This window comes from Chitinophaga jiangningensis, from assembly GCF_900142605.1.
GTDB lineage: Bacteria > Bacteroidota > Bacteroidia > Chitinophagales > Chitinophagaceae > Chitinophaga > Chitinophaga jiangningensis.
In genome coordinates this window covers 519,044-576,714 of record NZ_FRBL01000007.1, presented here as the reverse complement: position 1 = coordinate 576,714, position 57,671 = coordinate 519,044, and the positions used below count along the sequence as shown (strand labels likewise).

Annotated in this window: 51 protein-coding genes (2 of these 51 running past the window's edge); 23 read left to right on the top strand and 28 right to left on the bottom strand. The window is 46.9% G+C overall.

Annotated elements, in window-relative coordinates; all coding sequences use genetic code 11:
* A protein-coding gene (locus BUB18_RS20660; RefSeq protein WP_073084675.1) for a GMC family oxidoreductase crosses the window boundary here: on the bottom strand, positions 1 to 451 show its 5' end (the start). It extends 1,289 nt beyond the left edge of the window; only the first 451 of its 1,740 coding nucleotides appear in the window; the start codon lies at positions 449 to 451; its stop codon lies beyond the left edge, outside the window.
* A gap of 56 nt (positions 452 to 507) precedes the next feature.
* Here BUB18_RS20660 and BUB18_RS20655 point away from each other — a divergent pair, with 56 nt between their 5' ends.
* Entirely contained in the window at positions 508 to 1,983 is a 1,476-nt protein-coding gene (locus tag BUB18_RS20655) for a gluconokinase (RefSeq protein WP_083550374.1), read from the top strand.
* 318 nt (positions 1,984 to 2,301) lie between these two features.
* Here BUB18_RS20655 and mutL read toward each other — a convergent pair whose 3' ends face one another.
* Entirely contained in the window at positions 2,302 to 4,197 is a 1,896-nt protein-coding gene (mutL, locus tag BUB18_RS20650) for a DNA mismatch repair endonuclease MutL (protein ID WP_073084673.1), read from the bottom strand.
* Positions 4,198 to 4,470: 273 nt separating this feature from the next.
* Between mutL and msrB the strand changes: the two genes are divergently transcribed.
* On the top strand, positions 4,471 to 4,953 hold the full coding sequence (msrB, locus tag BUB18_RS20645) for a peptide-methionine (R)-S-oxide reductase MsrB (protein WP_073084671.1): 483 nt from the start codon (positions 4,471 to 4,473) through the stop codon (positions 4,951 to 4,953).
* A 71-nt stretch (positions 4,954 to 5,024) separates the two neighbouring features.
* Complete coding sequence (locus BUB18_RS20640) at positions 5,025 to 6,044, top strand: SRPBCC family protein (protein ID WP_073084668.1); 1,020 nt, start codon at positions 5,025 to 5,027, stop codon at positions 6,042 to 6,044.
* Between the two features lie 54 nt (positions 6,045 to 6,098).
* Here the strand turns inward: BUB18_RS20640 and BUB18_RS20635 are convergent, their stop codons facing one another.
* Positions 6,099 to 6,377, bottom strand: a complete 279-nt coding sequence (locus tag BUB18_RS20635) for a YciI family protein (protein WP_073084667.1) — start codon at positions 6,375 to 6,377, stop codon at positions 6,099 to 6,101.
* A 265-nt stretch (positions 6,378 to 6,642) separates the two neighbouring features.
* Here BUB18_RS20635 and BUB18_RS20630 point away from each other — a divergent pair, with 265 nt between their 5' ends.
* From BUB18_RS20630 to BUB18_RS20615, 4 genes are all read left to right on the top strand, one after another.
* Positions 6,643 to 8,454, top strand: coding sequence for a hypothetical protein (locus BUB18_RS20630; protein ID WP_143160019.1), 1,812 nt, complete (start codon positions 6,643 to 6,645; stop codon positions 8,452 to 8,454).
* 168 nt (positions 8,455 to 8,622) lie between these two features.
* Positions 8,623 to 9,273, top strand: coding sequence for an ATP-binding cassette domain-containing protein (locus BUB18_RS20625; protein WP_073084663.1), 651 nt, complete (start codon positions 8,623 to 8,625; stop codon positions 9,271 to 9,273).
* Between the two features lie 12 nt (positions 9,274 to 9,285).
* Entirely contained in the window at positions 9,286 to 10,485 is a 1,200-nt protein-coding gene (locus BUB18_RS20620) for an FtsX-like permease family protein (RefSeq protein WP_073084661.1), read from the top strand.
* Positions 10,486 to 10,511: 26 nt separating this feature from the next.
* A complete protein-coding gene (locus BUB18_RS20615; protein WP_073084659.1) occupies positions 10,512 to 10,832 on the top strand; it encodes a Dabb family protein in 321 nt (106 codons plus the stop codon).
* A gap of 60 nt (positions 10,833 to 10,892) precedes the next feature.
* Here BUB18_RS20615 and BUB18_RS20610 read toward each other — a convergent pair whose 3' ends face one another.
* Positions 10,893 to 12,128, bottom strand: a complete 1,236-nt coding sequence (locus BUB18_RS20610; RefSeq protein WP_073084658.1) for an NAD(P)/FAD-dependent oxidoreductase — start codon at positions 12,126 to 12,128, stop codon at positions 10,893 to 10,895.
* Between the two features lie 80 nt (positions 12,129 to 12,208).
* Here BUB18_RS20610 and BUB18_RS20605 point away from each other — a divergent pair, with 80 nt between their 5' ends.
* The gene (locus BUB18_RS20605) at positions 12,209 to 12,508 is read left to right on the top strand and encodes a YbaB/EbfC family nucleoid-associated protein (RefSeq protein WP_073084656.1); all 300 of its coding nucleotides are present in this window, start codon (positions 12,209 to 12,211) and stop codon (positions 12,506 to 12,508) included.
* A 445-nt stretch (positions 12,509 to 12,953) separates the two neighbouring features.
* Positions 12,954 to 13,586, top strand: coding sequence for an N-acetyltransferase (locus BUB18_RS20600; protein ID WP_245805709.1), 633 nt, complete (start codon positions 12,954 to 12,956; stop codon positions 13,584 to 13,586).
* A gap of 51 nt (positions 13,587 to 13,637) precedes the next feature.
* On the opposite strand, the gene BUB18_RS20595 is transcribed toward BUB18_RS20600, so the two are convergent.
* Entirely contained in the window at positions 13,638 to 14,117 is a 480-nt protein-coding gene (locus tag BUB18_RS20595) for a hypothetical protein (protein ID WP_073084654.1), read from the bottom strand.
* A gap of 138 nt (positions 14,118 to 14,255) precedes the next feature.
* On the opposite strand from BUB18_RS20595, the gene BUB18_RS20590 reads away from it, so the two are divergent.
* Complete coding sequence (locus tag BUB18_RS20590) at positions 14,256 to 15,380, top strand: tetratricopeptide repeat protein (RefSeq protein WP_073084653.1); 1,125 nt, start codon at positions 14,256 to 14,258, stop codon at positions 15,378 to 15,380.
* On the opposite strand, the gene BUB18_RS20585 is transcribed toward BUB18_RS20590, so the two are convergent.
* The 5 genes from BUB18_RS20585 to BUB18_RS20565 all read right to left on the bottom strand — a co-directional run bounded on the left by BUB18_RS20585 (position 15,366) and on the right by BUB18_RS20565 (position 19,416).
* Positions 15,366 to 16,013, bottom strand: coding sequence for a DUF2306 domain-containing protein (locus tag BUB18_RS20585; protein ID WP_073084651.1), 648 nt, complete (start codon positions 16,011 to 16,013; stop codon positions 15,366 to 15,368). The genes BUB18_RS20590 and BUB18_RS20585 overlap by 15 nt on opposite strands.
* Complete coding sequence (locus tag BUB18_RS20580; RefSeq protein WP_073084649.1) at positions 16,013 to 16,786, bottom strand: hypothetical protein; 774 nt, start codon at positions 16,784 to 16,786, stop codon at positions 16,013 to 16,015. The genes BUB18_RS20585 and BUB18_RS20580 overlap by 1 nt, the downstream gene beginning before the upstream one ends.
* A 37-nt stretch (positions 16,787 to 16,823) precedes the next feature.
* Entirely contained in the window at positions 16,824 to 17,540 is a 717-nt protein-coding gene (locus tag BUB18_RS20575) for a hypothetical protein (protein WP_073084648.1), read from the bottom strand.
* A 64-nt stretch (positions 17,541 to 17,604) separates the two neighbouring features.
* Entirely contained in the window at positions 17,605 to 18,660 is a 1,056-nt protein-coding gene (gene obgE / locus BUB18_RS20570) for a GTPase ObgE (RefSeq protein ID WP_073084646.1), read from the bottom strand.
* Between the two features lie 162 nt (positions 18,661 to 18,822).
* Positions 18,823 to 19,416, bottom strand: a complete 594-nt coding sequence (locus tag BUB18_RS20565; protein WP_073084644.1) for an adenylate kinase — start codon at positions 19,414 to 19,416, stop codon at positions 18,823 to 18,825.
* 278 nt (positions 19,417 to 19,694) lie between these two features.
* Here BUB18_RS20565 and BUB18_RS20560 point away from each other — a divergent pair, with 278 nt between their 5' ends.
* Positions 19,695 to 22,682 carry a serine hydrolase domain-containing protein gene (locus tag BUB18_RS20560; protein WP_073084642.1) on the top strand — a complete coding sequence of 996 codons (2,988 nt, stop codon included), beginning with the start codon at positions 19,695 to 19,697 and terminating at the stop codon, positions 22,680 to 22,682.
* A 76-nt stretch (positions 22,683 to 22,758) separates the two neighbouring features.
* Here BUB18_RS20560 and BUB18_RS20555 read toward each other — a convergent pair whose 3' ends face one another.
* Positions 22,759 to 23,202, bottom strand: coding sequence for a hypothetical protein (locus BUB18_RS20555; RefSeq protein ID WP_073084641.1), 444 nt, complete (start codon positions 23,200 to 23,202; stop codon positions 22,759 to 22,761).
* 177 nt (positions 23,203 to 23,379) lie between these two features.
* On the opposite strand from BUB18_RS20555, the gene BUB18_RS20550 reads away from it, so the two are divergent.
* Together BUB18_RS20550 and BUB18_RS20545 are read left to right on the top strand one after the other, a co-directional pair.
* Positions 23,380 to 24,423, top strand: coding sequence for a COX15/CtaA family protein (locus BUB18_RS20550; RefSeq protein ID WP_073084639.1), 1,044 nt, complete (start codon positions 23,380 to 23,382; stop codon positions 24,421 to 24,423).
* Between the two features lie 62 nt (positions 24,424 to 24,485).
* The gene (locus tag BUB18_RS20545) at positions 24,486 to 26,714 is read left to right on the top strand and encodes a patatin-like phospholipase family protein (RefSeq protein ID WP_073084637.1); all 2,229 of its coding nucleotides are present in this window, start codon (positions 24,486 to 24,488) and stop codon (positions 26,712 to 26,714) included.
* On the opposite strand, the gene BUB18_RS20540 is transcribed toward BUB18_RS20545, so the two are convergent.
* Positions 26,715 to 27,707 carry an alpha/beta fold hydrolase gene (locus tag BUB18_RS20540; protein ID WP_073084635.1) on the bottom strand — a complete coding sequence of 331 codons (993 nt, stop codon included), beginning with the start codon at positions 27,705 to 27,707 and terminating at the stop codon, positions 26,715 to 26,717.
* A 234-nt stretch (positions 27,708 to 27,941) separates the two neighbouring features.
* Here BUB18_RS20540 and typA point away from each other — a divergent pair, with 234 nt between their 5' ends.
* Positions 27,942 to 29,750 carry a translational GTPase TypA gene (gene typA / locus BUB18_RS20535; protein WP_073084634.1) on the top strand — a complete coding sequence of 603 codons (1,809 nt, stop codon included), beginning with the start codon at positions 27,942 to 27,944 and terminating at the stop codon, positions 29,748 to 29,750.
* Positions 29,751 to 30,393: 643 nt separating this feature from the next.
* On the opposite strand, the gene recA is transcribed toward typA, so the two are convergent.
* The 5 genes from recA to BUB18_RS20510 all read right to left on the bottom strand — a co-directional run bounded on the left by recA (position 30,394) and on the right by BUB18_RS20510 (position 35,276).
* Entirely contained in the window at positions 30,394 to 31,407 is a 1,014-nt protein-coding gene (gene recA, locus BUB18_RS20530) for a recombinase RecA (protein WP_073084632.1), read from the bottom strand.
* A 538-nt stretch (positions 31,408 to 31,945) separates the two neighbouring features.
* Positions 31,946 to 32,641 (bottom strand): hypothetical protein, encoded by a 696-nt coding sequence (locus BUB18_RS20525; RefSeq protein ID WP_073084630.1) that lies wholly within the window; start codon positions 32,639 to 32,641, stop codon positions 31,946 to 31,948.
* 7 nt (positions 32,642 to 32,648) lie between these two features.
* Positions 32,649 to 34,130: an RNA polymerase factor sigma-54 gene (gene rpoN / locus BUB18_RS20520; protein WP_073084629.1), complete on the bottom strand. Its 1,482-nt coding sequence runs from the start codon at positions 34,128 to 34,130 to the stop codon at positions 32,649 to 32,651.
* Positions 34,131 to 34,187: 57 nt separating this feature from the next.
* Complete coding sequence (locus BUB18_RS20515; protein ID WP_073084627.1) at positions 34,188 to 34,787, bottom strand: ribonuclease HII; 600 nt, start codon at positions 34,785 to 34,787, stop codon at positions 34,188 to 34,190.
* A 57-nt stretch (positions 34,788 to 34,844) separates the two neighbouring features.
* Positions 34,845 to 35,276, bottom strand: coding sequence for a hypothetical protein (locus tag BUB18_RS20510; RefSeq protein WP_073084625.1), 432 nt, complete (start codon positions 35,274 to 35,276; stop codon positions 34,845 to 34,847).
* A gap of 227 nt (positions 35,277 to 35,503) precedes the next feature.
* Here BUB18_RS20510 and BUB18_RS20505 point away from each other — a divergent pair, with 227 nt between their 5' ends.
* From BUB18_RS20505 to BUB18_RS20485, 5 genes are all read left to right on the top strand, one after another.
* Positions 35,504 to 37,666 carry a S46 family peptidase gene (locus tag BUB18_RS20505; protein ID WP_073084623.1) on the top strand — a complete coding sequence of 721 codons (2,163 nt, stop codon included), beginning with the start codon at positions 35,504 to 35,506 and terminating at the stop codon, positions 37,664 to 37,666.
* Positions 37,667 to 37,791: 125 nt separating this feature from the next.
* Positions 37,792 to 38,451 (top strand): succinate dehydrogenase cytochrome b subunit, encoded by a 660-nt coding sequence (locus tag BUB18_RS20500; protein ID WP_073084621.1) that lies wholly within the window; start codon positions 37,792 to 37,794, stop codon positions 38,449 to 38,451.
* A 6-nt stretch (positions 38,452 to 38,457) separates the two neighbouring features.
* Positions 38,458 to 40,368 carry a fumarate reductase/succinate dehydrogenase flavoprotein subunit gene (locus tag BUB18_RS20495; RefSeq protein WP_073084620.1) on the top strand — a complete coding sequence of 637 codons (1,911 nt, stop codon included), beginning with the start codon at positions 38,458 to 38,460 and terminating at the stop codon, positions 40,366 to 40,368.
* Between the two features lie 24 nt (positions 40,369 to 40,392).
* The gene (locus BUB18_RS20490; protein ID WP_073084618.1) at positions 40,393 to 41,139 is read left to right on the top strand and encodes a succinate dehydrogenase/fumarate reductase iron-sulfur subunit; all 747 of its coding nucleotides are present in this window, start codon (positions 40,393 to 40,395) and stop codon (positions 41,137 to 41,139) included.
* A gap of 159 nt (positions 41,140 to 41,298) precedes the next feature.
* Positions 41,299 to 41,667, top strand: a complete 369-nt coding sequence (locus BUB18_RS20485; protein WP_083550371.1) for an IPT/TIG domain-containing protein — start codon at positions 41,299 to 41,301, stop codon at positions 41,665 to 41,667.
* 76 nt (positions 41,668 to 41,743) lie between these two features.
* Here the strand turns inward: BUB18_RS20485 and BUB18_RS20480 are convergent, their stop codons facing one another.
* The 10 genes from BUB18_RS20480 to rlmD form a co-directional block, all read right to left on the bottom strand.
* Entirely contained in the window at positions 41,744 to 42,808 is a 1,065-nt protein-coding gene (locus tag BUB18_RS20480; protein WP_073084614.1) for an META domain-containing protein, read from the bottom strand.
* 110 nt (positions 42,809 to 42,918) lie between these two features.
* Positions 42,919 to 43,821: an SIR2 family protein gene (locus tag BUB18_RS20475; RefSeq protein WP_073084613.1), complete on the bottom strand. Its 903-nt coding sequence runs from the start codon at positions 43,819 to 43,821 to the stop codon at positions 42,919 to 42,921.
* 14 nt (positions 43,822 to 43,835) lie between these two features.
* Entirely contained in the window at positions 43,836 to 44,459 is a 624-nt protein-coding gene (locus tag BUB18_RS20470; protein ID WP_073084611.1) for an alpha-ketoglutarate-dependent dioxygenase AlkB family protein, read from the bottom strand.
* Between the two features lie 73 nt (positions 44,460 to 44,532).
* A complete protein-coding gene (locus BUB18_RS20465) occupies positions 44,533 to 45,525 on the bottom strand; it encodes a M28 family peptidase (protein WP_178372163.1) in 993 nt (330 codons plus the stop codon).
* A 27-nt stretch (positions 45,526 to 45,552) separates the two neighbouring features.
* Positions 45,553 to 47,055 carry a cysteine--tRNA ligase gene (cysS, locus tag BUB18_RS20460; RefSeq protein WP_073084762.1) on the bottom strand — a complete coding sequence of 501 codons (1,503 nt, stop codon included), beginning with the start codon at positions 47,053 to 47,055 and terminating at the stop codon, positions 45,553 to 45,555.
* A 174-nt stretch (positions 47,056 to 47,229) separates the two neighbouring features.
* Positions 47,230 to 48,153, bottom strand: a complete 924-nt coding sequence (locus tag BUB18_RS20455) for an endonuclease/exonuclease/phosphatase family protein (RefSeq protein ID WP_073084607.1) — start codon at positions 48,151 to 48,153, stop codon at positions 47,230 to 47,232.
* Between the two features lie 248 nt (positions 48,154 to 48,401).
* Complete coding sequence (locus BUB18_RS20450; protein WP_083550368.1) at positions 48,402 to 49,490, bottom strand: endonuclease/exonuclease/phosphatase family protein; 1,089 nt, start codon at positions 49,488 to 49,490, stop codon at positions 48,402 to 48,404.
* A gap of 67 nt (positions 49,491 to 49,557) precedes the next feature.
* Positions 49,558 to 50,496, bottom strand: a complete 939-nt coding sequence (locus BUB18_RS20445; RefSeq protein ID WP_073084603.1) for a rhomboid family intramembrane serine protease — start codon at positions 50,494 to 50,496, stop codon at positions 49,558 to 49,560.
* Between the two features lie 54 nt (positions 50,497 to 50,550).
* A complete protein-coding gene (locus BUB18_RS20440; protein ID WP_073084602.1) occupies positions 50,551 to 51,363 on the bottom strand; it encodes a rhomboid family intramembrane serine protease in 813 nt (270 codons plus the stop codon).
* Positions 51,364 to 51,382: 19 nt separating this feature from the next.
* Complete coding sequence (gene rlmD / locus BUB18_RS20435) at positions 51,383 to 52,798, bottom strand: 23S rRNA (uracil(1939)-C(5))-methyltransferase RlmD (RefSeq protein ID WP_073084601.1); 1,416 nt, start codon at positions 52,796 to 52,798, stop codon at positions 51,383 to 51,385.
* A gap of 63 nt (positions 52,799 to 52,861) precedes the next feature.
* Between rlmD and BUB18_RS20430 the strand changes: the two genes are divergently transcribed.
* From BUB18_RS20430 to BUB18_RS20415, 4 genes are all read left to right on the top strand, one after another.
* Positions 52,862 to 54,262 carry a TlpA family protein disulfide reductase gene (locus tag BUB18_RS20430; protein WP_083550365.1) on the top strand — a complete coding sequence of 467 codons (1,401 nt, stop codon included), beginning with the start codon at positions 52,862 to 52,864 and terminating at the stop codon, positions 54,260 to 54,262.
* 119 nt (positions 54,263 to 54,381) lie between these two features.
* Entirely contained in the window at positions 54,382 to 55,098 is a 717-nt protein-coding gene (locus BUB18_RS20425; protein WP_073084598.1) for a porin family protein, read from the top strand.
* Positions 55,099 to 55,250: 152 nt separating this feature from the next.
* Positions 55,251 to 55,877 (top strand): porin family protein, encoded by a 627-nt coding sequence (locus BUB18_RS20420; RefSeq protein WP_143160018.1) that lies wholly within the window; start codon positions 55,251 to 55,253, stop codon positions 55,875 to 55,877.
* Positions 55,878 to 56,057: 180 nt separating this feature from the next.
* Positions 56,058 to 56,753 carry a porin family protein gene (locus BUB18_RS20415; protein WP_073084594.1) on the top strand — a complete coding sequence of 232 codons (696 nt, stop codon included), beginning with the start codon at positions 56,058 to 56,060 and terminating at the stop codon, positions 56,751 to 56,753.
* Between the two features lie 258 nt (positions 56,754 to 57,011).
* Here BUB18_RS20415 and BUB18_RS20410 read toward each other — a convergent pair whose 3' ends face one another.
* Positions 57,012 to 57,671 carry the 3' portion of a methylenetetrahydrofolate reductase gene (locus BUB18_RS20410; protein WP_073084761.1) on the bottom strand. The gene runs 294 nt beyond the window's last position, so the window shows 660 of its 954 coding nt (coding positions 295-954); its start codon lies beyond the right edge, outside the window; the stop codon is at positions 57,012 to 57,014.

The window sequence follows — 57,671 nt, the reverse complement described above, 5'->3', positions numbered from 1 at the left end:
GGTCGTAATACGGGGCCACCTCTTCATAAGAAATAGGCCAGTCGTCGCCGAGGCCGTCATAGCTTCTATGTTTGAAGTCGCGCGGACCAAATCGGAGTGATATACGTCCCCAGTGGTTGGTACGCCCCCCCAGCATACGGGATCGGAACCAGTCAAATTCGGTCCCGTTCTTTTTCGTATAAGGTTCGCCGTTGATTTCCCATCCGCCATAGGCTGCATCGAAGTCCCCGAAAGGACGTGTGGTGCTGGCTCCTCTGCGTGGTGATTCATACGGCCATTTCAGTTGGGTCATCTGATCCGGGTCCGCAGGATCATATTTTGGACCAGCTTCCAGGAGCGCGATTTTCAGGCCTGCGTCAGAAAGTATCTTGGCTGCCATGCCGCCTCCGGCACCGGAACCAACGATACAAACATCGTAGACCTTTCCTGTTTTTTTAATTTCAAAAGCCATTTGCGTGGAAAATTTAGACTTATTTATGGATCACAGGTTTTAAATCTATAAATTAAATGCGTAAAAGAGAAGGTTTTTTTATGAGCGATCACATGGACTATATTATCGGTTCAGATATCGGGACCAGCAGTACTAAATCGATTTCGCTGGGAATTGATGGTTTGGTGAAATGTAGTTTTCAGCAGGCATATTCCACCACTCATCCGCAGCCTGGATTTAGTGAGCAAAACCCTGCGATTATATTGCGGGCGGTGAAGGATGGTATCCGTCAAATTGTGCAGCAGCAAGGATATGCGCCGGCGGGCATTTGCTTCAGCAGTGCAATGCACAGCCTGATGCCGCTGGACGGCGCCGGAAACCCGCTTACCCCTCTGATCATCTGGGCGGATAACCGCAGCCAGCATTACGCTGAAACGCTGCGTGCATCTGCTTTAGGAGAGGAGATATACCATCGTACCGGTACGCCGGTGCATGCGATGTCGCCCTTGAGTAAGCTCATCTGGCTACGGGAGGAAGCGCCGGAGATTTTCGGGAAGGCCGCTATCTTCCTGGGGATAAAGGAATATGTGATACGCGAGCTGTTTGGGCAAAACCTGATAGATCATAGCATAGCTTCTGCTACGGGGCTTTTCGACATACGTACTTACCAATGGAACGCCACGGCCCTGGCTACAGCCGGCATCGGGGAGGAGCAGCTGCCGGTGCCGGTGCCTGCCAACTATATCATCCGCGGATTGAAGCCTGCGGTGGCGGAGGAGCTGGGGATTCCGGCGGATACACCTTTTGTAATAGGAGGCAGCGATGGTTGCCTGGCGCAGCTGGGCAGTGATGCGCTGGATGCTGGCCATGCTACACTCACCATCGGTACCAGTGGCGCCGTGCGGATGGCTATTCCGGAAGTGGCCACGGACCAGCAGCAGCGCCTATTCACCTATTTGCTTACCGATCAGGTGTACGTGAGCGGAGGGGCGAGCAATAATGGTGGGGTATTGCTGCAATGGCTGGTGAAGGACTTCCTGCGGGGGACTATTCCATTGGAGGAGTTGCTGCCGGCGGCACTGGCATTGCCTCCGGACGCGCTGATTTGTTTACCTTATTTATTGGGAGAAAGGGCGCCCATCTGGGACAGCGGGGCCTCGGCCTCCTTTATCGGTATCAGGCCGCACCATGGAGCGGAACACTTTACCCGCGCGGTGATGGAGGGCATTAGCTATGCCTTGTTAAGTATTACCAAGGCATTGGAGGAAACGGCGGGGCCTATACGAAAAATATCCGTGAGCGGAGGGTTTACCCAGTCCCATGGCTGGATTCAGCTGATGGCGGATATTTTTGGTAAGGAGATGACATTGGATAACCGCCCGGATGCCTCGGCCCTGGGAGCGATTAAACTGGCGGCAGCCACACTGGGCATACCGTTGGCGAATGGGGGAGAAGGTGAGCAACAGGTGTTTGTGCCGGATGGCACTCATGCGAATCACTATCAACAGCAATATGAACGGTTTACATCTTTATATCAACTACTTCGGGTATAGATGCAAAACCTTCGGTTTTGCTGGTAGTTCTGCGCTGCGTGCGGCTGGCAGCAGTCAGTTGCCTGGCTGGCAGCGCTCAATGCACATAACCATAATGTCAGTGTCCAGCCTTGGCAATTAGGCTAGGCTGCCGGGGCTGCCAGTACTCCAATGCACATGGCTATACTGTCACTATCCGCATTAGCCATTAGGCTGGCCGCCGGCGCGCAGCGCCTGCCCCTCCCCAATGACACCGAAGGTGTCATTGGCAACCACACAAAAGAAAATCGGCTGACTAAATCGAATTTAGTCAGCCGATTTTTATGTTATAAGTAGATATTACTGATTTCTTTCAAACATCCGCGCCAGGTCGGTCAGTTTAAATGAGATAAACGTAAACTTGCCGCCAGGGGCCACATTCGGCATGGTGCAGGCAAATAACTCATCGATGATATTCTGCATTTCGCGGGCGGAGAGCACTTTTCCGGCAGGGATGGCGTTGTTACGTGCCATGGAGCGGATGAGGTGTTCACGCCTGTTTACTTTGAGCTCGTGGGAGAAGTGTTTAAACTGTTCCAGGAGGCCTTCGATGGTAGCCTGGTCGTTGCCTGTCTGGATATCCGCGGGGGTACCGCGCACAACGAAGGTGTGGTTGCCGAAGGGTTCCAGGTCGTAGCCCAGTGCCTGCAGTTCCGGTAACATTTCCGTTACGATGGCTGCATCTGCCGGTGGCAGTTGCAGGGTTTGGGGGAACAGGCTTTGCTGGGTGGCCACAGGAGCTTCCTGCAGGGCGCGCTGATAGCGCTCATAGAGGATACGTTCGTGGGCGGCGTGCTGATCGATCAGGATAAAGCCTGATTTGATCTGCGACAGCACATATTGCTGATGTACCTGTACGGGTACTTTCAGGTCTTTGGATGTCTCCTGCCAGCGCTCATCGATGGCGGAAGCGGTAGCCGCGGGCTGCGCGCTCTCGTAGGTAACGGCGGTGCGGGTTTCCGGCTCCGGATCTTCGGAGTAGGCGGTGGTGTAGGATTCATTTTCGGCAGCAGGCTGGTACAGGTCTTTCCAGTTTTTCAGGTTACTGTTGCTGCGGTCGATCACGTGGGCCTGGTGGGCCTGGCTAAACGACTTGTACAACGGGCTGTGGGTCGACTCTGTGCGTTGCTGTTCCGTAAATGGTTTGCTAACTGCGTCGAGGGCCTGGATGCTTGGGTCCAGGTCAAAATCGAGCGTAGGAGTAACGCTAAATTGTGCCAGGGCGTGCTTTACGGCAGCCTGTACAAAGGCGTACATTACTTTCTCATCATCGAACTTAATTTCCTGTTTGGTAGGGTGGACGTTGATATCCACGTGTTCAGGATTCACGTCGATGAAGAGGACATACAGCGGGTAGCTGTCTGCCGGGATAATATCTGCAAAAGCGTTCATTACTGCATGGTGCAGGTAATGGCTTTTAATAAACCGGTTATTAACGAAGAAGAACTGGTCGCCGCGGGTTTTCTTGGCGGTTTCAGGTTTTCCAACAAATCCGTACACGTTCATATAATCGGTACTTTCCTTCACGTTTACCACGCGGGCGTTGTAGTGCTGGCCCAGGATAGCGATGATGCGCTGTTTGAGCGAGCCCTTGTCGAGATGGAAAAGTTGCTGATTATTGCTGGTGAGGGTGAATTGCAGCTGAGGAAATGCCATGGCTACGCGGATGAATTCATCCACGATATGGCGCATTTCCGCGGCATTGGATTTCAGGAAGTTACGGCGTGCAGGCACGTTGAAGAAGAGATTCTTCATGGCGATGGAGGTACCTTCTGCTGTCTGGCATGGCTCCTGAACTCTAACTACGCTGTTATCTATCTCTATGTAAGAGCCGATATCGGTTCCTCTTTTCCTGGTTTTTAGTTCTACCTGGGCTACTGCGGCGATGGAGGCGAGTGCTTCCCCGCGGAAACCCATGGTACGGATGGAAAAAAGGTCTTCTATGGTCTGTATCTTAGAAGTTGCGTGACGTTCAAAGCACATCCTGGCATCGGTTTCACTCATACCGCCACCGTTATCGATTACCTGTACTAACTCCTTCCCAGCATCTTTTATGATAAGATGGATTTCTGTTGCGCCTGCGTCCACTGCATTTTCCAGCAACTCTTTCACCGCTGATGCCGGTCTTTGAATCACTTCTCCTGCAGCTATCTGATTCGCTATATTGTCTGGTAATAAATTGATGATGTCCGCCACTTACTAGCCTTTTGCCGCTAAGTTAACAATTTATAGCCTATTGCTCACACGTGATTATCAGTGTATTTGAAAGATTTAGGCCGGAATTTTGTTAAATATCCCCCTGATTTGGGTATTTAAACAATCCATAAACCTCATTCATACGTACTTTTATACATGAAAATTTAATATTGAGAATATAGTTTTTACAATTTCATAGCAACTTTAGTGTTAATCAGTCGTTAATCAAATATCTAAACAGCTAAACTCAGTAACGACGAAAATCAGAATTTCATGCAAGACGGAAAAAAGAAGTCAGATGTCTATTCCCGGACTGACACGGGGAAAGTTAACCTGACAGATGACGAATGGAAACAAGTATTACCCGACGAAGTTTATCACATTGCCCGCGAAAAAGGAACCGAATGGGCATTTACCGGAAAGTACTGGAACAGCAAAGAAGAAGGAACCTATTATTGCGCAGCATGCGGAAATCCATTATTTATATCGGATGCAAAATTTGAAAGCAGTTGTGGCTGGCCGAGCTTTTTTCAACCGGTAAACAAAAACAGTGTCATTTATGCGCCGGACAATACGCACGGCATGCATCGTACAGAGGTTTTATGTGGCAGATGCAGGTCGCACCTCGGACATGTTTTTGATGACGGGCCACCGCCAACAGGCCTGAGATATTGTATCAACTCCGTAATACTTGACTTCGAAAAGGCCCTGGAAGCCGACAAAAAATTCCGCCAACAAAATCCTGACGAGCAATAAAATGGCTGAAAACAGGGAGTTATTACTAGCCAAAAAAGCTGTATTTTTATAGTAATCAACCCCTTACAGTTATGAAAGCTTTAAAGGTGATCGCCTGGATTATTGGAACTTTAATCTTTTTATTCCTTGTACTGGTCTTCATTGCACCCACCAAACTGCACGTGGAAGCCACTTCAGAAATAAATGCCCCTGCCGGCATTGTATGGAATAACATCATCAAGTTCGAACGCTTCAACGAATGGAGCACCTGGCGACAAATGGATTCTACCACTACCTACACCATCATTGGCGAAGATGGTACCGTTGGAGCTGTTTATTCCTGGAAAGGTCAAAAGATCGGTGAAGGAAAACTCCAGCATCTCTCCCTCGAACCTTATAAAACGGTTCAACAAAAAATAACCTTTATAAAACCATTTCAATCCGAAGCGGATGTTTTTTATAACCTCTCCGAAGCCAATGGGAAAACCAGGGTGGTATGGGGCTTTGATGCGCGCTATAATCGCCCGCAAAACCTCATGACCTGGCTGATGAAAGGTGCCATCCAGTCGGATTTTGAAAAGGGATTGCTGAACCTGAAGAGTATATCCGAGTCCGATAAACGCGGCCCGGGCGCTCCCAACGGGGTAAACGAAACGGTAAAGGAGATGAATTATCCCGCCACAACGTTTGCCATTATACGTAAAACGATACCTCAAAAAGATATCGCGAAGTTCTACAGCAATAACCTCCACCAGATTTACCAGGCCGCTACGGCTGCAAAACTGCAGCCTGGCGTGCCTAGTGGCTTATATTTTACGTGGGATACTGTAAAACACCAGACAGATATGGCCGCAGCAGTCCCTGTCCCCGAAGGCAGTACGCTTAAGGGAAATGGTATCAACATCATAAAACTCCCTGCTGCCAAGGCTTTTTATGTGGATTATTATGGTCCGTACGATAAGATAGTTAATGCTCACGCAGCCCTGATGGACTTTGCGGATGATAAGGGTAAAAAAATAATTCCGCCAATGATAGAAATGTATGTAACAGATCCCGGCACTGAAAAGGACAGTAGCAAATGGCTCACAAAAGTCATTTACTTTATGCAGTAGATAAAAGAAGACGAAATGTTGGCCTGGATGGAAAAAATTGGAAAAACGGCAGACCTATTTCTCACACAGTGAGGCGTAGGTTTGTGGCTCAAACTCAATGATCTCATAAAGCGCCAGCTGGAATTTCTCTAAAGGATCTTCCTTCATGATCTCTTCCACTTCCTTTCGGCTGGATGCCTTACATAATATCAGGGAGCCGGACTTAGGCTTGCGGCGACCAGACAGGATAAATTGACCTGTTTCAAAATACTTTTGCAGGAACGCAGTATGCGCTTCCATAAAGTGCTCGACAGCCGCCACCGGACGGATGTACTGTAGTAGGATCAGGAACATGGTTTTTCTATGGTTTTAGTGATCAGTTTCATAGTAGTAACAAAGGTATTAACTATATCGGTTAAGAAATTATTGTAAGCGAATGGGAAAAATAAGACATATATGCTACAAAAATATACGTACTTTTGGCACCATGAAATACCACGATAGTGGGAATGTGGTCCAATTGTCCCAAAGATTTGTGCAGCCCGAACTATGTGTCCAGATTCCCCTTACCACCTATTTCAATCCTGTGCATATTTTATCTAATATATTTTAATCATTTATGAAAAGGACAATCTCCAAATTGTTGTTAACCGCTGGCGTAGCCGCGGTCATGTTGTCTGCCTGTTCTAAAGTACCTGAAGAGAGCAAATACATCCCCAAAGAAGCCGGACTGGTATTTGAACTGAATGCCAAACAATTGAGCGAAAAGCTGGTGACCAATGGCTTCACAATGGACAAACTGATGGCCGCCGCTCAATCCGGTGATTCCGCAAAAGATGCTAAATCATGGGAAGATGCTAAGAACTCAGGTATCGATCTGACCTCTAACTTCTTCGTTTCTTTTGTTTTCAGAGGACAAGTAAACGAAAACAAATCCTATATCGAAGCGACCGCATCCTTAAAAGATGTGACCAAATTCGAGAACTTCCTGAAAACCAACCTTTCAGGATATGAAGTAAAAACTGGTAAGGACTTCAAATATACCTGGGATAAGAAAAGTTCTGCTTTAATTACCTGGAACGATAAAACGGTGCTGTACCTGATGCACCTGCCTACCAGCAAACTCAACGGACTGCCAGGCGCAGTAGGTGAGCCGGCGGAAGATGCAACTGAAGCAGACGTAGAAGCTTACCCTGCTGATACTGCGGCACCTGCAGAAGCGGTTGCTACCCCAGTTGCCAACGTAACTGCTGAACTGCCTGATGAAGCCGCCATCCTGATCACCGAAGCAGATCACCTCTATCACCTGAAAGAGGCTGAAACCGCAGGTTCCCTGGAGCCTTTCAAAAAATTACTGAAAGAAAACGCTGACATCAGCCTCTTCTTCAACTCTGAAGCAACCTACAACAGTGGCATGCTCACCATGCTGCCTGCTAACTTCAAGAAACTGATGGAAGGTTCCTACACCACCGCCACCGCCAACTTCGAAAAAGGTAAAGTGGTAATGAACACCAACAGCTACGCCGGCAAGCAAATGATGGAAATCTTCAAGAAATATGGCAAACGTGAAATCGATATGGACATGCTGGAAAAATATCCAGGTGAAAATATCACCGGTTTCATCGCCTATGCCTTCGATTTCCACATGATCGGCGAAATCGTTAAATCCGTTGGTATGGACGGTATGGTTAACATGATGCTGTCCCAGAAATCCGGCCTCACCATGGACGACCTGCTGAACGCTTTTGACGGCCAGCTGGTATACGTTTCCTCCGACTTCAAAATGGAGCGCGTACCTAACCCTTACTTCGAAGGCGATACCCTGGATAAAGCAAAGTCTAACTGGATCTTCAATATGAAAGTGGCTAACAAGGAAGCATTCAATAAAGTAATGACTTCCCCAATGCTGGCTAACCTCTTCACTAAAGAAGGTGATAAATATGTATTGGCTTCTCCTGAAATGGCAGCATCCATGCCAGCCATGTCACTGACCGAAAAATCCATCACCCTCGGTTCCGACTCCGTTCTGCTGAGTCAGTACCTGGGCGGTAAAGGCAAAATCAAACTGCCTGAAGCCGTGAACGGTAAAGTAAAAGGCAGCATGCTGTATGGCTATCTCGACTTCGAAAAGCTCGCCAGCGCCGTGCCTATGGAAAGCGTAGGTGAAGATGAAAAAGCAGTGGTCACTAAAGCGAAAGACCTGCTGAAAGACCTCACCATCTCCGCAAAACCAATCAGCGGTGATGTACAGAGCGGCGAAGTAGTGCTGAACTTCAGAGACCAAAACAGAAACAGCCTGGTACAACTGGTGGAAGTAGCTACAGAAGCTGCTAAAGTGGCTAAAGCAAAAGAAGAGAAAAGAAAAAGAGAGCAAGCCGCTGAAGACAGCCTGTACAACCTGGTACCAGTAGATTCTGCTGCTATCCAATAATAAATGTGCCGCGCACAACGCGGAATCCACATAAGCAAGCCCTCCGGGTTTTGCGCTAAAATGCTGACAGGGGCCGGATGAAAAGCAATAATTCGCTTTTTGCCCGGCCCCTGCTATTACTCCCAACCCACGCTGGGGAAAGCAGCCCCAAAATACTATCTTAGCCTCATGCAAATTCAGCTCGATCAACTCCTGCCTGTTCCCCTGAAGGATAAGATCCTCCAACGGAAATCAGGTATCTGGAATGAAAACATCGTTTTTAATCCGGGCAGCTTTGTGAAAATCAAAGCCCCGTCTGGTACTGGCAAAACTACGCTGGTGCATTATCTGTATAATATCAGGAACGACTATACGGGAAAAGTGCTGGTAAACGGAAAGCCGTGGAGCGACTACGGTCGCAACGAAATTGCACTCCTGCGCCAGCAGCAGCTCAGCGTTATATTCCAGGATCTGCGGCTGTTTGAACAGCTGACAGCCCTTGAAAATATTGAACTGAAGCGGGTCATGATCCCACAGCCCTACTGCACGCCCGAACGGGTACAGGAAATGGCTGCCAGGCTGAATGTAACACATGTGCTCCACCAAAGCAGTAAAACACTGTCCTACGGCGAGCGGCAGCGCATTGCCATCATAAGAGCCCTCGTACAGCCCTTTGAATGGCTGCTGATGGACGAACCCTTCAGCCACCTCGATGAAGAAAACACCCGCCGGGCCGCCGCGCTCATCGCTGAAGAATGCAGCGCGCGTAAAGCAGGATTTATATTAACCGACCTGGACGATGATCAGCACTTTGCCTATAATGTGCTGTACCAGCTTTAATCTGATGTATACATGCATGCTTTTTTTGCCCTTCTGAAGAAAATAATAAGAACCGGGATCGGTAAAGGCAGGTTCATCATGGCCTCATTGGGACTGGGCATCGCTATGGTGCTGATCCTCATTGCATTACAGGCTAATTCTGATTTCAACCAGCTGCTCTACAGTGATAAGAATCAGAACGAAACCGCCGACTTCCTCGTTATTAATAAAAAAGTTACCAACAGCATGATGGGGCAGCCGCAAAAAATGGTGCTATCCCAGGAAGAAATAGATAATATCCGCCGTCAGCCTTTCGTACAGGCGTCCGGGTTAATCACTTCCAGTAAATTTAAGGTGGTAGCGCAGGCCCCGGGGGAACTGCATTTTGCTACGGATATGTTCTTCGAATCAGTTCCGGACAGCTTTATAGACGTAAAAGAGGACGACTGGAAATGGGAGCCTGGCAACCGTGTCATTCCCATCATCCTGCCCAACGACTTCCTCAACCTCTATAACTTTGGTTTTTCCCTGAGCCAGGATCTGCCACAGATTTCACAGGAAACCGTGAAAGCCCTGCCGCTGCAGATCGTCATCTCTAACGGCCTGATCTCCGAAACCTATACCGGGCATATCGTTGGGTTCTCCGATCGCATTTCTTCCTTCCTGGTACCGGCGTCGTTTATGGACTGGGCCAACGAAAAATACGGCGTAGCCGGCACCGCCACCACCGCCAGCAGAATTGTGATCAAAACCGCAGACCCATCCAACCCGGCATTGGTGAAGTTCCTTAACGATAATGGCTACACGACCAACCAGGATAAACTGAAATTCAGCAAAACCAGGGTGATTGTACAAACAATTGTATCCGTTATCGGTTTCTTTGGATTAGTGCTGTTGTTCTTTGCCCTGCTGGTATTCAGCATGTTTATCCAGCTGATCATCGCTTCCTGCAAAAAGGAAATACAGCTGCTGGTTACACTGGGTACGGCTCCCAAACAGTTACAGCGTTACCTGCTGAAGCAGTTTATCCCGCTGTATATTGTTATCGGAGTGGTATCGCTGCTCATAGTGGTGGTACTGCAATACCAGGCCCATGTGGTGCTGGCTAAGCACGATATGGCCGTGAGTCCGCTGCCCGCTGCCTGGACCTTTGCCGGAGCGGCAGTAGTCATCTCCCTGGTATATATAGTAAACCTGGTAACAGTGCGCAAATACATATTACAGGATCAGTAATTAATCCGATTTTAAATATTCCAACGATGAAAGCAAACGACAAGAAATTTGTACACGTAGTAAATTTCTACCTGAAGCCAGGACTGAGCGCAGAAGAGGTAAGAAAGTTTGAAGTGGGCGTTAGTTCTCTGGGGACAATTGATGAGATCCAGGTGTTTAATGTGGGAAGTCCCGCATCCACCGACCGTCCGGTAATTGACAAGAGCTACAGCTACTGCCTGCTCTGTGTTTTTAACAATCAGGAAGACCATGATATCTACCAATCACATCCTATTCACCTGAATTTTATTGATAATTGCAAGCACCTGTGGGAAAAGGTGGTGATATATGATTCCGAAACAATTTAGTTTTTCCGGGAGTGGGCACCTTCAGCGTCCACTCCCGTAGTTCCCGTCCTCCGCAGGAGGTTATCTGTTAAAAAGAAGCTTCACGTAAAACATAGGTTTCCCCAGCTTTTTCCGCAGGTCCACCTCATGAAACATGCAGGACATCAACTCTTGCAGCTGTTTATTTCTTGACCCCATTTTCATGAGCCAGTTAAACAGCCACGGATATTTGATCAGTTTTTGCAGCTTCGTACTAACCTGCAATTCAGGACCCAGGATGCGGTATACATCTTCATCATAGGCATCCAGGAATTTATCAGAGAAATCGTTGGCAGCTATGGCAGCAGCAGCTTTCTGGGCGGCAATACGGCCTGAATAGAGTGCGTTACCGATACCCTCGCCAGTAAAAGGATCAATGAGATAACCCGCATCGCCTACCAGCATATAACGTTCCCCATGGAGCTTCCGCTTTTTACTGCCCAGCGGCAGGCCATAACCATCGATAGAGCCTACCAGCTCGGCGTTGGCAAACCTTTCTTTCATTACCGGGTCGGCGGCCAGGGTATCCACCATTAATTTTTTGAGATTGATCTTGTTATTGCGGGCATTGTTGCTGAGCATACCCACGCCCACATTGGCTTCGCCGTTTGGCAGCGGGAATATCCAGAGGTAGCCCGGCAGCATTTCCTTGAGGAAGTGCAGTTCAATAAAGTTATCCTTGTGCAGGCCTGTAATGCCTTTATAATAGGCGCGGATACCGGCCACATAATGTTCCGGTTCCATTTTAATACCGGCTACATCTTTGGTAAAGGAGGAGTGGGCGCCGTTGGCCACTATTACCAGCTGTGTTTTAACCTGGAAAGTGCCGCTGTTATTGGAAAGCAGGTAGCCATCACTTAACAGTTCGTATTTGTCGATGCTGGTACCTTCGTACAGCGTGATTTCCGGGCGTCTTTTCATTTCATCTACCAGGAAATTATCGAAGTCAATGCGCTTGCACACAAATCCTCTGGGGTTCGACATATCCTCCTGGTAATTAGGTGCGTAGGGGATGTCCATACCAATGCGGTTGGGTGCCACAAATTTCACGCCCCAGCTGTCCATTTTAAAAACGGCCTGCTGAAGACGTTTACCCATATCTTTATCAATACGTTCGAGTATGGTGAGCACCTTACCACTGAGTCCATCGCCACAAACCTTATCCCTTGGGAACACGGCTTTATCCACCACGATAGAAGGAATGCCCATCTGAGCCAGCTGTAGGGCTGCACAAGCGCCACCGGGGCCGGCTCCAATAATACAAACTTTTGTTTCCATTTTTACTGATAGTATAACCAGCTGGTAAGATACGGAATACTGTAATAGCTTATCTTTACAACCCTAAAAATTAGTAAGATATGTTCGATTTATTTGGTAAGCTGTCACAGATCCAGCAAAAAATGAAAGAAGGTAAAGAGCGCCTGGCTAATGTAACCCTGGAAGGGGAAGCTGGCAATGGTGCGGTGAAAGTTGCTGTGGATGGTAACCGTCAGGTGAAAAGCATCGACGTAGCTGCTGAACTGCTGGTACCGGAAAGAAAGGAAGAACTGGAAGACCTGATGATATCTGCCCTCAACAAAGCCCTGAAAGCTGCTGAAAACAGCTGGGAAGCAGAAATGAAAAATGCTGCCGGCGGTATGCTGGGTGGCTTACTGTAAGAGATAGCATGACATTTTTAAAGGGATGTGCTCGTTTAGGGTACATCCCTTTCTTTTTCCTTATTGCGTAAGTAGTTTTTCCTTTTCGCTATACGGAGGCTGTTGGAATGCATTTTCTTTGTATTACACGAATACACAACCCTACAGAATTTGTAAATACTTTTCTGAAATGATATACTACCGGGGAATTAGTTTCCCTGGTTTTATTTTTTAGGGAGATGTAAAGCCCGCATGGCATTGCGTTTCCAGGTTTCTTCTCCATTTTTTCCCTGGCATGGAACGGGATTTGGCACTACCCCCAAAAACAATCCGTATGCATGTACATCCTAAACCACCTGCACCAGGTTCCAAAACAGTATATGTAGTAATAGCAGTAGTGCTGATCGCACTTGCTGCCATTGGCCAGTTATTAATTACTTACTGGCACAGATAAACTTTAACAACCATGATAAACCAATACGAAGTGCCGGCTTATGCGAGTCATAATGGACCGGCACTTACTTCAGCCGTTCCGGAAGCAGAAGAGGAGGTCGTCGTCCGTCGTGCCACCGCCATGGACCTTGCATTTGCTTTACCCATATGTGCCGAAATGGAATCCTCGGCAAAGGCCCGTGGTACGGGAATTTCCCGCCGCGACCCTGCCGATATCAAGCGTAAGATGCTGGAAGGCCACGCCGTCATCGCTTTCACCAAATCAGGAGTATGGGCCGGTTTTTCGTATATCCAAACCTGGGAGAACGCACGCTTCGTATCCAACAGTGGATTAATTGTAGCACCGGCATTCAGGCGACTGAAAGTAGCCAGCGCCATTAAACAGCAAATATTTGAATTAAGCCGGAAGTTATATCCGCAAGCAAAAATATTCAGCATCACCACCGGGCTGGCAGTGATGAAGCTCAATAGCCGCTTGGGTTTTGAGCCTGTAACCTATACCGAAATAACACAAGACCCTCAATTCTGGACAGCTTGTAAAAGTTGTGCAAACTATCCTGTGCTGGCGTCACAAGGGCATAAAAGGTGCTTATGCACCGCCATGCTTTTCACGCCGGGAGAAACATCAATACCCTGCTATACATAAGGTTCGCAGCCTGGAAGTACTATGACAGCGGTGGTGCATTTGCACTACCGCTTATTCTTTTACCTCACATTCCAGAAAGGTACCTGAATAACGGGATACGCTGAGCCGCAGCACACTGGAGGTTTCTATGCGCATAAAAATATCAGGAGTAACATCTACCTTACTAATGCCAAACTCATTATCATCCACTACAAGATAGTGAGAGGTAACGCCCAGTTGTTGCGAACTTTTCTTGTCCACCACTTTGGCGGTGAACTGCACCTTATGCCGCTTTTGAAGATCTTTGCGCAAACCTTTGATGGTGTATAACCAAAAGTAGGCAAAGCATGCAAGAAAACTCAACGTTATTGCGGAGAAAAAGTAAGTGGGGGAATTCCGGTTTCCCTTCAAAATTACAAAGCCAAATCCAAATGCCGTAAATAGCAGGAAATACTTTGCCAGGGTGACGATAGCATCGTATTTGGAGGCCAGATTACATTTTACAATATAGGCATCATCGTTTGTAAAGGGTTGATAATGTAATTGGTTCATATAGGTTGCGTTTTTCGTGAGTGGATAGTTTTATCAAGCTATTAAAGAAATAGATGCAGCACCTGAAATTTTCCATAAGCGGAAATTTAATTTTTGCATGGCAGACTTCACTATATTTAACATTCAAAATCCTGTTTTATGCGCCATATACCATTGATAGCATTGGTAGCCCTGTTAGCAGCCTGTGATGGCAAATCAGCAAAAGAAAAAAAGCTGGCGGCTGATTTCCACTTCACCGAAAATGCCCTGTATAATGAAGACTCCGTGAAGCTGGCCTCAAAAGTGCTCGACGATAACAAAACTGCTGCAGAAAAGAAATTCCTGGAAGCAGTGGATGTATACCGCAATAAAAAACAATACCTCGAAGGAGTTGGCCTGTTTAAAGCGTCCATCCTCCTGCAACCACAGGCAAAAACTTACTATGAATTAGGCAACGCCCTGCTGGATGCAGAAAAGAACCAGGAAGCCATTGACGCCTACAGCATGGCGGAAGCCCTGAACTACAAACCATTGCATAAACTGCTGTATAATAAAGCCTGCGCCTATTCTAAAAGTGACAGCGCCGACCAAAGCCTCGAACATTTGGTGGCGGCCATCGAGTTTGGCTATACCAACATGGATAACATCATGAAAGACCCTGACCTGGCAAATGTGCGTAAGAGTTATTACAGCTTCAACGGAAGGATACATGATGCATTTAGCGGTATTGGTGATGCCGATAAGCTGCAATGGAATATGTTTCTGCGCGATTTCAAACCAATGGAATTACCTGTTACGTTTGACAAAACTTTCATCACCAACAAAGAGTTAACTGATATTCCATACGACTATGAGCGGTATGTTTCTGAAATGAGAAATGCCAAGTTTGAAAGGGAAACCGGATCGCTGTACTACTACGTAGGATTGATCAGAAAAGACACTTCCTTTAAAACCCTCTGCTATGCAGTGGATGAAAAGGCACTGGAAGATTATAAATGGCCTTACTACCTGTTAGTGAGCTATGATAATAAGGGAAAGCTGATCGATAAGTTGTTCGTAGGTGGCCAAAAGCTGGATGAAGATCCGTACCGGGTAGGAGAGGTGAATGGTAACGGTGAAATCACCGTAACTGATTTTCAGATTACCTATGAAAAACCAGTGTCAGAAACCAGGTTTGATGAGAACAAAGAAGTGGAATCAAAAGAGCTGAAGAAGGAGTTTTATACCATTGCGGCAGATGGTCATTTTGTGAAGAAGTCCAATGAGCCTTTAGCGTTGCGCTAAACGGCGCTTGTTGCTATATTGAATATAAATTTCGGCCAGGAGGATATTGATCGTCCAACTGAGCCAGGATACCATTACATATGCAGTGCGCGGATGCAGCTGCATATGTAATGTCCCCATCAGATATACATAGAAACGTAGGGTGAGTGCGGATAGTGTGAGGGCATAGCTGCGTAACATCCACCGCTGATGATCTTCCCAACGGCGTTGTAATGCCCGTTTCCATCCCATAACGGTAACGCCTATCCATAATATTGAAAGTATTACAAAACTTGTTTTAGCTGCGGGGCCGCCGTTGGCATAAAAAGCCATTACCAGCCCGGATGGGCCGCTGATAAAGAGGACCACTACTGCGTAGCTTTTGCCTAAACTACGGTGCAGCCTTGGATAGCGGTGAAGCAGGTAGCTGCTGAACTGTAACAAACCTGTAATTAATACGATACTGCTTACAAATACATGTATATAGAAGCTAATCCTCCAGGGCTTTACATGCCAGGCCATTTGCTTGGTGCGCAGGAAATCCGTATAACGCTCGAACGTAGTATAGGGCAGGCTCAATTTTATCATGAGCCAGGTGCCGTATGCAATCAGTAGCACACCAATAAGCGTCAGTAATTTCCTGGTCGTAAACATTAGCCCGCCAATAAAACAGTGAATACCAGGCTGTCAGTTTTCAAGGACTTACCTTCAATGGATTCCGGATTTTCCTGCGGAGCTGTGAAATTGAACAGGGTGGTTTTATCGGGCCAGGAAGCATTGGGTATCCAGTTGATCAGCACTTTAGTGGAATCGTTTTTATCGTACGACCAGCTGCCACGAACAGATATAGCCTGATCGGAGTAAGTGCTGTCATTGATTTTGGTGTAAAGCAGCATGGCCACGGAGCCATCGGCTCCTACCTGTAATTCACTGTTGGAATCCATGTTGGTATAATAACCGGCAACGGTGGATGCATCGTATGAGCTGCCCTCTTCATTATTAATCAGTTTCAGCTTGAACGTTTTAGGAGTGGTGGCTTTGGGATCATTAGGTGTCCATTTGCCGCTACCAGTTTTATCCTCCGCATTCAGGGTGATTTCAAACTTCCCATCATACTGGTTATCACCGGGTTCGTTGAGGGTGAGCTGCCACTGGTCGCCGTTTTTCACCATTTCACCTTTGAGGTTGCGGCGTAGGGATTTGTGGATATTGTAGCCGGCCACCTGGTGACCATTGGCGTAATTGATGGTAATGTAAATAGGGGAGCCGCCAAAGTCGCCGGAGTATATTCCTTTTATGCTGGTGGCATCGGCCGGCTGGCTGCTGGAATCAGCTGCTGTGGTGGTGACAGCCGTTTTATCACCGGTAAATTTACATGCCTGTAGCAGCAGAAAGGCACTTATAAAAGCGAGTGTAAAAATTTTCATGGGGGAGAATCAATTTAAGTAAATATACAAGTCCGCCTTATTTAAAAGGCACATCGATGATCAGCAGTTTATTGATATTTTCCGAGCTATGTTGCAGCATCCCGGAGATTTTAAGATAGTACCGGGATATGGCCACTTTACAGGGGGCCTGTGGAAAGCTGCTGATAGCAGCAATTTTGCTGTAGATATCCTTTCCAAGATGCTTAAAAACGTATTGCTGAAGTTCCAGTGGTGAGGTGACCGGGAACTGTCTTTTTTGTTCGTGCGTATATTTTTTACATATGAAGAAGTTATCTGCCTCGGGTATCAGTGTTTCCCAGTCCGATTTAAAGTGTCGCCAGTTCCTGAGTACATGGATCGGGTTTCCATCAATGATGGCACTGGTTTCGTACCGTTGGGATACACTGATTTTAGCATTACCGGGGGAGGTAAAGGTGAGCATCTGCCCTTCAAGGGTATGTGGATGCTTCAGGGTGAGGTAGATCGTATCCGGGTGGAGCTCAAAGTCGTTATGGTCCGGCGTGGGCTGGAGCCAGTCGAGCGACAGATAGGAGCTGCCAAAGCGTATATACGTGGTACTGTCGGTGTTGGCCACCGATACCTCATTTGAAGCGACCCTGGTAGCCTGGCTGGCTGGCGGAGCTACCAGTTCCATGGTGTCGATCTGCACCGCTCTCTCCTGTTTGGGAGGGGCGGATGAATGGCAGGCGCAGCATGCTGGCAATAGGGCTGCCATTAGGTAGTAAGTTTTCATGATACGGGGGAATATTAAACCATTACATGTTTAGTTTTAATATCCTCGTTTGACTGCGACAGTTTTACTCTGCATCGGCCTCGTCTTCTTCTTCCTCTTGCACCCGGGTATCAGGGATTCGGTTGGCATCGGCGGAAAGAGCGTTCCAGAGGATGTCTTTCAGTTCTGTCAGTCCCTGGTTGGTAACTGATGAAATGAATACATGCGGTACGTCTTCAGGCAGCTCGGCAGATATAGCGGCTTTCAGTTCATCATCCAGCATATCGCTTTTACTGATGGCCAGCAGAAACTGTTTGTCGAGCAATTCAGGATTATATTGTTCCAGTTCGTTGACGAGCACCTCAAATTCTTTGCGGTGGTCGGCACTATCGGCAGGAATGAGGAATAATAATACGGAGTTTCTTTCGATATGGCGCAGGAACCGGTGTCCGAGTCCTTTCCCTTCGTGGGCACCTTCGATGATCCCTGGCAGGTCGGCGATACAGAAGGATCTGTTATCGCGGTATTCTACCATGCCCAATTGTGGCGTGAGGGTGGTGAAGGCATAGTCGGCCACTTTAGGTTTAGCGGCGGTAATAGTAGAAAGGAGGGTGGATTTTCCGGCGTTCGGGAATCCTACCAGCCCAACATCGGCCAGCACCTTGAGTTCTACGATTTTCCAGCCTTCCATGCCCGGCATACCTGGTTGGGCATATTCAGGTGTTTGGTTGGTAGCGGACTTAAAGTAGGCGTTTCCGCGGCCACCCTGGCCACCAGGCATCCAGATGATTTCCTGGCCGTCGTGGAGGATTTCGGCTTCTACTTCGCCGGTTTCCTCATCGCGGGTTTGGGTGCCCAAAGGAACCTCAATGATAATATCCTTACCGAAACGTCCGGTGCAGTTATCGCCGCTGCCGTTTTCCCCGTTCTCTGCCAGCAGCATTTTATGCCAGCGGAGGTGGAGCAACGTCCAGAGCTGAGAGTTACCACGGAGGATAATATGCCCTCCACGGCCACCGTCGCCACCGTCAGGACCGGCTTGTGCATTGAATTTAGTACGCATGAAATGCATACTGCCGGCACCGCCTTTACCAGACTTACAAAATACACGGATATAATCTACGAAGTTCGCTTTTTCCACTTTTGACCTTGATTTTAAACGACTGTATCCCCTGATACAACCACAAAATAAAACGCAAAGATCGTGAAGTTTACGTAAATAGCACAGGATCATGTGCTAAATCACGCATACCAACAATCTTTGCGTTGTATATCAGTTCCCGAAAGCTCCTGGTGCAGGGGCTTACGAGCTAACTTTCTCCCCCAGGAGTTCGTCTATTTCTTTTGACAGCAGGTCGAAGATTTCTTCTACGCTACCATCTCCTTTAATCTTTTTAAACTTGCCAAATTTAGCGTAGTGGTCAGCTACAGGGGCAGTTTTGTTGTGGTATTCCACGATACGGGCTTTTACCACTTCTTCATTGGCATCATCGCTGCGGCCGGAGGTTAAACCTCTGTTCAGCAAGCGTTTGATCAGCTCTTCTTCCGGCACTTCCAGAGAAAGTACTACAGAAATAGCTGTTTTTTTCAATGCGAGCAGTTTATCCAAAGCCTCTGCCTGTGCAGTAGTACGTGGGAAACCATCAAAAATGAATCCACGTGCTTCCGGATTGGCATCCAGTTTAGAACTGATCATACCGATTACTACTTCGTCTGGTACCAGTAAACCCTGGTCCATGAATTTCTGAGCTTCCAGGCCCAGCGGAGTTTTATTACCTATTTCACTGCGGAGCAAATCACCGGTTGACAGGTGAAGCAATCCGTATTTATCAATAATCTTAGCACTTTGTGTACCCTTGCCGCTGCCGGGAGGGCCAAATAAAATGAGATTGACCATGTTTATTAAAAATCTTACTTACTAAAAATCGCAAGGTTGCAAATATAACAAACAATTGAATGCTTTGGTAATTAAAAATACGATTGATTAAAAAATCTAAAAATTTTTTGAAAAATACTAAATGCAATTCAATTATCTAGTGGAATCAGTAAAATATCTTCAATGGCATTACATCTAATTTAGTAATAAACTTCTAATCTGACAAAGTCATATAATTAATATTAATAATTAGTTGATTGCCACTGGTTTTAGTGCGCCAGAATTTGTAAGTTTATGATATGATGAAACAATTACTGGTTGCTGGACTTACAGGCTTGATGTTGACCGGAAGTGCGATTCCTGTACCGCCTTCGGTATTGACAAAAAAGAAAGACAAAAAAACGGTTGCACAAAGCACTACCACTATTCGTAAACAAGACCCGGCAAGCGCCTGGGTCGACAGTGTGTTCAACTCACTCACCCCCGACGAAAGGATTGCCCAGCTGATCATGATACGTGCCCACTCCAACCTGGGGCAGGATCATATCAACGCCGTGGTAAAAGATATTCAGGATAATAAAGTAGGCGGCGTCATCTTCTTCCAGGGAGGGCCTGTCAGAGAAGCCAACCTCACGAACTATTACCAGTCCATTTCCAAAGTGCCACTACTCGTGGCAATTGATGGAGAGTGGGGGCTCGGTATGCGGCTCGACAGTGTCATCTCCCTACCCAGAAATATGATGGTAGGCGCTATACAGGATACTACGCTGGCGTATGAATATGGTAAACTGCTCGCGGAACAATGTAAGCGAATCGGTATCCATATTGATTTTGCTCCGGATATGGATGTGAATAATAACCCGAACAACCCGGTTATTAACGACCGTTCCTTTGGAGAAAATAAATACCAGGTAGCCCGCATGGGTGTAGCCATGATCAAGGGTATGCAGGATAACGGCGTAATGGCCAGTGCCAAACACTTCCCCGGCCATGGTGATACAAACGTCGATTCCCACCTGGACCTCCCGTCTATCAATAAAACCCGTAAGCAGCTGGACTCCCTGGAACTTTATCCATTCAGGGCCGCTATAGCAGCGGGTGTTGGGTCTGTAATGATCGGGCATCTCTATATTCCCGCCATCGATCCTAAAGCAAATACACCTACTTCTATTTCTTATAAAGCCGTTACCAAGCTGCTTCGGGAAGAGCTGGGCTTCGAAGGGCTCACCATCACGGACGCGCTGGAAATGAAAGGTATCGGGAAGTTTTATTCCAAAGGCCAGGAGTCCCTGCAGTCTTTACTGGCAGGTAACGACCTGATGATCCTTCCTTCCACTGCAAAAGGTAGCGTGGATGCCATCCGCAAGGCCATCAAAAAAGGCCAGATCAGCCAGGAAGAGGTAAACAGCCGCGTAAAACGGGTTCTCCGCGCTAAATATAATCTCGGTCTTAACAAACCGCAGTTCATTGACACCAGAAACATCACAGAAGATATCAATGCTAAAACTGATTCCCTGCGCCGAAAAATCGCTGAGAAAGCCATTACCCTGCTGGGCAATGACGATAAGTTGATTCCTTTCTCACCGGCAATGACCCAGCAAAAGCTCGCTGTGGTAGCCGTTGGTGCAGATGCCAGCAACGCTTTCATCGAAGCGGTGAAAGCGGCTAAACCCGGAACGGATGCATTTGTATTCACCAGCAAACAAACGGTAGAACAGATTGCGCCGATCGTTTCTAAAATCCAGCGTGATTATAAAGCAGTGATCATCAGTCTGCATAACTTCAGTCGCCGCCCGGCCGGCAACTTCGGCCTCACCATGGCGGAGCGCCTGATTATCCGGCAGTTGCAACAGGAATTACCTTCAGCTACCGTCGTTTTCGGTAATCCATATGCCTTGCAGTATTTCTGCGAAGCGCCGCACCTGATTGCTGCCTATGAAGATGATTCCACCACCCAGAAAGTGGCTGCAGATATCTTATTCGGCAAGCTGGCACCGGAAGGTAAGCTGCCGGTAACTGTATGCCCGTCGTTCCCGGCAGGTTCAGGCGTTACCTATAAACTTAACGAATACACGTGTTTACCTGAATCCACACCTGAAAAGGAAGGACTCAATCCCCAGGCACTACTGCGCATCGATAACCTGGCCAGTGATATGATCAGCAGAGGCGCTGCACCTGGCTGTGAAGTGCTGGCACTTAAAAATGGTAAAGTGGTATTTAACCGCTGCTATGGCCATTTTGAATACAACAGTAAAGAACCGGTCACACCTAAATCGATATACGATGTGGCTTCTGTTACGAAAGTTTGTGCCACCACTCTTTCAGTAATGAAGTTGTATGATGAAGGTAAAATTAACCTGGACGCCACTTTAGGCACCTATCTCCCTTTTACACAGGGATCGGATAAGGCTGGCCTGAAAATCAGGGATGTGCTGCTGCACCAGGCTGGGCTGGTAGCATATATCCCTTTTTATAAGGAAGTGATCAATGCAGCTGGGGAGCCGGATACTACGATATTTCATTCCAGCGCCGGACCCGGCTACACCACCAGGGTAGCGGAAAACCTTTACCTCATGGATGCCTACAAGGATACGCTGTGGAAAAAAATACTGGATAGTAAGCTGAACACCCGCCAGGGTTATGTTTACAGCGATCTGGATTTTATTTTTTTGGGAAAAATAGTGGAGGAAATTTCGGGTAAGCCTCTCAACCAGTATGTACAGGATACGTTTTATGGTCCGTTAGGATTGGAAACAACCGGGTTTCTGCCGAGAAACAGGTTTCCCTTGTCACAGATAGCGCCTACAGAACGGGAATCTATTTACCGGATGCAGTTGCTGCGCGGCGATGTACACGACCCCACCGCAGCTATGTTTGGAGAAGTAGCCGGCCATGCGGGACTATTTTCAGATGCACATGACCTGGCAGTATTGATGCAGATGCTGCTCAACAGAGGCACGTTTAATAACAAACAATACCTGCGGCCTGAAACCGTAGAACTGTTTACCAGTTACGGCAGTACTATCAGCCGCAGGGGACTGGGCTTTGATAAAACCGAAAAAAATAATGCCAGCCGCCACGAAGGATATCCTTCCAGGCTCGCCACCGGCGCTACTTTTGGCCATACCGGCTTTACCGGTACCTGCGTTTGGGCAGATCCATCTACCGGGTTGGTATTTGTATTTCTGAGTAACCGCGTGTATCCTAACGGTGGCGCCAATACGAAAATATCTGCGCTCAACACCAGGGGCAAAATGATGGATGTTTTTTATGAAGCAATGATGTAATTAATCTGACTGATCATAAAAAATAAAGGACGCTACATAATGTGGCGTCCTTTTGTTTTTGCCGCTGTACAGCATGTTATTCTACAGAGGCATTTCGGTTAACAACGGTGGATGTGTGGATTTCCACAAATTTTTCCATTATCTTATTCTTTCCACTTCTGATTTCGAAGGAGTAGTCTCCATCTTCCAGTGATTCAAGGTTGTAGCTGCCTACATACCTTACAGTTGCAGGTAAAACTTCGCGGTGAAGCGTAAAATTATTTTTGTCTTTGATATATAAGATGAGCTTTTCGTTTTCCGGATTTTCTACTGAAAGTCTGAATAACAGCGCATCTTTTGACTGTTGATTGAGCTGCATGTTAACGGCTGTTGTTGCTCGCGGCGAGCCGTTTTCAGTGCGGTACTCGGATTTTAATTTGTTGAAAGCGAGCACGTTATCTTGTGCTGCTGCATTGAGGGTACCAAACAAAATAGCTCCTGTCAGTATCACGCTCACTTTGGGTGCTAAAACAAATTTCATGACATTAATTTTTTAATGTTTGTGCTTTAATTGGGCAGTATTAGCTAATACAATGGTGCCGTTTAATTTTCTGACGCAAAGATCAGACGGCTGAGTTAAGCCAACATTACGCCTTTGTTAAAATAATGTGAGAAAATTGGAGGTAATGTTGATTTCTGTCCTAATTTCGCAACGTTTATGGAAGCAGTACAAATAAAGAAGAATCGCCCGGTGGCCATATGGTTATATATAGGCGTGGGCATGCTGATAGTGCAGGTACTTTTGGGAGGAATTACCCGTCTGACAGGTTCAGGATTGTCTATCACCGAATGGCAGCCTTTGTTGGGTGCTTTCCCGCCGATGAATGAGGAAGCGTGGCAGCGTGCATTTGACGGCTATAAGCAAATTGCTCAATACAAACTGGTGAATAGTCACTTCACTTTAGCTGACTTTAAGCAGATCTACTTCTGGGAATGGTTTCACCGTGACTGGGCCCGCCTCATGGGGGTGGTTTTCCTGATTCCTTTCATCGTTTTCATTGCAAAAAAGAAGATTGATCAATCTATGATCAATCCGATGCTGATACTATTTTTACTTGGTGGCCTGCAAGGTGCTATTGGCTGGATCATGGTGGTGAGCGGGCTGAATAATGAAGATATCCGCGTAAGCCATATCAGGCTGGCTATTCACTTTATTTCCGCGCTGGTGTTGCTGTGTTATGTATTCTGGTTTGCGATGCGCCTTAGCGTAAGGCAGCAGCAGATCCTGCATGTACCGGAATTACGGAAGCTCAATGGCTGGCTGTTGGGAATCCTTGTATTACAACTGATCTATGGTGCATTTATGGCTGGTATGCATGCGGCTTTAAATGCCAGCACCTGGCCGGATATCAACGGGGCGTGGGTGCCAACCGGTATGTTTAGCAGCGGTAACATCTTCCATGATATTATTCACAATCCTATTGCTGTTCAGTTTATCCACAGAGGTCTGGCCTACCTGATTACTGTGCTGGTTGTGATCTGGTGGATGAAATCAGCGCATGTACCTGCACATACACAGTTACACGCCATCAGATATCTGCCTTTATTACTGGTATTACTGCAGGTATTGCTCGGTGTGCTTACCCTGTTGAATAGTCAGACGTACATACCTATCACTTACGCGATACTCCACCAGGGTGTGGGTATGCTACTGCTGCTCTCGCTCGTATGGACCTACTTCCTGAGCAGAGGCAAGGCATAATTACGGGTATAAATACGGTTTCATAGTTGCAAATCCGTATTTTTATTTGTAATTATCGTCCGATGAAGGTGAAGTTATTGCTTATCAAAACATACTATTCTTTCCCTGTACAGCTGCTGCTCCTGCATTTCAGGAAGTACCAGGTGCTACTTATCTTCTGGGTGATATTATTCAGCACCATTAACGGTGGATTTGCCAAGGTATTCGGAGGGGATGCCTTATTTCTGGCCCCGGAATACCTTGGCAAGGTGAATTTCTACAGTACGGCCATTTTGGGGATTGCCACCGGCACATTCATCATGAGCTGGCATATCACTACTTTTATCCTCCACACCGGCCGGTTTAAATTCCTGGCTACTACCAGCCAGCCTTTCTTTCGTTATTGCCTGAATAACTCCATCATACCGCTCGCTTTCCTGGTTTGCCTGCTGTATCGCGGCTGGGAATATCAGCGTTATCAGGAACTGAGCACCGTTCCTGAAATTTTCCTGCTCGCAGAAGGATTTATCAGTGGTGTGCTGTTCATTATCTTTTTTTCCTTCTTCTATTTTTTTAATGCAGATAAAAATATTGGTCGCCGCCTCGAAAGGAAGTTCGGAAATCCGCGTAATTTCCTGCGTACCATCCTGAAACCTACACAGGAGCCTGATGAGAATGCGCTGCCGGTGAGCAACTACTTTTCCACTTTCTGGCGCATCAGAAGGGCAAGAAAGGTAGACCACTACAATAAGCACTATCTGGATTCCATTTTGAAACAGCATCACTTTGCGGCCATTATCACCGTAGGCTGTGCGCTGATTTTCATGGTGATACTGTCCAGTATGATGGATTATAATGCCTTCAGGATACCGGCAGGTGCCAGTGTGCTGGTATTTTTTGCCTTCCTGATTGGTGTAGCAGGTGCGTTTTCGTATATGCTGCAAACCTGGTCTATCCCAATATTACTGGTGATGTTGTTTGGGGTGAACTGGATGGTGGAGCACGACCTCATTGATAACAGGAATAAGGCATACGGCCTGGATTATAAAAGAAAGGAGGCGCGCCCGGAATATAGTCCCCAGGCATTGCAGCAGTTTTTTACCAGGGAGAGATCAGATTCCGATAAGGTACAAACCCTCGAGGTGCTGAAAAAATGGCGGGCTAAATTTCCGTCGGACAAAAAGCCGCCACTGATCGTGATGAACTTCAGTGGTGGAGGCAGCAGAAGCGCCACCTGGTCGATGCATGTGTTGCAACGCCTGGACAGCTTGCTGCAGGGGCGTTTGATGCCCCATACCGTGCTGATGACGGGCGCTTCCGGCGGTATGATGGGTGCAACCTACTTCAGAGAACTGTATTACCGCCAGCAGCAAGGACAGCAGGTGCATTTGCTGAGCCAGGTGTATCCGGAGAAGGTATCCAAAGACCTGCTCAATCCTGTGTTTACAGCCATGGCGGTGAATGATTTCATTGCGCCTTTCTGGACTTTCAAAATAGGGAATAACCATTACGCGAAAGACAGGGGATATGCCTTTGAGAAACAACTGAACCAGAATACGGACAACATCCTCAATAAAATTATCCTGGATTATAAGCAGGCGGAAGAAACTGCTACCATTCCAATGCTGATCTGGAATTCCACGATCAATGCAGATGGCCGCAGGCTGATGATTAGTCCGCTACCTATCAGTTATCTGTGTGCGCCGGAGTATAAGTATCCGACCCGGCAGGTGAGGGATATAGACGGCGTGGACTTTACGCAGTATTTCTCCCGGCAGGATGCGCCTCAGCTGCGGGTTACGAGTGCTATTCGTATGTGCGCAACCTTTCCTTATGTATTGCCCAATGCATTCCTGCCGAGCAATCCTATTGTGGACGTGATGGATGCCGGCATCCGGGATAACTTTGGCCAGCAAACAACTTTACGCTATTTGTATAGCTTTCGGGAATGGATAAACGAAAACACATCAGGGGTGGTGTATATCCAGGTACGTGATACCCGTAAAAATGATATTTCTCCTATCAAGAAAACAAAGGACCTTCCGGATCTGCTGTTTGAGCCACTGTTCACCATGCAGCAGCATTGGAGCGCCATGCAGGATTTTGACCAGGACGACCTGATTAACTACATGGAAGGGTATTTCCCTAATAAATTTCACCGGGTAATTTTCCAGTATGTGCCGCAGTACCACGACAAAGCGGCTGCACTGTCGTGGCACCTTACCAGTCGGGAGAAGCTGGACATCGCCAATGCGATTGAAAACCCAGCCAATCAGAGTGCATTGGATTATGTGGTAAAGCTCCTGCAATAGCTATTGTTGCAGGAATGCAAGCAGTGGCGTTATAAACTTCGTATAGGCCTCAATGTGAGGGAGGTGACCTACTCCTTCAATAGGAACCAGTTTTGCATTTTTAATCTTTTGGGCGGTTAGTTTGCCCAGCGCCGGATAATTCCCCATGGTTTTACGGACTGCTTCCGGTACGTTGGCTTTGCCAAGTGCGGTTCTGTCGCGCTGCCCGATAATCAGCAGGGTAGAGGCTTTGACGTTTTCAAATTCATATACTACCGGCTGGGTGAAGATCATGTCGTACGTAAGCGCTGAATTCCAGGCTACTACGGGGTAATCCGGCGATTGCGTCCAGCTGGCCTGGAGGGACGCCCATTTATCGAAATCGGCATTCCATTTTCCGTCGTAGTAGCTATCGAGTTGGTATTGTTTGATTTTCGCGTAGTTCTGTTGGAGTTCACCTTTATACCATTGGTCTATAGGGAGATATGGTACTTTCAACTTCCAGTCTTCGAGTCCTATAGGGTTTTCCAGTATGAGTTGAGCGGTCATTTCCGGGTACATCAGGGCAAATCTGGTGGCGAGCATGCCTCCCATGGAGTGGCCCAGCACGGCTACTTTGGTGATGTGTAAGGTATCGAGAATGGCTTTAGTGTTTTGTGCCAGTTGCTGGAAGGTGTACTGGAAGTGGTTGGGTTTATCTGATTTGCCAAAGCCTATCTGGTCGGGCATGATTACGCGGAAGCCGTGTTTACTGAGGTCTTTCGCTGTTTGTTCCCAGTAGGCGGCGCAGAAATTTTTACCGTGGAGTAGGAGCACTGTTTTGCCGTTTGGCTGCTGTGGCTGCAGGTCCATGTATGCCATTTTTAGTGTTTGCTGTTGTAGATGAAGTTCCAGGAATTGCACCGGGAATGGGTATTGATAGTTGGATAGGGTGGCGTTTTGTGGGGGTATGCTTTGGGCCTGAGTAGGATAAGTAAATAGCAAAGTGAGCAGTAAAGTGATATATTTTCTCATAAAATATGGTTTCAACAAAGGTATTTAGATTCAGAGAAGAATGAAAGACAATCAGTTGTATATAAACTTCTGGAAATCATGGGCTTATAATGCCTATCGCTGACGTGACCAAATGATTACATTTATTTAAAGCTGGGGGTCTTCATTCTCGCCACATTTTCGTACCTTTGCGGCCTCATTTTGTAGCTATTAGCGGAAAATTTGTTAATGGCTGATAGCTAAAGATATAAGTATATGAATATTCGTAATATTGCTATTATTGCACACGTAGACCATGGTAAGACTACCCTGGTGGACAAAATCCTTCATCACACAAACGTATTCCGTGAGAATCAGGAATCCGGTGAGTTGATCATGGATAGCAACGATCTCGAAAGAGAGCGTGGTATCACTATCTTCAGTAAGAACGCTTCTGTTGAATATAAGGGTACAAAAATCAATGTGATTGATACTCCGGGCCACGCCGACTTTGGTGGTGAGGTGGAGCGTGTATTGAAAATGGCTGATGGTGTGATCCTGCTGGTGGATGCCTTTGAAGGACCAATGCCTCAGACTCGTTTCGTACTTCAGAAAGCGCTGCAGCTGAACCTGAAACCAATTGTGGTGATCAACAAGGTGGATAAAGAGAACTGTCGTCCTGACGAGGTGCATGATGCAGTATTCGAACTGTTCTTCAACCTGGATGCAAACGAGGAGCAGCTGAACTTCCCAACTTTCTACGGTTCCGGTAAGAATGGTTGGTTCAACAGTTCACTGACTCAGTCAGAAGATATTACTCCTTTAATGGATGGTATCCTGGAACACGTTCCGGCGCCTAAAGTAGAGGAAGGTACCCTGCAGATGCAGATTACATCCCTGGATTATTCTTCTTTCCTTGGTCGTATTGCCGTGGGTAGAGTTGCCCGTGGTACTATCTCTGAGAACCAGTGGATTAGCTTAATGCAGGCAGATGGTACTGTTAAGAAACAAAAAGTTCGCGAACTGTATATTTTCGAAGCCCTGGGTAAGAGAAAAGTTACAGAAGTAGTAGCTGGTGATATTTGCGCGGTGGTAGGTATTGAAGGTTTCAACATTGGTGATACTATTGCTGATGCAGAGAACCCTGAAGCTCTGCCGGTGATCAGTGTGGATGAGCCTACTATGAACATGCTGTTCGGTATTAACAACTCTCCGTTCTTTGGTAAGGATGGTAAGTTTGTAACCAGCCGTCACCTGCGTGATCGTTTGATTAAAGAAACTGAAAAGAACCTGGCGCTGCGTGTTGTTGATTCTGACAATGCGGATAGCTTCCTGGTATACGGTCGTGGTATCCTGCACTTAGGTGTATTGATTGAAACCATGCGTCGTGAAGGTTATGAGCTGACTGTGGGTCAACCACAGGTTATCGTTAAGAACATCGACGGTAAAAAATCTGAGCCTTACGAGATCCTGGTAGTAGACGTTCCGCAGGAGTTTGCGAGCAAGGTAATTGACCTGGTAACTCGTCGTAAAGGTGAGATGCTGATCATGGAAACTAAAGGTGAAATGCAACACCTGGAATTTGAAATTCCTTCCCGTGGTCTGATTGGTCTGCGTACCCAGATGTTGACTGCTACTGCTGGTGAGGCTGTAATGGCACACCGCTTCAGCGAGTACAAAGCCTGGAAAGGTGCAATCCCTGGCCGTAACAACGGTGTGCTGATTGCTAAGGAAGCTGGTACTACTACCGGTTACTCCCTGGACAAACTGCAGGATCGTGGATTCTTCTTCGTAGATCCGGGAGAAGAAGTGTACAAGGGTATGATCATCGGTGAAAACAACAAGCCTGGTGACCTGGTAGTAAATGCAAACGAAGGTAAGAAGCTGACGAACATGCGTGCGAGCGGAAGTGATGCTGCTACCAACATTGCGCCTAAAACCCTGATGACACTGGAAGAGTGCATGGAGTACATCCAGCCTGATGAGTGCATCGAGGTTACGCCTAACCACATCCGTATGCGTAAAGTAATGCTGGATGAGGAAGAGCGTAAGAAATATGCTAAGAGTTATAAAGCTGAGGCATAATTTTTCAGCCTGATATTATAGGGAAGCCGGTGGAGTGATCCACCGGCTTTTTTTATGTGGAGGTCTGGATGTTTCACTTATGCCATCGGCACAGGAGAAAAATCCCTAGGCCCTGCCCGTCGGTGAGCTGCTATGGATTACATATGGCTGATTGCGAACCGCTGATTGGCGTTCGTTGATGGGTAAGCTGTGTGATAAGATCGATAAGTTCGCCCTGGTTAGTATTGTATCAATCTAAACAGGGATGTTGAATACAGGTTTTTAAAAGCAAAAAAAAATCCCCGCCCAGGAAAAGGCAGGGATGTGCATACTAACCCAATGCTTACTAAAACTAAAACGATCTTCAGTTTCATTTCGATAGATGTATTGTCTGATACACCGTTTTGGGGTTAATGGATGGGTGTTGTACAGGTATATCAGACAATTTTTGCTACTCTATCGGATATCTTTATCTAACACTGACAGGAATAATACTTCTCACTGAAATACTCCTCACTAAATATTTCCCACTGAATCTATTACCCTTAATACCCAATTACATCAGGCAATAGCATTCCCTGGCCGCAATGCGGCGTTGATTTTTGTCATAGCCTTAGTGATGTACTAAGGCTATGGTATTATTTGTCAGAGGATTTCTTTGTTATTAAGCTTCTGCTGCTTTTTGTTCAGCGAGTTTAGCTTTGATTTTTCCTTCAATTTCTGCTGCCAGTTCCGGATTGTCGAGCAGTAATTGTTTTACTGCATCGCGGCCCTGACCCAGTTTGTTGCTGTCATAGCTGAACCAGCTACCGCTCTTCTGAACGATACCGTATTCCACACCCATGTCAATCAGTTCTCCAGTTTTAGAGATACCCTGACCATAGATGATATCGAATTCAGCCTGACGGAATGGAGGTGCTACTTTATTCTTCACCACTTTCACTTTCACGCGGTTACCAATAGCTTCATCACCATCTTTAATCTGACTCATACGACGGATATCCAACCTCACGGAAGCATAGAACTTCAGTGCGTTACCACCGGTTGTAGTTTCCGGATTACCAAACATAACACCGATCTTTTCACGTAACTGGTTAATGAATATACAGCAGCAGTTGGTTTTAGAAATGGTAGCAGTCAGCTTACGCAGCGCCTGAGACATCAGACGGGCTTGCAGACCCATTTTGCTTTCTCCCATTTCACCTTCCAGTTCCCCTTTAGGAACCAGCGCCGCAACGGAGTCAATCACCACTACATCCACCGCACCGGAAAGAATCAGACGATCCGCAATCTCCAAAGCCTGCTCACCATGATCCGGCTGGGAAATCAGCAGCGCATCCACATCCACGCCCAGTCTCCTCGCATAGCTGCTGTCAAAGGCATGCTCCGCATCTATAATTGCGCAGATACCACCTTTCTTCTGTGCTTCTGCTATTGTATGTATTGCAACGGTTGTTTTACCGGAAGACTCAGGTCCATAGATCTCTATGATCCTTCCCTTCGGAAAACCGCTAATTCCAAGCGCTATATCCAAGCCTAAAGAACCGGTAGAAATTACTTCCATCGGCGCTTCCGCTTTCTCGCCCATCATCATCACAGATCCCTTTCCGAAATCTTTCTCAATCTTGTCCATTGTAAGGCGAAGCGCCTTTAGTTTTTCTGCATTGGCTGTAGACATATAAGTTAGTTTTTTACAAATTTAAAGTATAAGCAAATCACGAACTGGTCTGCTAAATTAAAACTTATTTTTGATTTTCCTAAAATTTTTAGCATTTTATTTTTATTGCTAAAAAAAATAGTAGATCCTTTTTTATGACTGGATCAACTCCCATCAACAATACAAAGATCATCCGGCATTACGCATTGGATGTGCGCAATGAAAAAATCTTTTAAAAAATTTATAAAACAATGAAAATGGGGGAGATGGGAATACTACCGCTTTTTTAAAAAGCGTAGTTATACGCTTGAGTCACAATGGAAAATTCTGGACTTTTGTATTGTCAAGTTTAGTTGTTGAATGTTAACCCTTCTGTTTGTTAGTTGTTTGTTAGCCTGCCTTGCGGCCTTTGCATCCAAAGTTACCGACATGTAACCACAGCAAGTCGGCTGTTCAGGTTAAACCCCAAAAAAACTTTCTTCGCTATTCTAAAAATCTCGGCTCTATTCCTTGTTCTTATTTAATCACTAAATACAGAACAAGGAATCAGAGTTGAGTATTAAATCACCAGCATCCAGCAGGAAGCCAGCTGCGTAAGAATACCAATGCTAAAGCCAATGTAAATCTCGGCAGGGGTATGCGCCTTCAGCATCATGCGACAGGTACCCACAATCCCCGCTACAAAAAATGTAATGATCAGTGGCAGCGATACATTCATTTGCATGCCCCACATCAGCGATAATAAAAAACCTATCACCCCGCCCCAACCGGTAGCATGCATACTGGTTTTCCAAAAGCTATTGGTTACGAAGGAGATAGAGATGGCGAGAAACATGCCCAGGAAAAAAGCCGTGTAGAATTTTGGTGCAGCGCCTTCTTCCAGAAAAGTATAAAAAGCCCAGAAATAATAAATAATGATCGCTACATAAGGTATGATCCTGTCGCGCTGGGTATTCAGATAGATCGAAGATATAAAACCCAGCATCTTCGCCAGCATCACCGTCAGCAACGGGAAAAACAGACTGATGATAATCACCCTGAAATACAGCATGTCGAAAGCAAATCGCTTGCTCGACATTTTAAACGCTACAAAATATTCCGGGAGCGACTGTAAAACCAGAAAGGTTACCAGCGTAGGAATGAAAAGCGGATGTGTAATGTAAGAAACTACCTGTGCAAAGGCACGGGCCTGCGGCGAAAACTCCGGCGCCGGCTGGTGGTCGCTTCCATGGTATGGTATGGCTTCCTGGTGCATGATCGGTTTAAAGTTCTTTTCTTAAACGGGCCACCGGGATATTCAATTGCTCCCTGTACTTGGCCACGGTTCTGCGTGCAATGTTATATCCTTTGTCCTGCAGCATCTTTGTCAGGTGCTCATCGCTCAAAGGCTTACGCTTGTTCTCCGCCTCAATCAGATCAGAGAGTATTTTTTTCACTTCCCTGGTAGATACTTCCTCCCCACTATCTGTAGATAAGGATTCAGAGAAGAAAAACTTCAGTTTGAAAGTACCAAACTCGGTTTGCACATACTTGCTGTTAGCTACACGGCTTACCGTGGAGATATCCAGTCCGGTACGATCGGCAATATCCTTCAGAATCATAGGCTTCATGGTGGTTTCATCACCGGTCAGGAAAAATTCCCGCTGGTAATCCATGATTGATTCCATGGTGGATAACAAGGTATGCTGGCGCTGCTTGATGGCGTCAATAAACCATTTGGCAGCGTCTATTTTCTGTTTGATAAACAACACGGCCTCTTTCTGACGCTTATCCTTCTTGTCGCCACGGTCATACTCTTTCAGCATCTCGCGGTAACCGCCGGAAATACGCAGGTCGGGGGCATTCCTGGAATTGAGCGTCAGCTCCAGTTTCCCGCTGTTGTTTAGAATAAAGAAGTCAGGTAATACATAGCTTTCCGCTTTGTTCAGTGTAGCGTAATTGCCTCCCGGCTTCGGATTAAGGCGGATAATCTGATTGATGGACTCCTTCAGGGCCTCATCACTCAGGCTTAGCGCCTTCTGTATCTTCTCGTAATGCTTTTTTGTAAACTCGTCGAAGTAATTTTCCAGGATCAGGTAAGCGGTACGTACGCCCGGATCATCTTGTGGTTTGCGCTTCAATTGCAGCAGCAGGCATTCTTTCAGGTCGCTGCAACAAACGCCCGGCGGATCAAATTCCTGGATCTTTTTGATCAGTTCTCTGATTTCCTCTTCATCTGTAGATACATTTTGGGAGAAGGAAAGGTCGTCTACGATCGCACTTACTTCTCTCCTTAAATACCCATCATCATCAATGCTGCCAATAATCTGCTCGGCGATGGCGTTCTGGCGGTCGTCCAGCTCCAGCATGCCCAGCTGACTAAGCAGGTGTTCATGGAACGACGTTTCCACCCTTACCGGGATAGTTTTATTGCTTTCATCCGGGTCGGGATAGTTGTCGTCCCTGAGTTTATAATCTGCCACCTCATCATCTCCATCATTCACATATTCTGAGATATCGATGTTATCATAATCGGACTCACTGCCATCTGGTTCAAACTCGTCATCGTCAGACTCAAATTCATCCTGTTCTTTAAACTCATCTTCATGGGCTTCCTCCCCGTACTCAAGTGCAGGGTTTTCCTCCAGTTCTTCCTTAATCCGCTCTTCCAGGTTGACAGTAGGTACCTGCAGCAGCTTCATTAACTGAATCTGCTGTGGTGACAGCTTCTGTAATAACTTCTGTTGTTGTGTCTGTTTTAACATATCTCAGTCCAATCATTTTTCAGTGATTGGTATTTGTATTAGATTAAAATTGGCTCCCTAAAAATCGAGTTCCAGTTGTTCAGGCAACAATCGGAACGATTTCCGGTGGTAAGGCGTATCACCAAACTCTCGTATGGCATCGCGGTGGTGTTTGGTGCCGTAGCCCATATTAGTGTCCCATCCAAAGTGAGGGTAAGTTACGTGCAGTTGCTGCATATACTCATCCCTGTAAGTTTTAGCCAATACAGATGCGGCTGCGATGGAGGCATACAAGCCGTCTCCCTGGATAATACAGGTATGCGGTATATTGCCATAGGGGGTAAATCTGTTACCATCTACTAAAATGTGCTCCGGAACCTGGCTTAACTTTTCAAGTGCCAGATGCATCGCTTTAAACGAAGCATTGAGAATATTAATCCGGTCTATTTCTTCATTATCCACGCTGGCTACAGCATAACAAATCGCTTTTTCTTCTATTACCTTCCTCAGCAAGTCCCTGTCAGCAGGTTTCATCTGCTTGGAATCATTGAGGAGCTTATGTTTAAAGTTTGCCGGCAGAATTACCGCGGCAGCAAATACAGGCCCTGCGAGGCACCCGCGCCCGGCTTCATCACAGCCGGCTTCTAATAATAATTCCTGGTATCGAGTTAGTAGCAATTCCAAATCTGTTAAGCCGGGTAAAATTACATGAATAAAAAAGAAGGAACAAGCTCCTTAATTAAACAGGTCCTTAAAATCCCTTTTGAAATCACTCCACAGTTTGCCCGATTTATCCCCAAATTCCTCGGCCGCTTTCTTCGTGCTGTCCCATTTCTCCGCACTGGCCTGCTTTACATCTTCCACTTCGTGCTGCATCTGTAACTTCATTTCTTCCAGTTTCTGGCGGGCTTCCTTACTTTTTTTATCTCCCTTTTTCTTTAATTCTTCTGTGGCCTGGTCTATCTGTGCAATGCGCGCATTCAGTGTGTCGATCGTCTCTCTTTTCTGCTGCTCGAGGTAATCTCCTGTTTTACTGGCGGCAGATTTAACATCCTCGCCAGCCTGTTGCAGGTCGGATTTGATGGAATCTTTTTTTTGCTCCTGGGAAGGACCGGACTGGCAGGCTGCCAGCGCCGCAATTCCAAATACTAACCATAATTTCTTCATATACGACAGGTTTTTAAATTATCCTGATTCACAGGGGTGATTGAAATCTGGCACAGCCAGCTGAAGGTCCCTTTATCAAATCATATTCCAGTTTTTTTGTTCGAACATTTAACACATTTATTTAATTACCACATGTGTGGCTAAATCCGCCATCCATAGCAGTCTAACTTCATGGTTAACAAAAAAAAGCATAGGTTTGAGGTCCTTAAAACAAATCTGCAATAACTATGAGAAAACATCTGGTGGTTTTGCTCCTCCTCATGGCCGTAAGTATCAAATGGGCCAAAGCGGACGAGGGCATGTGGCTTCCCTATTTGCTGGGGCAGCAAACGTATAACGACATGGTGAAAAGAGGCCTCAAATTGACGAAAGAGCAGTTATACAGCATCAACAAAGCATCAATCAAAGACGCCATCGTTATCTTCGGCGGCGGCTGTACGGGCGAAATCGTGAGCAACGAAGGCTTGATCTTCACAAACCACCACTGCGGCTACGGCGCTATCGCCTCAGCCAGCACCGTGGAACACAACTACCTGAAAAACGGCTTCTATGCCCAGAACAAATCGCAGGAAATCTCTTCCCCTATGCTGTCTGTTCAGTTCCTGGTAAAAGTGGAAGACGTTACCAAACAGGTGGAAGATGCCGTAAAAGGTTTGTCCGGCGCGGAAAGAACCGCTAAAGAACAATCCGGCTACGCGGAAATCATCGAAAAAGCTACTGCGGGCACCGGTTACGAAGCCAAAGTAGTACCTATGTACAAAGCCAACCAATACCTGCTGTTTGTGTACGAACGCTACACCGACATCCGCCTGGTTGGTACCCCTCCTGAATCCATCGGTAAATTTGGTGGTGATACAGATAACTGGGAATGGCCACGCCACACCGGTGACTTCTCTATCTTCCGCGTATATGCCGATAAAAATGGTAAACCAGCCCCTTACTCTAAGGACAACGTGCCTTTGAAACCTAAACACTTCCTGCCGGTTTCCATCAAAGGAGTGAAAGAAAACGACTATGCCATGATCTTTGGTTATCCTGGTGGTACCAACCGCTACGAAACCTCCTATGGCGTAGAACTGAAGAATACCGTAGAAAACCCTAATACCGTTAACCTGCGCGACGTTCGCCTGAAAGCCATGTTCGAGCAAATGAAGAAAGACCCTGCAGTGAAACTGCAACTGGCTTCTTCTTATGCCGGTATTGCCAACTACTGGAAATTCTTCGACGGCGAAACCAAGCAGCTCGAGAAATACCACGTACTGGAAGATAAAAGGAAACAAGAAGCTGCCTTCGCTAAATGGGCACAGGATAAACCTGAATTTGCCAACATTCTGAACGACTACGCAGCAAACTATAAAGCATGGACGCCGTACGCAAAAGGTCGTGTATATCTCACCGAAGGTATCCTCGGTTCTCCTGTTGCCGGCTTCGCCTCCACACTGCTGCAGGTGGAAAAAGCACTGGTTACACCAAACGCACCGAAAGATGCGGTTAAAAACGCAGTAGCTGCTGCCGATAAAGCACGCAAAGCATTCCTGGAAGGTGAAAACAAACCAAGCGATGAAAAAATCCTCGCCGCTACCTGCCAGCTGTATTATAACGACATCCCTAAGGATCAGCAACCAACGGCTTTCTACCAGGAACTCAGTTCCAAATACGGTAGTCTCACCGAAGATGCTACCTACCGTAAATGGGCGGCTAACCTGATGGCTAACACCATGATTTTCAGTGATGCCAAATGGGAAGCATTCGTTAAAAACCCGGATGCAGTTACCCTCCAGGCAGATCCTGCTTTTGCATACGCCAGCGCGTTCGTTAAAAACTATACCGGCAAATACCTGCCGCTGTACAACCAGTTCGTGTCTAAAAACAACGACCTGGGTCGCGAATACCTGAAAGGCATCATGCAAATGCAACCTAACGCCAACAGATACCCGGATGCAAACTTCACCATGCGTGTTTCCTATGGCCAGGTTAAACCTTACTCCCCACGCGATGCCGTTAATTACGACTACGTGTGTACCATGAAAGGTGTGATCGAAAAATATGTTCCGGGTGATTATGAATTTGACCTGCCTGCGAACTACGTAGACCTCTACAACAAGAAAGATTTTGGTCAATATAAAGATCCTAAACGCAACGATGTTGTAGTGTGCTTTATCACCACCAATGATATCACCGGCGGTAACTCAGGTTCCCCTGTGATCAACGGCAACGGTGAGCTGATCGGCCTCGCGTTCGACGGTAACTACGAAGCACTCAGCCATAAAATCCAGTTCGACTCCAACTACAACCGTACTATCTGTGTGGATGTACGCTATGTACTCTGGTGCATTGAAAAACTCGGTGGTGCCAAAAACATCATCAATGAGCTGAAAATTGTGAAATAATCCTTTCTGATCAATAGCACTAAGCCCGTCCGGTTACTACCGGACGGGCTTTTTTATTCAAACATTTTCGAGATACATGGTGTTATCAACGGCAGCGCCAACTAGTAAACACAAAAAATCCATGTATGACTCAAACAACGCTGACAAGGAAGATCTGGATGGCATTAACCGGCTTGTTTCTCTGCTTTTTTCTGGTGATTCACCTGCTGGGAAACCTGCAGCTGCTGCTGCCGGCAGCAGAGTCGCAACTCCAGTTCAATGCCTATTCCCACCTGCTTTCGGGTAACATCCTCATCAAAATTATTTCCTGGGTACTTTATGCCAGTATCATCGCCCATGTTGTGTATGCGATCATTATAACGGCAGCGAATACACGGGCGCAAAAGCAGAAGTATCATTACGACCGCCGCGGCACCGTGAGCAAATGGTACTCCCGCAACATGGGCCTGCTGGGCACCATTATTTTTATTTTCCTTGTGATCCATTTCAGGGACTTTTGGTACGTGTATAAGTTCGGGCAGTTACCACTGGATGCACGTGGTAATAAAGACCTGTATACCCTGGTAATGGAGGTCTACAGTCAAACATGGTACGTGGGTGTGTATGTCATTTGTATGGTGGCACTTTGCTATCATTTGCTACACGGCTTTTTTAGCGCTGCACGTACACTGGGGGTCTATCACCCTAAATATGTTCGCTGGATAAAAGTCCTGGGATGGATATACAGTGTGGGCATCTGCGCTGGTTTTGCCATTATCCCAGTATATGTTCATTTCTTAAAATAACTGGCCATGCTGGATGCTAAAATACCTCAGGGACCACTGGAAGAAAAGTGGAATAACTACAAGGCACATGCGAAGCTGGTGAATCCCGCCAACCGCAAAAAGCTGGACATCATCGTGGTAGGAACAGGCCTTGCCGGCAGCTCCGTGGCGGCTTCGCTGGGGGAGATGGGCTACAATGTGAAAAGCTTCTGCTTCCAGGACTCCGCCAGGCGCGCCCATTCTGTGGCCGCTCAGGGCGGAGTGAATGCCTGTAAGAATTATAAAAATGATGGTGACAGCGTATACAGAATGTTTTACGATACCATCAAGGGAGGCGACTTCCGCGCACGCGAAGCGAACGTATACCGTCTGGCAGAATGCAGTGCCAGCCTGATCGACCAGGCAGTGGCGCAAGGCGTTCCGTTTGGCCGGGAATATGGCGGATATCTTAACAACCGCTCATTTGGCGGGGTGCAGGTATCCAGAACCTTTTACGCAAGAGGGCAAACAGGTCAGCAATTATTGTTAGGCGCCTACCAGGCGCTGATGCGCCAGGTGCACCAGGGGCATGTAAAACTATATACCCGCCATGAAATGCTGGACCTCGTAGTGATGGATGGAAAGGCGAGGGGGGTGATTATCCGGAATATGGATACAGGCGCCATTGAGCGGCATAGCGCACACGCAGTGGTACTGGCTACCGGTGGCTTTGGAAAAATCTATTTCCTATCCACCCTGGCGATGGGCTGTAACGGCTCTGCCATCTGGCGGGCGCATAAAAAAGGTGCACTGATGGCCAACCCCAGCTGGACACAAATTCACCCCACCAGCCTGCCACAATCCGGGGAGTACCAGTCGAAACTCACGCTTATGTCGGAATCGCTCCGCAACGACGGCCGTATCTGGGTGCCTAAAACGCAGGACGACCAGCGCCCTCCCAATCAAATTCCGGAAGAAGAAAGGGATTATTATCTGGAGAGACGTTACCCGGCCTTCGGCAACCTGAGCCCCAGGGACATAGCCTCCCGTGCGGCCAAAGAACGTATCGACGCTGGTTATGGTATAGGACCGTTAAAAAATGCCGTGTATCTGGACTTTTCCCGGGCTATCCGGGAACAGGGAGAAGACAAGATCAGGGAGAAGTACGGTAACCTGTTTCGCATGTACGAAAAAATCACTAACGTAAACGCCTATACAGAGCCTATGCGGATTTCGCCGGCAGCACACTTTTCCATGGGCGGCCTGTGGGTGGATTATGAGCTGATGACCACTATTCCCGGTTTATATGCTTTGGGAGAAGCCAATTTCGCAGATCACGGTGCTAACAGACTGGGCGCAAACTCGCTGCTGCAAGCCAGTATCGACGGTTATTTCATTGCGCCTTACACCATGGCTAATTACCTGGCAGATGAAATTAAATCAGGACCAATTGATATTAAGCATCCTGCATTTGAGGCCGCGGAAAGAGCCGTGAAAGAACAATTGCAGCTATTGATGGCTATTCAGGGCAAAGAATCCACGGATTATTTTCACCGTAAACTGGGGCATATTTTATATGATAAATGCGGCCTTTCCCGCTCTGCAGCCGGACTACAGGCAGCCATCAGCGACATCAGAGCGTTAAGGACTGAGTTTTACAACAACCTCCATGTACCCGGCGGCCTTGGCCTGAATGCGGAATTGGAAAAAGCAGGTCGCGTAGCGGATTACCTGGAACTCGGAGAGCTGATGTGCTACGATGCCTTAACGCGGAACGAATCCTGCGGGGCACACTTCCGGGAGGAATACCAGACCCAGGACGGAGAGGCGCTGCGTAACGACAAAGACTTCTCCTTTATCTCCGCCTGGGCCTGGACAGGGAATGATCAGCCACCCAAGCTGCATATGGAGCCGCTGCATTTTGAGTTTGTAACACCAACAGTGAGGAGCTATAAATAACATCATCAGAAAAATATAACCTATATGCATATACGATTAAAAGTATGGCGACAGGAAAACACTGATTCCGCTGGAAAGCTGGAATCCTATGAGCTGCAGAATGTGAATGAAGACATGTCGTTCCTGGAAATGCTGGATGTGCTGAATGAACAATTGATGAAGCAGGGCGTGCGACCTGTGGAGTTTGACCATGACTGCAGGGAAGGGATTTGCGGGCAGTGCGGCGTGATGATCAATGGTCGCCCGCACGGGCCATTAAAAAATACCACTACCTGCCAGCTGCATATGAGGAGTTTCCGCGATGGAGAGGAGATTTATATAGAACCCTTCAGGGCTACGGCTTTCCCGGTAAAATGTGATTTAAAAGTGGACCGGTCTTCTTTTGACCGGATTATACAGTCGGGAGGTTTTATATCCGTAAACACGGGCCAGGCGCCGGAAGCGAATACTACACGCATCTCCTCACCGCTGGCAGAATCGGCATTTGATGCAGCGGCCTGCATTGGCTGCGGCGCCTGTGTTGCGGTGTGCAAAAACTCCAGTGCGGCCTTATTTACGAGTGCCAAAATCACGCATATGGCTTTACTGCCCCAGGGGAAAGAAGAAGCGCAGGACAGGGTACTGCATATGGTAAACCAGATGGATGCGGAAGGGTTTGGACATTGTACGAATACGGAAGCCTGTGAAGTAGTGTGTCCGCAGGAAATTTCAGTACTGCATATTGCCCGCATGAACTGGGAGTTTAACAAGGCGCATATCTTACGTAAATAATTCATACAGCCGTCCCCGTAGTAATACGGTTTTTTAATTTATGTTGGAACTACGCAGATAGAATGCGTAGAGGTGTTGTAACTTTGCGACCGCATCGATACCAAAAAGGGTATTGAAGTATTTTAACCAGGGTTTGTTTACCCCCAAAAAAGAATAAGAATGAAAAAGTTGACATTGTTTGTGACGCCCCTTGTATTGTTATTAACATGCATGCTAGCGTGCACCCCAAAGAAGGAAAGTGAAAGAAAGGACCCTATCGCTAAAATTACCACTGCTGGAAATGCAGGTAATTTTATCCGGATCAAGGGTAATGGTTTCAGCACCAATAAGCTGGAAAATACCGTGGTATTCGGCGATGCAAAGGCCGTAGTGCTCTATGCATCCAACGACTACCTCCTGGTGCAGGTGCCGCCTCATAAAGCGGGTGTTGTACCAGTAACGGTAACGGTAGGAGATAATCCTTCCAATTCATTGATGTTTGAATACAACTCCAATGCAATGCTGGCGGCCAATTTACCACGGAGGTAAACGGCTGCATGGCAGGCGCAAAAAAAATACCCTCGTCATAAGGCGAGGGTATTTTTTTTATGAAAATGTGAGGGAATTATTTTTGTTCTTTATCAGTCATCCCAAAGATCATCACCAGCTTATCTTTTTCGTAGAAGTTAAGCGTTTGTTCCGCCACGTCGAACTTATAGGTTTTACTGCCGATTGCTTTCATGAATTCAGTTTCTCTTTTCATAATCGCTTCGCCGCAAGCCATACGGGTACTCATTCCCGGGCCCATCGTCACGGTAGTGGCAGTATGCTTAAAGGTGCCATTTACGATATTGCACCCACCGCGGCCATGGTAACGGCCTTTAGCAGGATCAAATTCGAGGTAGATGCCAGGTTCGTTAATCGTGGTTCCATGCAGTTGGATCAGGTTCCATCTTTTACTGGAGATAAAAGCCCATACGTCCGGTTGCTGCTGTGGTTTTTCTTCACCGGCGCCTTGTTTAAATGACAACAGGCGGCGGCCATTGCCGTATAGGTTCAGGCGGCCATTTTCCACACGGTAGTTGTAGGTTTTTTGTTCCAGCGAGCGTTGGAAATTGGTTTCGTTGCGCATATCGTTCTCGTCGATGCAGGCCATCATGGTACTCATGCCGCGGGTGAAACTTACGATACCGGCAGTCGCATTTTGTTTGAACTCACCACCAATGCCATTACAGCCACCATTGCCATGGTAGCGGCTTCCGGATGGATCAAACTCTAACCAGATTTTGCCTGATGTGATGGGCGATCCGTTCATTTCCACCAGTGTCCAGCGCTTACCGCTAACAAAAGGATTTCCACTGTTGCTCACTGCCACCTTCTTTTTATACATCACCTTTTTCAAGGTGTATTTAAGGGAAGAGCCATCAGCAGGAGGGTTTTTAATGTTGGACACGGTTACCAGCAGTTTATACTGATATCCGGGCTGATAGTTGAATCCCTGGATGTTGGTATACAGGTTGGACCACTCTGATTCATTCTCCGTTCTCACCTGCAAGCATTCCATGGGGGCCACTCCCGTGCATGGCACCTTGTTTTCCTTTACGTACATCACCTGGGTTTTGGGGCCGCCTTGCTCCGGCTCCGGTGCAAAGAAGAGCGTGCTCATGGCAATTGCTAATTTCAATAACATAGACTAAGATTTTAAACTTTAACAACAATGCAAGCGTTCAGGTTCTGCATTTTGTTACATCTCAATCAGTTTTGCAAAGAAATTGCCGGTTTTTCGGGTCGTTGAGTAATCTAAAGTGCAATAGCTGTATCCCGTACAGGCTTTGTTTTCCCGATTTTTTCAATGATTCCCTGGTAATAAGCCAGTTTGGTGGGTGCCGGCATGCTTACTACCGTGACGCCATTGGCCTTCAACAGGTCTAATTTGAACTTGGAGCGCTCCGTATAGGCTTCAGGGATATAGTAATAAATGTTGTTAGGAACGCTGATCGTTTTGTGATGGAACTTTTGTCGTGCCCTGTAGGTAAGCAGCCACCACAGGTCCGACTCTACGAAGTCCAGCGATAGCCCGAAGATGTGTATATCCTTTGTGAAAAAAAGGTCTATCCAGGAATGAAAGTATATTTCCTTGTTCTTTATTCTGCGAATCAGCGATTCCTTTGGTACTGCTTTATTGGTGTACATAGTGCCACTTACCACATAATTTCGCATCAGCTGCAACTGGCCACCATAGTGCTCAAAGCCGAGGTTTATACTCATCGGATTAAGACAGTCGCCATGAATGTGCCAGTAATGGATGTTATCCATTGTATACTTTCTGAAAATGCTAAAGGTGGTTTCCCTGATCAGGCTTGTATTTTCAGTGGGAGTGCTTCCTTCCAGGGTAAATTCATAATTGGTAGTGAGGATGTGCTCCGGCTGAAGTGCCCTGATGGCAGTATGCAGCTGGTTGGGAGTGATCTGTGCAGTTTTGCCTGCAATAAAGGCTTTCAGGTCCTTTTCTTTCATATGATGCTGCCGGATGGCCGTCAGGAAGATTTCTTCATAAAGGAGCGGAAACGGCTTCTTTTCATCAATTTCAATACAGCCCGAAGTGTGACAATAGGTGATAATATCCTGTAGCAGGTCTTTCCAGCTCAGGCCGGCGGAAATGTTATTGATGTCATTTCCGATTAATAAAACCAGGTTCTTCATGTGGTGTAACGGTTTTATGGATAGATATATCTGAACGTAAGGTTGATGCGGGGGCCTACAGGCTTGGCCGTTTTTGGAACCTGGTGTTCCCAGAAATGTTGCAGCTCGCCCTTCATCAGCAGGAGAGAGCCATGTTCAAGCGCAATCTCGTATTTCAGGTCTTGGTGATAACGGTGGCGCAGCAGAAATCGCCGCGTAGCGCCCATATTTACAGAACCGATCACCGGATTTTTCCCCAGCTCCGGCTCATCATCTGCATGCCACCCCATGGAATCATTACCACTACGGTAATAATTCAGCAATACGCTGTTAAACGTAGTGCCGGCGGCCATTGCCACACGATCCCTGATCATGGTCAGTTCGGCTGTCCATGGCAAAGGTTTAAAAGTATTACCTGAAAAAGAATAGGAACTGTTGGCATCCCCGTACCAGGCCATCAACCGTGGAAACAGGACTTCACGCCCATACATGCGCATGGATTCCTGCTTCCAGGTAATGGTAGCAATAAGCTGCTGGAAAATCCGGTCGCTGTCCGTTGGAGTAAAAAAATGCGGATAATATTCCAGGAGACCATTTTCCAGGTTGATCTCCTGTTTGTGATTGTTATCCTGACCGAATAAACTTCCCTGCAGGCTCATAGCACTAAATTAAGACACCACTACGCATTGTATATGTCATCTGCCTTTCATGCTACAAACCCGCAAAAGTTTTTTAGTAGGAGAAAGGTTGTGTGTAGATCACCTGAAGAATGGTTTGACCCACTGCTTTCAGGGTACGTTTGTCTATCACACTCATATTATCGTTGGTAGTATGCCAGTGTGAAGGAAACTGACCACTGGCCTGCCAGGCCAGCACATCAAAAGTAGGTATGTTGGCAATGGTGTTTACCGGTATATGATCATCGGTAATATAGGAACCATAGTCTTCATATCGGAAGATGTCAGAGTAGCCAATTTGATTGGCTACGTCCCAGAACATTCTCATAGGGCCTGGCGCATATTGCTGGGAGGCCTTTTCCATGTAGAACTGGGAACCGCGTCCGCCTACCATATCCAGCAGAATGCCATAGTTGGCTTTGTAACCCGGCACATGCGGGTTTTTAGCCCAATATTGGGTACCCAGACAGAACGAATTTTCATTGGATGGATCACCAAAGTCTTCCACATCCACCAGCAAAATATCCACTCCGGCATCCGGCCGTTGCGTTTTAAAATTCCTGGCCGCTTCGAGCAGTACGGCCACACCGCTGCCGCCGTCATCTGCACCATCGAGTTTTTTAGTTTTGTCAAAGGCATCTTCATCCGCAATAGGGCGGGTATCCCAGTGTGCCAGCAACAGCACGCGCTGTTTGGCGGCCGGGTTAAAACTACCTACAATGTTGATACAAGGGAGTTTTTCACCTTTAGGACCTGTTACAGTTGTACGCTGTACATACACCGTATCCGCCCATTGTTTCAGGCTGGCAATCAGCCAGGCAGCACATTTTTCCTGGGCTGGTGTATTAGGAATTCTCGGGCCAAAGCTCACCTGCTTTGCAGTGTAAGCATAGGCGGAATCCTCCGAAAACACCGGCACCGGTACCTGTATGCGGTCTACCTTGCTGGCACCTGTACTGTCGTTTTTACCTTCCTCAGTTTTTCCATTCTGCTGACAGGCACCTACCGTCATGGCCAGTGCTGTCAGCGCGATCAGAGCTTTACGCATTATCTTCATTCTTGCTTAAAATATCAATTAGTCCTGCACGATGGAGTAGGAAACACTGCCATCTTTTTCATCCTTCAGCTGGATACCTACCGCCAGCAGCTCATTGCGAATCTTGTCGGAAGTAGCATAATCCTTACGGGCTTTTGCTTCCTTACGCATGTTGATCAGCATTTGCAGTACGCCATCCAGTTTGTCCTCATCTGTTCCCAGCACTTCCATCTGAATGCCCAGAATGTCCACCAGGTAAGTCTTCCAGGAATGCAGCATGAGGTTAAAGGTATCTTCACTGATTTCATGCATTTTTATCTGGCCGCCTTTCAGGGAGTTGATCACCGGTGCCAGCTCAAACAGGTTGGCCATTACTTTAGCGGTGTTGAAATCGTCATTCATGAACTCAGGCAGTTCTGCGCATAACTGACGCACCTGCTTATCCAGCTCCTCATTGATTGGCTGTCCGTTACCGGTATAAGTCAGTTTCTGCAATACTTCATATGCAGCCCACAAACGCTGTAAACCTTTTTCGGCGGCCAGCAGTGCTTCATTGGAGAAGTCCAGTGTACCGCGGTAATGCGTTTGCAATACAAAGAAGCGGATCACCATTGGGCTGTAGCCTTTTTCCAGCTGTGGATTGTTGCCGGAAAACATTTCGGTAAGGGTAATGGTGTTACCATACGACTTACCCATTTTGCGGCCGTTGATAGTGATCATGTTATTATGCATCCAGTAGCGTGCCATCAGTTCCCCATGGGCAATTTCGCTCTGGGCGATTTCGCACTCATGGTGTGGGAACTGCAGGTCCATACCACCACCGTGAATATCAAACTGTGAACCCAGGTATTTGGCACTCATGGCAGAGCATTCGATGTGCCATCCCGGGAAGCCTTCTCCCCATGGGCTTGGCCAGCGCATGATATGCTCCGGTGGTGCCTTTTTCCACAAGGCAAAGTCTACTTTATTACGCTTTTCTTCCTGGCCATCCAGCTCGCGGGTGGTTTCCAGCATGTCTTCCAGCACACGGCCACTTAAAATACCATAGTCGTAGCTGGCGGCGTATTTCTTCACATCAAAATACACGTTGCCATCCACCTCATAGGCATAGCCTTTTTCCATGATCGTTTTGATCATTTCAATCTGCTCGATGATGTGGCCGGTAGCGGTAGGCTCAATGCTCGGTTCCAGGTTGTTGAACTGCAGCATAGCCCAGTGGTACAGATTTGTATATTTCTGTACCAGCTCCATTGGCTCCAGCTTTTCCAGGATTGCTTTTTTGGAGATTTTATCTTCTGCTTCGCGGCCTTCTTCTTCGAAGTGGCCGGCGTCGGTGATATTACGAACGTAACGAACTTTATAACCGAGGAACCGCAGGTAACGGTTTACCACGTCAAAGGTGATGTACGGACGTGCATGGCCCAGGTGCGACTCCCCCGAAACGGTAGGTCCGCACACATACATACCCACGTGGCCTGGTGTTATTGGTGTAAATACTTCCTTCTGACGATGTATTGAATTGTATATTTTGAGTTCTGACATATGCTGTAAATAGTAGACTGACTTAATTTTTTTACAGATGACACTGCTGGCGTCATCCAACAAGGTTCCGTGCTGCGCACGGGTGGCTACCGCTGGTGAATGGCGATAGTATTGTTGCAGCAACAACATCGGTCAGACCTAAAAATATTAATACTGTTCATAATCTATTGTTTCTTATTTATTTACGGCATTTGCCGGCTTTTCTCCTGCTATACTCAGGTTGGAAATTACGGGATAATGATCAGAGAGATCTGAATTTATCTTCCGGAAGCTATTCACCTTAAAGTACGGACTCACAAATACGTAGTCGATTCTCAGCGTAGGCGCCAGCCCATTGAAAGTACGTCCGATACCGATACCTTTCTTTAAAAATGCGTCCTGTAAATCTCCCCTTATTTTAAAATAAGTATAAGATGCCGGGGTATCATTAAAATCACCGCAAACAATTACAGGATATGGACTTTGCCTGATAAAGTTCCCCACAATATCGGCCTGCTGACTGCGACGAATATACGCCTCACGCATCTTTTGTACAATACTTTTAGTGGCTACCAGCCCGGTATCTTCCTGGTTCCGGATCTTGCGGATGGCGCGGTAGTCCTTCTGGTTAAACCGGTACGACTCCAGGTGCATATTGATAATCCGGATGGTATCGCCTCTCCGCACCACATCGGCATAAATGAGGCTTTCACTCAGCGGACCATTACTCATTTTTACCTTATCCGATGCAATGATAGGGTATTTGGAATAAATGATGGACCCCCAGTGCTGATTACCGTTGCGGTTAAAATCACTGGAAAAGAAACGGTAGGGCAGGTTCATCTCATGGGAGATGTCTTCCCGGTTATTAAAATCATTTTTTCGCTCAGCGGTATAAAAATCCTGAAAGCAGGCAATATCCAGCTCCTGTTTCTTGATGAGGGCAAACATAGCCTGACGGGTATATTTACTGTCACGCTCCTTGTAAAGCCCAAACTGGCTTACGTTGTAGCTCATCACAGTGATGCTTTCCTTTGCAGGTATGGGTTTGTTGCCAGCCGGCATGTTGAAGGCAATAAATGCGCTGATAGATTTCCAGCTCAGTAATATCGCCGTCAAAGAAAGCAACGCGTATCGGTAGTTGAATACCAGCCATCCCAACAGAAACAACACCAGTAACCCCAATAGAAAAGGGAAAGCCAGCGTCAGAAAACTGATCGGCCAAAACCACGCCGGCGAGATATAGGGAGCCAGGCATGCTGCCAGGAATATTAAAACCAGGGCGACATTTAATATTACAAAAAAGCCTTTTGTAAAAAGTCTTAAGAATCGCACTGTCTACGTACTTTGTTGAACGTATAAAGTTACTATTTTTTCAAAGACAGGCGCGAGATTACGGGGAAATGCTCGGAATCAGCCACCCGCATAGCTTCGCAACCATGCACCCGGAATTGCCTGGACGCAAGGATATAATCTATGCGTAAACTGGGCGAAAGGTAGGAGAGGGTCCGTCCCCAGCCGTTGCCGGTTTTGAGGAATGCGTCCTGCAGGGTTGCCGCCACTGTTTGGTAGGTATACGAAACAGGCACGTCATTAAAATCTCCACAAACAATCACCGGATAAGGACTGGCAGCTATCAGCCCCGCCAGCTGCCGGGCCTGTTGGGCACGCCAGGTAAATGTTTGCCGCATTTTATAGGCCAGGCCCCTGAAATGGAAGTCCTTTAAAGCCTGGAAATCCTGCCCGGTAAGCATATAAGAAGCCAGTTGCCCGGTGATAACCCGGATAGTATCCCCATACACCAGCAGATCAGCCTGGAGGAAACTGCTGCCGCTGCCCACTGCACTGGCGCCGCAGGGAATACTACTTGCCTGCAACACCGGGTGATGGGAGAACAGCACAATTCCGTAATGCCAGGTATCCCAATAAACCATGTCTTTGGTGAAGTAATAGTATTCATATCCTGCTTTAATACGGATACTGTCAATGTTATGGGAGAGTTCAGGGTGTTCGTTGGTATAAAATTCCTGCATGCACAGGATGTCTGCCTGCCCGAAAACCACGGTGTTATAAACATTGCTGCGAATAGCCTTATTCTCCGTATACGACTGTAATCCCATGTTGCTGGCATTGTAGGTCATCACGGTAAACTCCTTGCTGCCGCTGGCTTTCTCCAGCGTATTTTCATGGAATGGGTGAATAGCCCAGGTACGAAAAACTGCGCCTGCCGACAACAGGATAGCCGTTACTGGTAGCAGCCAGTATTTTTTCCTGAGCAGGATCCACACGGGGATTAAAAGCAGATTAATGATAAGGAAACCGGGAAAGGTAAGTCCCGCAAAGCCGGTAGGCCAGAACGTTCCGGGGGAAATATAGGGAAGAAAGGTGCTGGCCAGCAGGGCCAGGGGTAGCATCATATTGATTGTCAGTAACGACCATCGTAAAAACGTCTTCATCAGGTATTTGGGATATAGGGATTTGAGTATCTGTTAAAAATACTCAAATCCCTATATTCTGAAGCGCTTAATTCTCCTCCGTTTTACTGGCTCTCAGCAGGGTGTCTTTTTCATCTGCGGTGAGAGAGGTAATGCCGTTGGCGCTAATCTTTTCAAGTATTTCATTGATGCGCTGTTCGGGTACTTTTCCTACTTTTTTATAAGGAGGTTCTCCATGGGTGACGCCAGCGGAAGGCTTGAGCATTTCCGCAGGAACAGTGGCCTGTGCCGGCGGATGGAACATATGTGAAAATTTGAATGCCAGTTTGTTGAAGCCCCGGCCCCAGTCGTTTCCTTTTTTCCATTGCTGCATGTAGATGGCACCTGCAATAGCGCCGCCGGCAAGCATTGGCAGATAAACCGTTCCGCCGGGAGAGGTGAAATGTGTGCCCAGCGTGAGGGCCAGGTAAATAGTGGTAATGATCCATAATGGAATACCACCGCCTGCCAGTAAAGGGAAAATCCGGTAGGTAGGTGCAAATACGGTAACGCCAATTGCGATGGCCATTACGCTGCCGGCCGCACCCATAAAGCCTCCGCCGGCAGACAATGCCTGGAAGCCCGGAATGAACTGCATGCCCAGTACAAAAAAGATATTAGCCACTATACCACCGAAAAGATATAACGGTACTATTCGCAGGTAGCCGGCAAGGTGTTGCAGTATAGAACCAAATACCCACAGCCACACCATGTTGGAAAAGATGCTCACCACCTGTACCTGTGTAAACATGGCCGTTAATATTGTCCACGGGCGGGCCAGCGCCTCGGCCGGACTGGAAGGTACACGGAGGTAAGAAATGATGTCCTGGTAGAAACGAGGTTCTCCCACATCTTCCATTTTATATATTACCAGTGTAAAGAAGAGGAATATATATATCGTAAGATTGATGACCAGTAACTGCGTTACCATATTCTTTCCAGCTCCCAGTGAGAGCCCCGACAATTTCTCTTTTTCGAGGGTATGCATGGTATCAAAAGTTTTCTCTACAAAAATACGCCATAATACCGTAGCCTTGGCGCGTTAGAATAATTTCCGGTTCCAGTTACGCAGGAGCAGGTAGGCAAACAAAGCACCACCCAGGTGGGCAATATGCGCAACGTTATCGCCGGCAGCGTTTTGAATCTGTAGGTAAAGTTCCGTCGCGATCATTACGCCAACCACATATTTTGCTTTGACAGGAAACAGAAAGTTAAGGTAGATGCGCTCGTTGGGATACATGTAACCAAAAGCGAACAGGGTTCCGTACACGGCGCCGGAAGCACCCACCATACTTGCATTCCGGTACACATCTGTGAGTCGGGCAATCAGGCCTTTGGCCATATCTATAGCGCCCTCATTGCCTGCACCAATGGCCTCTTTCAGACCATTCATGTCAAACATTCCCTGACCCAGCTGATAGCGGTTATCGATGATCGCAAAGTTATTCACCGTTGGGTTTTCAAAGAAAGCATGAGCTTCTTTGGTAAGTTTCATATAGTCATAGGTAAGCCATCCCATGTAGCACAATGCCGCTCCCAATCCGCATATCAGGTAAAACAGCAGGAAGCGCTTGGAGCCCCATCGCTCTTCCAGCGTGGAACCGAAGAACCACAATGTGAGCATATTCATGGCTAAATGCATGAAATTGGTGGCGGAGTGCATGAACAGATGTGTTATAAACTGCCATGGGCGAAACAGGTCAGACTGCCAGTAATGCAACGCAAATGCATCGGACAGATCATATCTGAACCGGCTTAGCAGTGTTACCTGTACCAACCACACCAAACCATTAATGATCAATAGATTCTTTATAACCGGTGGCAGGTGAAATCCCCGTGGCCTGAACGTATACATCTTAGCTTAACTTATGATTTTATTTATTCGCTCTCTTCTTCAGCAGCACCACGTTTTCGATGTGATGGGTGTGAGGAAACATATCTACAGGCTGCACCTTTTCCACAGTGTACATCTCGTCCAGCAGGGCGAGGTCACGAGCCTGCGTAGCAGGGTTACAGCTCACATATACAATTTTTGGTGCACCTATTTCCAGTAATTTATTTACCAGTTTTTCGTGCATGCCTGCCCGTGGCGGGTCGGTAATAATGACGTCCGGTTGGCCGTGATGGGCAAAAAAGGCGTCATCACAGATGTCAACCACATCCCCTGCATAAAACTCAGCATTGTTCACATTGTTCATGGCTGCGTTTTCGCGGGCATCATCAATGGCTTCTTTGATCAGCTCAATGCCTACCACCTTTTTAGCCTGGCGGGAAACAAAAATGCCGATACTGCCGGTGCCGCAGTACAGGTCATATACAATTTCCGAACCGGTAAGTCCGGCGAAGTCGCGCGTTACCTTATACAACACTTCACCCTGGTAGGTATTGGTTTGGAAGAAAGACTTAGGACCGATTTTGAAGGTGAAATCTTCCAGTTTTTCTTCGGCATATCCTTTACCAAAGTAAGTTTTGGGTTCGAGGTCGAAGATAGAGTCGTTTTTCTTCGGGTTTACCGTATACAGCAGCGTGGTAATGGCCGGAACGGTTTTCAGGAGGTGGTCCATCAGGGCAATCCTGTTGGCTTTGTCCTCATAATGAATCACCAGGTTTACCATTATTTCGCCGGTAGTACACAAACGTACTACCAGGTTACGCAGCCACCCTTCCTGTTGACGAATATCGAAGAAAGTGAGGTCGTTGGCGATCGCGTATTCACGGATGGTGTTACGGATCAGGTTTACCGGCTCCTGCATGAGGTAGCAGGTGTTGATATCCAGTACTTTATCAAATAATTTAGGAACGTGGAAACCCAGTGCCGGCTTCCTCGGAATTTCACCGTCGTTGGCTTTGATTTCCGCGTCTGTCAGGTAGGCCTTATTGCTGAAGGTAAACTCCAGTTTATTCCGGTAATGCTCGGTATACTTAGAACCCAGGATAGGGCTCATTTCCGGCAGCTCCAGTTTACCAATACGGGACAAGTGATCCGCAACCTGCTGCTGTTTGTATTCCAGCTGCAGGCTGTAAGGCATCATTTGCCATTTGCAGCCGCCGCAGGTACCAAAATGCTCGCAGAAAGGCGTTACACGCTTGTCAGAATAGGAGTGGAAGTTTACCACTTTTCCTTCTGCCCAGTCTTTTTTGTTCTTGCCAAGGCGCACATCCACCACATCACCAGGCACCACACCGCCTTCAATGAATATCACCTTGCCGTCTATACGGGCCAGGGCCTTACCTTCTGCCGCATAAGCAGTAACAGGTACGTTTTCTAAAACAACATTTTTTTTCCTCACGGCTGCAAAGGTACAGTGATTTTAAGATTTTGGGGTATTTTTACCGATACTTAGATATATCCTATGCGTAGACTGCTATTCATGCTCGTTTCTGCGCTGATATGCCAAAGCCAGCTCATGGCACAAGGGTATCAGCTGACTGTAAAACTCAAGAATTATCAACAGGGAAAGCTCTTCCTGGGCCATTACATGGGTAAAAGTACCTACCTGACTGATTCTGCCGAAATATCCCCGGCAGGAGTGGCGGTGCTCAAAGGGAAAACACACCTCAATTCGGGGATTTATCTCCTGGTTATGCCGGACAAACAACGCTACCTGGAAACCCTGATCGATAAAAATCAGACGTTTGAGGTGTCGCTCGATACCAGCGATTTCGTGAATAAAACGGTTTATAAAGGCTCACCGGACAACGACCTGTTCGTAGCTTATAATAAGTTTTTGCTGCAGCAGGATGGAGAGAGCCGCGCTATACAGGCCGACTTAAAACTCGCTAAAACCACTGCTGATACTGCCAAAGTACAGGAACGCCAGGCTGCCCTGATGAAAAAAATTAATGAGTACAGGGATAAATTCATTGCCGATCACCCGGGAACCATCCTCACTACTATATTCAAAGCTATGAAGGAGCCGGTAGTGCCGCCAAAACCAGCCACAGAGGACTCTTCGTTTGCTTACCGCTATTTCAAAAGCCACTACTGGGATGAGGTGGACCTCAACTCGGACAGGCTGGTACGCACGCCCGTACTGGAAGCCAAGCTGCAGAAGTATTTTACACAGCTGGTAGTGGCCATGCCGGATTCCATCAATGCGGATTGCGATGCCATGATTGCCCGTACCCGCAAGAATAAAGAGGTATTCAAATTTGTACTCTGGTGGCTGACCTATAATTATGAATCCTCACCGTACATGGGCATGGACGCGGTATTTGTGCACCTGGTAGAAAAATATTACGTACCCGGAGAAGCCTTCTGGTTAAATGATGAACAGCTGAATAAGATTGTGAGTCGTGCTTACTCCATAGCACCTAATCTGATTGGTCAGCAGGCGGCCCCGCTGGAACTGAAGGATACTGCTTCCAAAGCGGTATCACTGTATAAAACGCAGGCAAAATATACGGTACTCGTTTTCTGGGACCCTACCTGCGGACATTGCAAAACAGAAATTCCCCGCTTGGACTCTGCCTACAACAGCCGCTGGAAGCAGCTTGGCGTGAAAATGATCGGGATCAAAACAGAAGGCACCAAAGATGAGTGGCTTAGCTTCATTAAACAAAACCACATCACCGGCTGGATACATGCATGGGATCCGGAATCGACCAGTAACTACAGGCGCCTGTACGACGTATATTCGACACCGGTAGTATACCTGCTTGATGAAAAGAAAAAAATTGTGGCGAAACGATTAGGTGTGGAACAACTAGATCAGTTTCTCACCAGAAATACCAACTCCACAGTTGCAAATTAATAGTAGAGGCCGCTGAAAAGCGGCCTCTTATTTTATTGTATATCAATCACTTAAACAAAATTTTAACGTTATTGGCATAGTCTTTGGTTTTGGGCAAATCGAACCAAACAACATCCATTATGCTCAAAAAGAAGATTATTTTGTCGATCGCCGCGGTATGTATTTCTTTTGCTGCAATGGCTCAGGCACGGATAGGTGTAAAAGGTGGTTTGAACCTCAGCACCATCACAGTCGATAATTCAGGCTCTGTTAAAGACAATCAGATGTTACCGGGATGGAATCTTGGTGTTGTGGCCGACTTACCATTAGTTCCGAGAATTCTTTCCTTCCAGCCGGGAGTACTTTACACTACCAAAGGGTCTAAAATAGACATAGGAGACAAGGACAATCCCACCGTTACCAATCCATACGTAGCGTTAAAAACCAATCCGTCTTACATAGAAATTCCGTTAAACTTTGTGGGTAAAATTCCCGTAGGGGCACACACCAGCATTTTTGGTGGGGTAGGACCTTATTTCGCCTTTGGGGTAGCCGGTAAAAACAAAGTAGAATCCAATACCGGTACCGGTTCTATTACTACAGTTTCCAACAACATTAAATGGGATGATGACACGCCGTTCAACAACGGAGATCCTAACTACGGTTACGACAAGTTAAAAAGATTTGACTGGGGCGGTAACGTGCAGGTGGGTGTGGAAACACACAACGTGCTCATCGCTGTTCAGTATGGCTTAGGCTTTGGAAAATTACAGTCTGGAGCGGATAATAGTACGGACGATAAAGGTAAAAACCGCGTGCTGAGTTTTTCAGTAGGTTACCTTTTCGGGGGTAAATAATTAGCAGGCAACGTATGTTTTAACTAAACAATTCATTCGCTGTTTTGTATATAGAACATGCAAATAATCAGGCAATTGTATAAACCAAACCTCAAGTGATCCGGAGTGCAGGTAATGCCTGCTGCCTGTACTCCAAACAAAAACCCAAAAAGATGAAAAAGTTATTGTTATCAATTGTTGCGTTATTGATCGCCAGCATATCTTTTGGTCAGGCCAAATGGGGTATCCTTGCGGGTCCTAACTTTTCCAGCGTAACATATGAAAATCTCGGGACCTTCGGGTTTACCAGTAAAGAAACCAGTAAGATTCTTACCAGTTTCAGAGGTGGTATTACCGTGGATATACCCATCGCCGAAGATTTTTCGATCGGTACCGGCCTGTTATATGCCGGTAAGGGTGGTAAATTTAAAAACTCCGATGTGAAGGTTTCGCTCAGCTACCTGCAATTACCGGTAATGTTCCAGTTTACACCGGAAGTAGGTAACGGTAACCTCGTATTAGGTGTGGGGCCTTACTTTGCCGTTGGCTTAGGAGGTAATTACAAAAATACTATTGCGGGAGATGTAGGTGCCTTCGATGACGAAGCCGGGCTGGCCAAGCTAAAACGCTTCGATTGCGGCGGTACCTTGCAGATAGGCTACCAGATGCCTATGGGCTTTTATTTCGGTCTGAATGGCGACCTGGGCTTCGTAAATGCGGCGGATAATACTGACAACAGTCGCAAGTTCAAAAATGCTTCTTTTGGTGTTTCCCTGGGTTATAAGTTCAGCGGCAGGTAATATTCTAACTATCTGTTATATATAAAATATTTGATAATTAATAAAGGCCGTTAGTAGACAAAAAAACTAACGGTCTTTTCTGTGTTTTGTAGAGATTATTTCAAACCTTTGCGCAAGTTTTTTCGTTTGTATTGAAGTTCCAACTTTCTATAGTGACCATAAATCCCAAATGTCCTATTCATGAAAAATTTTACGCTAGCAGTAGCTACTGCATGCCTGACTGTTTCTGTGGCGTCAGCGCAGGTTAGTTTAGGGGTGAGAGGTGGCTATGTAAACTCCAATTTGTCGATCACTTCGGGCAATTCACAAACGGCCGTCCCAGGAACGGAGGCCGCAGACAACTGGAATGTTGGACTGGTAGTGAATATTCCGTTGACGCGCAACTTTTACCTGCAGCCAATCGTAAACTACGAGGTAAAAGGTGCCAAACTGAATCCCGTTACCAAACCACCGGCAGGTGCTTTTTCTACTGCCACCACCAAAGTACGGTTGCCATACATTACCCTCCCGGTAAATGCAGTCTACAAAGTGCCGGTAGGCAACGCCAGGCTGTCTTTCGGATTAGGACCATACGTGGCTTACAGTCTGAATGCAAAATACAACCTGGCTGTTTATGACGATGGTAAAAAAGTCCAGGACGCTTACCAGCCAATTGACTTTAGCAAATCCCCGAATGTCCCTAACAGTACCATGCAGCTAGGCCGCTGGGATGTTGGTGGTAACGCTCTTATCTCTCTGGAAATGAATAACTACATTACCGTGGGAGCTAATTACAGTCTGGGTTTACTGGACATTGACAGGTCCGATGACCTGAAAATCAAAAACAGGTCCTTCGGTATTTCTATTGGTGTTTTGTTAAACCGGGAAGACTGGTAGCATATCAGACAATATTTGCGAACAATGATCGTCGTTATTTAGGACTACCTGCGGGTGGTCCTATTTTTTTTCAGGGAGACATAGGGGCATCTGTTATGGGATGCGTCAATATATCAGAACGGGCTTCCCTGGGGAGGGAAACCCGTTCATTGGACAGTTAAATTAAAAGTGTGACAGTTATAGGGATATGCCACTATGTATCTACATAATGGCATTTTTCATTTAGGGAGATGCCGGAGCTGCCGTTGTTCGTGGCTGCTACATGATGGCCGCCACCGCATCCCGGACTACCCTGGGCTTGCCTAACGTGTAATAGTGCAGGATAGGCACCCCGAAATTCTTAAGCTCTCTGGATTGTGCAATCAGCCATTCTGTACCTACCTGCTCTACTTCCTTGTCTGTTTTGCATTTCAGGATCTCATTGGAAAAATCAGTAGGGATATCCACATTGAAAATCCTGGGGAGGATATTCAGCTGCTTTTTGGAAGTCAGTGGTTTCAGCCCTGGAATAATCGGAACGGTAATCCCGATTTCCCGGCATTTATTTACAAAATCAAAGTATTTCTGGTTGTCGAAAAACATCTGGGTAACGATGTAATCAGCCCCGCCATCCACTTTGCGCTTCAGGTTAGCCAGGTCCGTCTGCATGTTTGGCGCCTCGAAATGTTTTTCCGGATAGCCGGCCACGCCGATGCAGAAATTAGTTTTTACTCCGCCCTGCAGGTCATCTTCCAGGTAGATGCCATTGTTCATCTGCACTACCTGTCCGAGTAATTCACTCGCGTAACTGTGGCCATGTGGATCGGGTTCAAAAAACGACTCGTTTTTCGGGGCATCTCCTCTGAGAACCAATACGTTATCTATTCCAATGAATGCCAGATCGATTAGCGCATTTTCTGTTTCCTCCCGGCTAAACCC

Bases quoted from the DNA above. Each gene is read 5' to 3' on its own strand.
- BUB18_RS20620 (WP_073084661.1), top strand. From the start codon at position 9,286: ATGCATGCTTTTTTTGCCCTTCTGAAGAAAATAATAAGAACCGGGATC.
- BUB18_RS20500 (WP_073084621.1), top strand. From the start codon at position 37,792: ATGACTCAAACAACGCTGACAAGGAAGATCTGGATGGCATTAACCGGC.
- BUB18_RS20495 (WP_073084620.1), top strand. From the start codon at position 38,458: ATGCTGGATGCTAAAATACCTCAGGGACCACTGGAAGAAAAGTGGAAT.
- recA (WP_073084632.1), bottom strand. From the start codon at position 31,407: ATGTCTACAGCCAATGCAGAAAAACTAAAGGCGCTTCGCCTTACAATG.
- BUB18_RS20560 (WP_073084642.1), top strand. From the start codon at position 19,695: ATGATGAAACAATTACTGGTTGCTGGACTTACAGGCTTGATGTTGACC.
- BUB18_RS20595 (WP_073084654.1), bottom strand. From the start codon at position 14,117: ATGAACCAATTACATTATCAACCCTTTACAAACGATGATGCCTATATT.
- BUB18_RS20525 (WP_073084630.1), bottom strand. From the start codon at position 32,641: ATGCACCAGGAAGCCATACCATACCATGGAAGCGACCACCAGCCGGCG.
- BUB18_RS20465 (WP_178372163.1), bottom strand. From the start codon at position 45,525: ATGCGTAAAGCTCTGATCGCGCTGACAGCACTGGCCATGACGGTAGGT.
- BUB18_RS20545 (WP_073084637.1), top strand. From the start codon at position 24,486: ATGAAGGTGAAGTTATTGCTTATCAAAACATACTATTCTTTCCCTGTA.
- BUB18_RS20555 (WP_073084641.1), bottom strand. From the start codon at position 23,202: ATGAAATTTGTTTTAGCACCCAAAGTGAGCGTGATACTGACAGGAGCT.
- BUB18_RS20475 (WP_073084613.1), bottom strand. From the start codon at position 43,821: ATGAAGAACCTGGTTTTATTAATCGGAAATGACATCAATAACATTTCC.
- BUB18_RS20605 (WP_073084656.1), top strand. From the start codon at position 12,209: ATGTTCGATTTATTTGGTAAGCTGTCACAGATCCAGCAAAAAATGAAA.
- BUB18_RS20575 (WP_073084648.1), bottom strand. From the start codon at position 17,540: ATGAAAACTTACTACCTAATGGCAGCCCTATTGCCAGCATGCTGCGCC.
- BUB18_RS20550 (WP_073084639.1), top strand. From the start codon at position 23,380: ATGGAAGCAGTACAAATAAAGAAGAATCGCCCGGTGGCCATATGGTTA.
- BUB18_RS20580 (WP_073084649.1), bottom strand. From the start codon at position 16,786: ATGAAAATTTTTACACTCGCTTTTATAAGTGCCTTTCTGCTGCTACAG.
- BUB18_RS20485 (WP_083550371.1), top strand. From the start codon at position 41,299: ATGAAAAAGTTGACATTGTTTGTGACGCCCCTTGTATTGTTATTAACA.
- BUB18_RS20630 (WP_143160019.1), top strand. From the start codon at position 6,643: ATGAAAAGGACAATCTCCAAATTGTTGTTAACCGCTGGCGTAGCCGCG.
- BUB18_RS20655 (WP_083550374.1), top strand. From the start codon at position 508: ATGCGTAAAAGAGAAGGTTTTTTTATGAGCGATCACATGGACTATATT.
- msrB (WP_073084671.1), top strand. From the start codon at position 4,471: ATGCAAGACGGAAAAAAGAAGTCAGATGTCTATTCCCGGACTGACACG.
- rpoN (WP_073084629.1), bottom strand. From the start codon at position 34,130: ATGTTAAAACAGACACAACAACAGAAGTTATTACAGAAGCTGTCACCA.
- BUB18_RS20600 (WP_245805709.1), top strand. From the start codon at position 12,954: ATGATAAACCAATACGAAGTGCCGGCTTATGCGAGTCATAATGGACCG.
- BUB18_RS20565 (WP_073084644.1), bottom strand. From the start codon at position 19,416: ATGGTCAATCTCATTTTATTTGGCCCTCCCGGCAGCGGCAAGGGTACA.
- BUB18_RS20470 (WP_073084611.1), bottom strand. From the start codon at position 44,459: ATGAGCCTGCAGGGAAGTTTATTCGGTCAGGATAACAATCACAAACAG.
- BUB18_RS20425 (WP_073084598.1), top strand. From the start codon at position 54,382: ATGCTCAAAAAGAAGATTATTTTGTCGATCGCCGCGGTATGTATTTCT.
- BUB18_RS20510 (WP_073084625.1), bottom strand. From the start codon at position 35,276: ATGAAGAAATTATGGTTAGTATTTGGAATTGCGGCGCTGGCAGCCTGC.
- BUB18_RS20635 (WP_073084667.1), bottom strand. From the start codon at position 6,377: ATGTTCCTGATCCTACTACAGTACATCCGTCCGGTGGCGGCTGTCGAG.
- BUB18_RS20640 (WP_073084668.1), top strand. From the start codon at position 5,025: ATGAAAGCTTTAAAGGTGATCGCCTGGATTATTGGAACTTTAATCTTT.
- BUB18_RS20625 (WP_073084663.1), top strand. From the start codon at position 8,623: ATGCAAATTCAGCTCGATCAACTCCTGCCTGTTCCCCTGAAGGATAAG.
- BUB18_RS20585 (WP_073084651.1), bottom strand. From the start codon at position 16,013: ATGTTTACGACCAGGAAATTACTGACGCTTATTGGTGTGCTACTGATT.
- BUB18_RS20415 (WP_073084594.1), top strand. From the start codon at position 56,058: ATGAAAAATTTTACGCTAGCAGTAGCTACTGCATGCCTGACTGTTTCT.
- BUB18_RS20430 (WP_083550365.1), top strand. From the start codon at position 52,862: ATGCGTAGACTGCTATTCATGCTCGTTTCTGCGCTGATATGCCAAAGC.
- BUB18_RS20420 (WP_143160018.1), top strand. From the start codon at position 55,251: ATGAAAAAGTTATTGTTATCAATTGTTGCGTTATTGATCGCCAGCATA.
- BUB18_RS20590 (WP_073084653.1), top strand. From the start codon at position 14,256: ATGCGCCATATACCATTGATAGCATTGGTAGCCCTGTTAGCAGCCTGT.
- BUB18_RS20445 (WP_073084603.1), bottom strand. From the start codon at position 50,496: ATGCATACCCTCGAAAAAGAGAAATTGTCGGGGCTCTCACTGGGAGCT.
- cysS (WP_073084762.1), bottom strand. From the start codon at position 47,055: ATGTCAGAACTCAAAATATACAATTCAATACATCGTCAGAAGGAAGTA.
- BUB18_RS20610 (WP_073084658.1), bottom strand. From the start codon at position 12,128: ATGGAAACAAAAGTTTGTATTATTGGAGCCGGCCCCGGTGGCGCTTGT.
- BUB18_RS20450 (WP_083550368.1), bottom strand. From the start codon at position 49,490: ATGAAGACGTTTTTACGATGGTCGTTACTGACAATCAATATGATGCTA.
- BUB18_RS20490 (WP_073084618.1), top strand. From the start codon at position 40,393: ATGCATATACGATTAAAAGTATGGCGACAGGAAAACACTGATTCCGCT.
- typA (WP_073084634.1), top strand. From the start codon at position 27,942: ATGAATATTCGTAATATTGCTATTATTGCACACGTAGACCATGGTAAG.
- BUB18_RS20440 (WP_073084602.1), bottom strand. From the start codon at position 51,363: ATGTATACGTTCAGGCCACGGGGATTTCACCTGCCACCGGTTATAAAG.
- BUB18_RS20540 (WP_073084635.1), bottom strand. From the start codon at position 27,707: ATGAGAAAATATATCACTTTACTGCTCACTTTGCTATTTACTTATCCT.
- BUB18_RS20480 (WP_073084614.1), bottom strand. From the start codon at position 42,808: ATGTTATTGAAATTAGCAATTGCCATGAGCACGCTCTTCTTTGCACCG.
- BUB18_RS20615 (WP_073084659.1), top strand. From the start codon at position 10,512: ATGAAAGCAAACGACAAGAAATTTGTACACGTAGTAAATTTCTACCTG.
- BUB18_RS20505 (WP_073084623.1), top strand. From the start codon at position 35,504: ATGAGAAAACATCTGGTGGTTTTGCTCCTCCTCATGGCCGTAAGTATC.